General features: G+C 69.8%; 54 protein-coding genes, 3 tRNA genes, 1 rRNA gene and 1 pseudogene (2 of these 59 running past the window's edge). 28 read left to right on the plus strand and 31 right to left on the minus strand.

Annotated elements, in window-relative coordinates; genetic code table 11:
• The 8 genes in view from rplA to priA are tightly spaced (at most 19 nt apart) and all read left to right on the plus strand, a layout consistent with a single transcriptional unit that may run on beyond the window.
• Positions 1-194, plus strand: partial view of a 50S ribosomal protein L1 gene (gene rplA, locus BARAN1_RS05470; protein WP_122031546.1) — the final stretch only. It extends 514 nt beyond the left edge of the window; only the last 194 of its 708 coding nucleotides appear in the window; its start codon lies off the left edge, out of view; it ends in the stop codon at positions 192-194.
• 5 nt (positions 195-199) lie between these two features.
• The gene (gene rplJ / locus BARAN1_RS05475; protein WP_122031547.1) at positions 200-724 is read left to right on the plus strand and encodes a 50S ribosomal protein L10; all 525 of its coding nucleotides are present in this window, start codon (positions 200-202) and stop codon (positions 722-724) included.
• A gap of 3 nt (positions 725-727) precedes the next feature.
• Entirely contained in the window at positions 728-1,102 is a 375-nt protein-coding gene (rplL, locus tag BARAN1_RS05480; protein ID WP_122031548.1) for a 50S ribosomal protein L7/L12, read from the plus strand.
• A 19-nt stretch (positions 1,103-1,121) separates the two neighbouring features.
• Positions 1,122-4,463: a DNA-directed RNA polymerase subunit beta gene (locus tag BARAN1_RS05485; RefSeq protein WP_122031549.1), complete on the plus strand. Its 3,342-nt coding sequence runs from the start codon at positions 1,122-1,124 to the stop codon at positions 4,461-4,463.
• A gap of 4 nt (positions 4,464-4,467) precedes the next feature.
• Positions 4,468-4,902 (plus strand): bis(5'-nucleosyl)-tetraphosphatase, encoded by a 435-nt coding sequence (locus BARAN1_RS05490; RefSeq protein ID WP_122031550.1) that lies wholly within the window; start codon positions 4,468-4,470, stop codon positions 4,900-4,902.
• Positions 4,903-4,908: 6 nt separating this feature from the next.
• Positions 4,909-6,207 (plus strand): ArsB/NhaD family transporter, encoded by a 1,299-nt coding sequence (locus tag BARAN1_RS05495; protein WP_122031551.1) that lies wholly within the window; start codon positions 4,909-4,911, stop codon positions 6,205-6,207.
• Positions 6,195-7,100, plus strand: coding sequence for an MBL fold metallo-hydrolase (locus tag BARAN1_RS05500; protein ID WP_122031552.1), 906 nt, complete (start codon positions 6,195-6,197; stop codon positions 7,098-7,100). The genes BARAN1_RS05495 and BARAN1_RS05500 overlap by 13 nt, the downstream gene beginning before the upstream one ends.
• Positions 7,097-9,160 carry a replication restart helicase PriA gene (priA, locus tag BARAN1_RS05505; protein ID WP_122031553.1) on the plus strand — a complete coding sequence of 688 codons (2,064 nt, stop codon included), beginning with the start codon at positions 7,097-7,099 and terminating at the stop codon, positions 9,158-9,160. Before BARAN1_RS05500 ends, priA begins: the two co-directional genes overlap by 4 nt.
• On the opposite strand, the gene BARAN1_RS05510 is transcribed toward priA, so the two are convergent.
• Genes BARAN1_RS05510 through def form a run of 3 tightly spaced genes read right to left on the minus strand, consistent with a single transcriptional unit; the run spans position 9,157 to position 11,115 of the window.
• Positions 9,157-9,648, minus strand: a complete 492-nt coding sequence (locus BARAN1_RS05510) for a ferritin family protein (protein WP_122031554.1) — start codon at positions 9,646-9,648, stop codon at positions 9,157-9,159. The two genes, priA and BARAN1_RS05510, sit on opposite strands and share 4 nt — an antisense overlap.
• A 34-nt stretch (positions 9,649-9,682) precedes the next feature.
• Positions 9,683-10,606, minus strand: a complete 924-nt coding sequence (gene fmt / locus BARAN1_RS05515) for a methionyl-tRNA formyltransferase (RefSeq protein ID WP_122031555.1) — start codon at positions 10,604-10,606, stop codon at positions 9,683-9,685.
• Positions 10,606-11,115, minus strand: a complete 510-nt coding sequence (gene def, locus BARAN1_RS05520) for a peptide deformylase (RefSeq protein ID WP_122031556.1) — start codon at positions 11,113-11,115, stop codon at positions 10,606-10,608. The genes fmt and def overlap by 1 nt, the downstream gene beginning before the upstream one ends.
• Before the next feature lie 45 nt (positions 11,116-11,160).
• On the opposite strand from def, the gene recG reads away from it, so the two are divergent.
• The 4 genes from recG (at position 11,161) to BARAN1_RS06795 (ending at position 16,687) form a co-directional block, all read left to right on the plus strand.
• A complete protein-coding gene (gene recG / locus BARAN1_RS05525; RefSeq protein ID WP_122031557.1) occupies positions 11,161-13,428 on the plus strand; it encodes an ATP-dependent DNA helicase RecG in 2,268 nt (755 codons plus the stop codon).
• Between the two features lie 60 nt (positions 13,429-13,488).
• Positions 13,489-14,382 (plus strand): queuosine salvage family protein, encoded by an 894-nt coding sequence (locus tag BARAN1_RS05530; RefSeq protein ID WP_162297757.1) that lies wholly within the window; start codon positions 13,489-13,491, stop codon positions 14,380-14,382.
• Between the two features lie 2 nt (positions 14,383-14,384).
• Entirely contained in the window at positions 14,385-15,572 is a 1,188-nt protein-coding gene (gene tgt / locus BARAN1_RS05535) for a tRNA guanosine(34) transglycosylase Tgt (protein WP_122031559.1), read from the plus strand.
• Between the two features lie 980 nt (positions 15,573-16,552).
• Positions 16,553-16,687, plus strand: a complete 135-nt coding sequence (locus BARAN1_RS06795) for a hypothetical protein (RefSeq protein WP_269460762.1) — start codon at positions 16,553-16,555, stop codon at positions 16,685-16,687.
• Between the two features lie 34 nt (positions 16,688-16,721).
• Here the strand turns inward: BARAN1_RS06795 and BARAN1_RS05545 are convergent, their stop codons facing one another.
• A complete protein-coding gene (locus BARAN1_RS05545) occupies positions 16,722-17,144 on the minus strand; it encodes a cyclic nucleotide-binding domain-containing protein (RefSeq protein ID WP_122031561.1) in 423 nt (140 codons plus the stop codon).
• 145 nt (positions 17,145-17,289) lie between these two features.
• Here BARAN1_RS05545 and BARAN1_RS05550 point away from each other — a divergent pair.
• A tRNA-Ile gene (locus BARAN1_RS05550) sits at positions 17,290-17,366 on the plus strand.
• A gap of 23 nt (positions 17,367-17,389) precedes the next feature.
• Here BARAN1_RS05550 and BARAN1_RS05555 read toward each other — a convergent pair.
• Positions 17,390-18,142 (minus strand): HAD family hydrolase, encoded by a 753-nt coding sequence (locus tag BARAN1_RS05555; protein WP_122031800.1) that lies wholly within the window; start codon positions 18,140-18,142, stop codon positions 17,390-17,392.
• Positions 18,143-18,238: 96 nt separating this feature from the next.
• On the opposite strand from BARAN1_RS05555, the gene BARAN1_RS05560 reads away from it, so the two are divergent.
• A complete protein-coding gene (locus BARAN1_RS05560; protein ID WP_157959510.1) occupies positions 18,239-19,255 on the plus strand; it encodes a putative glycoside hydrolase in 1,017 nt (338 codons plus the stop codon).
• Positions 19,256-19,371: 116 nt separating this feature from the next.
• Here BARAN1_RS05560 and BARAN1_RS05565 read toward each other — a convergent pair whose 3' ends face one another.
• The gene (locus BARAN1_RS05565) at positions 19,372-20,031 is read right to left on the minus strand and encodes a Crp/Fnr family transcriptional regulator (protein WP_122031563.1); all 660 of its coding nucleotides are present in this window, start codon (positions 20,029-20,031) and stop codon (positions 19,372-19,374) included.
• 183 nt (positions 20,032-20,214) lie between these two features.
• A 16S ribosomal RNA gene (locus BARAN1_RS05570) occupies positions 20,215-21,781 on the minus strand.
• Between the two features lie 322 nt (positions 21,782-22,103).
• Between BARAN1_RS05570 and hpnA the strand changes: the two genes are divergently transcribed.
• The gene (hpnA, locus tag BARAN1_RS05575; protein ID WP_122031564.1) at positions 22,104-23,129 is read left to right on the plus strand and encodes a hopanoid-associated sugar epimerase; all 1,026 of its coding nucleotides are present in this window, start codon (positions 22,104-22,106) and stop codon (positions 23,127-23,129) included.
• Here hpnA and BARAN1_RS05580 read toward each other — a convergent pair.
• Genes BARAN1_RS05580 through BARAN1_RS05630 form a run of 11 tightly spaced genes read right to left on the minus strand, consistent with a single transcriptional unit; the run spans position 23,083 to position 32,650 of the window.
• A complete protein-coding gene (locus BARAN1_RS05580) occupies positions 23,083-23,505 on the minus strand; it encodes a DUF116 domain-containing protein (protein WP_122031565.1) in 423 nt (140 codons plus the stop codon). The genes hpnA and BARAN1_RS05580 overlap by 47 nt on opposite strands.
• A complete protein-coding gene (locus tag BARAN1_RS05585) occupies positions 23,498-23,965 on the minus strand; it encodes a secondary thiamine-phosphate synthase enzyme YjbQ (RefSeq protein ID WP_122031566.1) in 468 nt (155 codons plus the stop codon). Before BARAN1_RS05585 ends, BARAN1_RS05580 begins: the two co-directional genes overlap by 8 nt.
• The gene (ispH, locus tag BARAN1_RS05590) at positions 23,962-24,816 is read right to left on the minus strand and encodes a 4-hydroxy-3-methylbut-2-enyl diphosphate reductase (RefSeq protein ID WP_122031567.1); all 855 of its coding nucleotides are present in this window, start codon (positions 24,814-24,816) and stop codon (positions 23,962-23,964) included. Before ispH ends, BARAN1_RS05585 begins: the two co-directional genes overlap by 4 nt.
• Positions 24,813-26,699: a squalene--hopene cyclase gene (shc, locus tag BARAN1_RS05595; protein ID WP_122031568.1), complete on the minus strand. Its 1,887-nt coding sequence runs from the start codon at positions 26,697-26,699 to the stop codon at positions 24,813-24,815. Before shc ends, ispH begins: the two co-directional genes overlap by 4 nt.
• Entirely contained in the window at positions 26,692-27,744 is a 1,053-nt protein-coding gene (gene ispG, locus BARAN1_RS05600) for a flavodoxin-dependent (E)-4-hydroxy-3-methylbut-2-enyl-diphosphate synthase (protein ID WP_122031569.1), read from the minus strand. The genes shc and ispG overlap by 8 nt, the downstream gene beginning before the upstream one ends.
• Entirely contained in the window at positions 27,741-28,295 is a 555-nt protein-coding gene (locus tag BARAN1_RS05605) for a nucleoside phosphorylase-I family protein (RefSeq protein ID WP_157959511.1), read from the minus strand. Before BARAN1_RS05605 ends, ispG begins: the two co-directional genes overlap by 4 nt.
• Entirely contained in the window at positions 28,292-29,266 is a 975-nt protein-coding gene (hpnH, locus tag BARAN1_RS05610) for an adenosyl-hopene transferase HpnH (RefSeq protein WP_157959512.1), read from the minus strand. The genes BARAN1_RS05605 and hpnH overlap by 4 nt, the downstream gene beginning before the upstream one ends.
• 14 nt (positions 29,267-29,280) lie before the next feature.
• Positions 29,281-30,249 (minus strand): polyprenyl synthetase family protein, encoded by a 969-nt coding sequence (locus BARAN1_RS05615; RefSeq protein ID WP_122031572.1) that lies wholly within the window; start codon positions 30,247-30,249, stop codon positions 29,281-29,283.
• Positions 30,236-30,847 carry a response regulator transcription factor gene (locus BARAN1_RS05620; RefSeq protein WP_162297758.1) on the minus strand — a complete coding sequence of 204 codons (612 nt, stop codon included), beginning with the start codon at positions 30,845-30,847 and terminating at the stop codon, positions 30,236-30,238. Before BARAN1_RS05620 ends, BARAN1_RS05615 begins: the two co-directional genes overlap by 14 nt.
• Before the next feature lie 50 nt (positions 30,848-30,897).
• On the minus strand, positions 30,898-31,464 hold the full coding sequence (locus tag BARAN1_RS05625) for a response regulator transcription factor (protein WP_122031574.1): 567 nt from the start codon (positions 31,462-31,464) through the stop codon (positions 30,898-30,900).
• Positions 31,439-32,650: a sensor histidine kinase gene (locus BARAN1_RS05630; protein ID WP_122031575.1), complete on the minus strand. Its 1,212-nt coding sequence runs from the start codon at positions 32,648-32,650 to the stop codon at positions 31,439-31,441. The genes BARAN1_RS05625 and BARAN1_RS05630 overlap by 26 nt, the downstream gene beginning before the upstream one ends.
• 132 nt (positions 32,651-32,782) lie before the next feature.
• On the opposite strand from BARAN1_RS05630, the gene BARAN1_RS05635 reads away from it, so the two are divergent.
• Positions 32,783-34,072 carry a glycosyltransferase family 4 protein gene (locus tag BARAN1_RS05635; RefSeq protein ID WP_122031576.1) on the plus strand — a complete coding sequence of 430 codons (1,290 nt, stop codon included), beginning with the start codon at positions 32,783-32,785 and terminating at the stop codon, positions 34,070-34,072.
• 33 nt (positions 34,073-34,105) lie between these two features.
• Here the strand turns inward: BARAN1_RS05635 and BARAN1_RS05640 are convergent, their stop codons facing one another.
• Positions 34,106-34,507 (minus strand): OsmC family protein, encoded by a 402-nt coding sequence (locus BARAN1_RS05640; RefSeq protein ID WP_122031577.1) that lies wholly within the window; start codon positions 34,505-34,507, stop codon positions 34,106-34,108.
• 83 nt (positions 34,508-34,590) lie between these two features.
• Between BARAN1_RS05640 and BARAN1_RS05645 the strand changes: the two genes are divergently transcribed.
• Positions 34,591-34,908, plus strand: a complete 318-nt coding sequence (locus tag BARAN1_RS05645) for an ArsR/SmtB family transcription factor (protein WP_122031578.1) — start codon at positions 34,591-34,593, stop codon at positions 34,906-34,908.
• Positions 34,881-35,132: a glutaredoxin domain-containing protein gene (locus BARAN1_RS05650; protein WP_122031579.1), complete on the plus strand. Its 252-nt coding sequence runs from the start codon at positions 34,881-34,883 to the stop codon at positions 35,130-35,132. The genes BARAN1_RS05645 and BARAN1_RS05650 overlap by 28 nt, the downstream gene beginning before the upstream one ends.
• A 27-nt stretch (positions 35,133-35,159) precedes the next feature.
• Here the strand turns inward: BARAN1_RS05650 and BARAN1_RS05655 are convergent, their stop codons facing one another.
• The 3 genes from BARAN1_RS05655 to BARAN1_RS05665 form a co-directional block, all read right to left on the minus strand.
• Positions 35,160-35,570, minus strand: coding sequence for a hypothetical protein (locus tag BARAN1_RS05655; protein WP_157959513.1), 411 nt, complete (start codon positions 35,568-35,570; stop codon positions 35,160-35,162).
• Positions 35,571-35,670: 100 nt separating this feature from the next.
• The gene (locus tag BARAN1_RS06530; RefSeq protein ID WP_157959514.1) at positions 35,671-35,883 is read right to left on the minus strand and encodes a transcriptional coactivator p15/PC4 family protein; all 213 of its coding nucleotides are present in this window, start codon (positions 35,881-35,883) and stop codon (positions 35,671-35,673) included.
• Positions 35,884-35,936: 53 nt separating this feature from the next.
• A complete protein-coding gene (locus tag BARAN1_RS05665) occupies positions 35,937-38,018 on the minus strand; it encodes an acetate--CoA ligase family protein (RefSeq protein ID WP_162297759.1) in 2,082 nt (693 codons plus the stop codon).
• A gap of 186 nt (positions 38,019-38,204) precedes the next feature.
• Between BARAN1_RS05665 and BARAN1_RS05670 the strand changes: the two genes are divergently transcribed.
• From BARAN1_RS05670 to BARAN1_RS05685, 4 genes are all read left to right on the plus strand, one after another.
• Positions 38,205-38,900 (plus strand): response regulator, encoded by a 696-nt coding sequence (locus tag BARAN1_RS05670; RefSeq protein ID WP_320410386.1) that lies wholly within the window; start codon positions 38,205-38,207, stop codon positions 38,898-38,900.
• A gap of 3 nt (positions 38,901-38,903) precedes the next feature.
• Positions 38,904-40,286 (plus strand): sensor histidine kinase, encoded by a 1,383-nt coding sequence (locus BARAN1_RS05675; RefSeq protein ID WP_122031583.1) that lies wholly within the window; start codon positions 38,904-38,906, stop codon positions 40,284-40,286.
• 72 nt (positions 40,287-40,358) lie between these two features.
• Positions 40,359-40,781, plus strand: a complete 423-nt coding sequence (locus BARAN1_RS05680; protein ID WP_157959515.1) for a ribonuclease H-like YkuK family protein — start codon at positions 40,359-40,361, stop codon at positions 40,779-40,781.
• A gap of 76 nt (positions 40,782-40,857) precedes the next feature.
• On the plus strand, positions 40,858-42,294 hold the full coding sequence (locus tag BARAN1_RS05685) for a UDP-N-acetylmuramoyl-L-alanyl-D-glutamate--2,6-diaminopimelate ligase (RefSeq protein ID WP_122031585.1): 1,437 nt from the start codon (positions 40,858-40,860) through the stop codon (positions 42,292-42,294).
• Here the strand turns inward: BARAN1_RS05685 and coaE are convergent.
• The 3 genes from coaE to BARAN1_RS05700 form a co-directional block, all read right to left on the minus strand.
• On the minus strand, positions 42,268-42,870 hold the full coding sequence (gene coaE, locus BARAN1_RS05690; RefSeq protein WP_122031586.1) for a dephospho-CoA kinase: 603 nt from the start codon (positions 42,868-42,870) through the stop codon (positions 42,268-42,270). The two genes, BARAN1_RS05685 and coaE, sit on opposite strands and share 27 nt — an antisense overlap.
• Before the next feature lie 66 nt (positions 42,871-42,936).
• A tRNA-Arg gene (locus BARAN1_RS05695) sits at positions 42,937-43,012 on the minus strand.
• Positions 43,013-43,079: 67 nt separating this feature from the next.
• Positions 43,080-43,171 (minus strand) — tRNA-Ser (locus tag BARAN1_RS05700).
• A gap of 84 nt (positions 43,172-43,255) precedes the next feature.
• Between BARAN1_RS05700 and BARAN1_RS05705 the strand changes: the two genes are divergently transcribed.
• Positions 43,256-44,062: an HAD-IIA family hydrolase gene (locus BARAN1_RS05705; RefSeq protein WP_122031587.1), complete on the plus strand. Its 807-nt coding sequence runs from the start codon at positions 43,256-43,258 to the stop codon at positions 44,060-44,062.
• A 33-nt stretch (positions 44,063-44,095) separates the two neighbouring features.
• On the opposite strand, the gene BARAN1_RS05710 is transcribed toward BARAN1_RS05705, so the two are convergent.
• From BARAN1_RS05710 to BARAN1_RS05730, 5 genes are all read right to left on the minus strand, one after another.
• Positions 44,096-47,713, minus strand: a complete 3,618-nt coding sequence (locus BARAN1_RS05710; protein WP_162297760.1) for a PAS domain S-box protein — start codon at positions 47,711-47,713, stop codon at positions 44,096-44,098.
• Between the two features lie 69 nt (positions 47,714-47,782).
• Positions 47,783-48,109, minus strand: a complete 327-nt coding sequence (locus BARAN1_RS06535; protein WP_157959516.1) for an FG-GAP-like repeat-containing protein — start codon at positions 48,107-48,109, stop codon at positions 47,783-47,785.
• A 19-nt stretch (positions 48,110-48,128) separates the two neighbouring features.
• Complete coding sequence (locus BARAN1_RS05720) at positions 48,129-48,629, minus strand: FG-GAP repeat domain-containing protein (RefSeq protein ID WP_157959517.1); 501 nt, start codon at positions 48,627-48,629, stop codon at positions 48,129-48,131.
• A 428-nt stretch (positions 48,630-49,057) separates the two neighbouring features.
• Positions 49,058-50,419: an L-serine ammonia-lyase gene (locus tag BARAN1_RS05725; protein ID WP_122031591.1), complete on the minus strand. Its 1,362-nt coding sequence runs from the start codon at positions 50,417-50,419 to the stop codon at positions 49,058-49,060.
• 4 nt (positions 50,420-50,423) lie between these two features.
• Entirely contained in the window at positions 50,424-51,230 is an 807-nt protein-coding gene (locus tag BARAN1_RS05730; RefSeq protein WP_122031592.1) for a tRNA (adenine-N1)-methyltransferase, read from the minus strand.
• 72 nt (positions 51,231-51,302) lie between these two features.
• Here BARAN1_RS05730 and zupT point away from each other — a divergent pair.
• Positions 51,303-52,157 (plus strand): annotated as a pseudogene (gene zupT / locus BARAN1_RS05735) (zinc transporter ZupT).
• Here the strand turns inward: zupT and BARAN1_RS05740 are convergent.
• A complete protein-coding gene (locus BARAN1_RS05740) occupies positions 52,102-53,427 on the minus strand; it encodes a glycosyltransferase (RefSeq protein ID WP_122031593.1) in 1,326 nt (441 codons plus the stop codon). The pseudogene zupT and the gene BARAN1_RS05740 overlap by 56 nt on opposite strands.
• Positions 53,428-53,559: 132 nt before the next feature.
• On the opposite strand from BARAN1_RS05740, the gene BARAN1_RS05745 reads away from it, so the two are divergent.
• From BARAN1_RS05745 to BARAN1_RS05760, 4 genes are all read left to right on the plus strand, one after another.
• Entirely contained in the window at positions 53,560-54,345 is a 786-nt protein-coding gene (locus BARAN1_RS05745) for a protease inhibitor I42 family protein (protein ID WP_157959518.1), read from the plus strand.
• Positions 54,346-54,423: 78 nt separating this feature from the next.
• Positions 54,424-54,978 (plus strand): dCTP deaminase, encoded by a 555-nt coding sequence (gene dcd / locus BARAN1_RS05750; RefSeq protein ID WP_157959519.1) that lies wholly within the window; start codon positions 54,424-54,426, stop codon positions 54,976-54,978.
• A 10-nt stretch (positions 54,979-54,988) separates the two neighbouring features.
• Complete coding sequence (locus BARAN1_RS05755) at positions 54,989-55,456, plus strand: flavodoxin family protein (protein WP_122031596.1); 468 nt, start codon at positions 54,989-54,991, stop codon at positions 55,454-55,456.
• A gap of 18 nt (positions 55,457-55,474) precedes the next feature.
• Positions 55,475-55,555: the 5' portion of a hypothetical protein gene (locus BARAN1_RS05760; protein ID WP_122031597.1), read on the plus strand. The gene runs 234 nt beyond the window's last position; 81 of the gene's 315 nt are visible here — the first part of the coding sequence; its start codon is at positions 55,475-55,477; the stop codon falls past the right edge of the window.

The following is a 55,555-nucleotide window of genomic DNA, read 5'->3' on the forward strand; positions in this document are numbered from 1 at the left end:
TTTTCGGCAAGACGGATTTCACGGCCGAGGCGCTCCAGGAGAACCTGGTCGCCCTCATCCGCGCCGTGCTCGAACGGAAGCCGGAGGGAGTGCGGGGACGGTACATCCAGCGCGTGTTCATCTCCGCGACGATGGGACCGGGGATCCGCGTGGACGAGACGGACCTCCTCGCCGCCGCACAGAGGAAGGGGTGAGGGAGATGCCGCGACAGGAGAAGGTGGCGGCGGTGGAGGACCTGCGGGAGAGGCTGTCCCGCGCTCGGGCTGTGGTGATCGTGGACTACCGCGGGCTCTCCGGCCCAGACGTGACGGCCCTGCGCCGATTCGTCCGCAAGCAGGGGGTCGAACTGCGGGTCGTCAAGAACACCCTGACCCGCATCGCGGCGAGCGAGGCCGGGCTCAAGGGCTTCCCCACGAACCTCACCGGCACGAACGCCCTCCTCATGGGGGAAGGGGATCCCGCCGTCCCGTTTCGCGTGGCGCGGGAATGCGCCCGGCGCTACCCCCAGCTCAAGGTGAAGGCGGGGGTGTTCGATGACCTGCCGGTCTCGGCAGAAGAGGCGGATTGGTACGCGACCCTTCCCACACGGGAGGAACTCCTTGGGCGGTTGGCGGGGGCCCTCGCTGGCCCCATCCGGGGGCTCGCGGTCGCGCTGTCCGGGGTCACGCGCAAGTTCGCGGTGGCGCTCTCGGAAGTCCAAAAGAAGAAAGGAGCGGAGGGATAGACGATGACAAAGGAAGAGTTTCTCCAAGCGATCGAACAGATGACGGTGAAGGACCTCGCCGAGCTCGTGTCGGCGATCGAGGAGCGGTTCGGCGTGTCGGCGCAGGTGGCGGCCCCGGTGGCCGTGGCCACCGCGGCCCCGGCCGCGGACGCTGCTGCCCAGGCGAAGTCCACGGTGGACGTCGTCCTCACGAACGCGGGTCAGCAGAAGATCCAGCTCATCAAGGTCGTGAAGGACATCACCGGGAAGGGCCTCAAGGAGTGCAAGGACCTCGTGGACAAGCTCCCTGCGGTGATCAAGGCCGGGGTGAGCCCGGAGGAAGCCGACGACATCCAGAAGAAGCTCGTCGCCGCCGGCGCCGAAGTCGAGCTCCGCTAGGGAAGGACGAGCGACCCTCTTGGCCCAGCCTAGTCACGCTCGACGCGGATACGGACGAGCCCGGCGGTGGAGCGAACCGCCGGCCCTCATCTCCGATCAGGTTGCGTCCTATGAGCAGTTCCTGCGCCAGGGCATCGCCGCTGCCTTTGCCGCGGTGAGCCCGATTCGCGCTCCCAATCGGGATCGCCTCTATATCGAGCTCGTCGACCCCCTGTTGGGGGAGCCGCGCTACGATGAGTGGGAGTGCCGGGACAAGGACCTCTCCCTCGCCGTGCCCCTCAAGGCCACCGGCCGCCTGTGGGAGGAGGGGCAGCTGCGGCAGGAGGCGGAGCTGTACCTGGTGGAGATCCCGCTCATGACGCCGCGGGGGACGTTCGTGATCAACGGCACGGAGAACGTCCTCGTCAACGAGCTCATCCGTTCGCCGGGGGTGTACATCACCCAGGAGGAGCCCCACCTCTACCGCGCCCACTTCCTTCCCGAGTCGGGGGCGTGGCTCGAGCTCGACCTGGACACGAAACGGTGGACGCTGCGCGCCAACCTCGACCGGCGGGGCAAGGTGCCCGTGACGACCCTCCTCCGCGCGGTCGGCCTCGCCGAACAGGAGATCCTCACCCAGTACGCCGTGACGGTGCCGGTGGAGGACCTCCCGGAGCGCCTCGCCCTGTGGAAGCGAGCGACGCTCGCCGAGGCCATCGCCGCCGGTGATGCGGAATGGAAGCCGGGCGAGGAGATCACCCCCGAACGGGCGGCGGCCCTCGTGCGCCTGGGGAAGTCCCGGGTCCGCCTCGTCCACCCGGCGATCGCCAAGTCGCTTGACGAAGAACATGAGAAGCGGATCACGACCCAGGAGGAGGCGGCCCGCTACATCTACCTCCGGCTCCGCTCCGGGGAGAGGGTGACCTCCACCCAGGCATTCGAATACCTGCACAACCTGTACTTCAACCCGGAAACGTACCGGCTGACCCATGTCGGCCGGTTCAAGGTCAACCGCAAGCTTGGCCTGACGGGCGAGGAAACCTGCCTCACCCCGCCGGACCTGTTCGAAGCGCTCGCGCTCCTCCTCCGCACGCCCGAGGATCCATCCCTCGTGGACGAGACGGACCACCTGGCCAACAAGCGGGTCCGCCTCCCCGGGGAGCAAGCCCAGATGGCGTTGCGGGAGGGCCTGACCCGCATGGCGCGCATCGCCCAGGACAAGCTGTCCCACTACGACCCGGAGGACAAGGATGCCCTGCGCCGCATCGTCTCCGCCCGGACGATCCAGGCCTCGCTGAACTACCTCTTCTACACGGGGCGCCTGTCCCAGTTCCTCGAGCAGACGAACCCGCTCTCCGAGCTCACCCACAAGCGCCGCTTGTCGGCCCTGGGGAGCCTCACCGCGCGGCGGGCGAAGATCGAGATCCGCGACGTCCACGCCTCCCACTACGCCCGGATCTGCCCCATCGAGACCCCAGAGGGCCAGAACATCGGGCTCATCACGTCGCTCGCGCTCCACGCTCGGGTCAACGACTACGGGTTCCTGGAGGCGCCGTACGTGGTGGTGAAGGGCGGGCGGGTCACGGGAGAGATCCGGTACCTCATGGCCGATGACGAGCGGCAGTACAGGATTGCCCCCGCCACGATCTCCATCGGAAAAGACGGGCGGATCGTGGACACGCGCGTCCAGGTGCGTACCGGAAACGAGGAGGTCCACTTCGTATCTCCGGAGGAGGTGGACTTCGTCGAGGTGGCCCCGGACATCATCGTCGGGGCATCGGCGGCCCTGATCCCGTTCCTCGAACACGACGATGCCAACCGGGCCCTGATGGGCGCGAACATGCAACGGCAGGCGGTGCCCCTCCTCCGCCCGGAGAGCCCCCTCGTGGGGACGGGCCTCGAGGGCAAGGCCGCGCGCGACTCAGGGGCGACCCTCCTCGCGGAGGAGGGCGGGAGCGTGGCCTACGTCGACGCGCAGCGGATCGAGGTCAAGGGGAAGAAGGAGACGAAGGCCTACCGTCTCCTCAACTACGAGCGCTCAAACCAGGATACAATCCTGCACCAGTGCCCCGCGGTCCGGATCGGGGACAAGGTGAAGCGGGGAGACGTGCTCGCCGACAGCCAATCCTCCGTGAACGGGGAGCTCGCCCTGGGGACGAACCTCCTTGTCGGGTTCCTCCCGTTCGAGGGGTACAACTACGAGGACGCGATCGTCCTCTCCGAGAAGCTGGTGCGGGAGAACCGCCTCGACTCGATCCACATCCAGGAGTTCGAGGTCCGCGCCGAGGAGACGAAGCTCGGGCCGGAGGAGATCACGGCCGACATCCCCAACATCTCGCGGGAGGCGCTCCGCAACCTGGACGAGCACGGGATCGTGCGCGCGGGGACCGAGGTCCAGACGGGGGATGTCCTCGTGGGGAAGATCACCCCCCGCGGGGAGGCCGAGCCAACGCCGGAGGAGCGGATCTTCCGGTCCATCTTCGGGGAGCGGATGCGCAACTTCAAGAACACGTCGCTCAAGATGCCCCCCATCTCCGGCACGGCGACCGTGATCCGCGTCAAGCGGATGTCCCGCGCCGCGGGGGACGAGCTCGAGGCCGGGGTCAACGAGCTCGTCAAGGTCTACGTCGCCCAGCGACGGCGGATCGCAGTGGGGGACAAGCTCGCCGGCCGCCACGGGAACAAGGGCGTGATCTCCGCGATCCTCCCCGACGAGGACATGCCGTTCCTGCCGGATGGCACGCACCTCGACGTGGTCCTGAACCCGCTTGGTGTCCCGTCGCGCATGAACCTGGGCCAGATCTTCGAGGCCAACTTGGGGTGGCTCGCCGCCCTGCGGGGGGAAACGGTCGCCTCCCCGGTGTTCGACGGCGCCCGGGAGGAGGAGATCCTGACCGATCTCACCCAGGCCCTCGTCGAGCACGGCCTTGCCGATGGAAAGCAGTTCGATGGGAAGGTCGTGTTGCGGGATGGCCGCACCGGGGAACCGTTCCAGGCGCCGATCACGGTCGGCGTGCTCTACCTCCTCAAACTCGAACACATCGCTGCGGAGAAGATCCATGCCCGCTCCACTGGCCCGTACGCCCTCATCACCCAGCAACCGTTGGGGGGCAAGGCCCAGTTCGGAGGCCAGCGGCTGGGGGAGATGGAGGTGTGGGCCCTCGAGGCCTACGGCGCGTCTGCCCTCCTTCAGGAGATGGTGACCCTCAAGTCGGATGACGTGAAGGGGCGCGTTCAGCTGTACAAGGCGATCCTGCGCGGGGAGGACTTCCCCCGACCCGGCATCCCCGAGTCGTTCCGCGTCCTGTGGCAGGAGCTACGGTGCCTCGGGCTATCCGCCAAGGCCTACGACGAGGCCGACCGAGAACTGGAGATCGTGTGATCCTATGCCGGACGAACGCGCGTCCGGGGTGATCCTGTTCCGCACCACGCCGGCAGGGCGCCACTACCTCATCATCAAGAACAGGATCGGCGGGCACTGGGGGTTCCCCAAGGGGCGCCTCGAACCGGGGGAGGACGAGCTCCAGGCCGCGCTGCGGGAGGTCAGGGAGGAGGTTCGGATCACCCGCCTCAACTTGCGGCCGGAGTTCAGGGAGCGCCTCGCGTACCGGTTCGTCCGCGACCGGGAGGTCGTGAACAAGGAGGTCACCCTATTCCTCGCCGCGACGGATGAGGAGGGGATCGCGGAGGGAAGCGAGATTATGGCCCTGGAATGGCTCCCCCTGCCGCAAGCGCTGGCGCGGCTGACCTATCCTGAGCAGCGGACCGCCCTCCTCCGTGCTGACGCGTTCCTCCAGGCGCTCCCCCGCGCGGAGGGGTGACCGAACGTGGGCTGGCCCGTCCTCGCCTCGGCGCTCGCCATCTTCGCCGCTTCGTACGCCCTCATCTTCTCCGGGTACGTCCACCGCGCGCTGGCCGCCCTCGTCGGTGCGGTGACGATGATCGTGGCCGGAAGCGCCCTCGGGTTCTACCCTTACCACGCGGCGGTGGCGAGCATCGACATGGACACGTTGTGGCTCCTGTTCGGGATGATGGCCATCGTCGGGCTGCTCCGGGAGACCGGGTTCTTCCAGTACATCGCGATCCGGGCGGCAAAGATCGCGCGCGGCAACCTGACCATCCTCTTCCTGTCGCTGGGGGCCGCTACCGCGATCGCCTCGATGTTCCTCGACAACGTAACCACCCTCCTCACCGTGGTCCCGGTAACGATCTCCGTGACCGAGGTGCTAGGCATCCCCGCGGGGCCCCTCCTCCTCATGGAGGCGATGGCCTCCAACATCGGGGGGACCGCGACCCTCATCGGTGATCCGCCGAACATCCTCATCGGGTCAGCGGCGGGGCTCTCGTTCAACGCGTTTCTCACCCACACCCTGCCCGTGGCCCTCGTCGTTTTCGCAGCCGCGATGGCATTCCTCCTCGCCCGGTTCCGGCGGCTGGCTACCCCCCACGCCGCGGACGTGGAGGCGGTGATGGCGATGGATGAGCGCCGGGCGCTCACCCACCCCCAGGCAATGGGGAAGCTGGTGGCCGTGCTGGGCCTCGTGTTCGCCCTGTTCGCTTCCCACAGCGCCCTCGGCCTCACCCCAGGCGTGGTCGCCCTCGTCGGGGCGGCTCTGTGCGCCCTCATCGTTCGCCCAAACGTGGAGGCGTTCCTGCACGGCGTGGAGTGGGACCTCCTCATCTTCCTCGCCTCCCTCCTCGTGCTCACGGGCGGGCTCGAGGCGAGCGGGGCCCTGGCCGTGGTCGGCCGGTGGACGGTGAGCCTCGCCGGCGGGTCCACGCTCCTCCTGGCGCTGATCCTCCTCTGGGTGGGGGCTGGCCTGAGCTGGGTCCTGAGCGCGATTCCGACCACGGTAACCCTCGCCGCCGTCGTGCGGGGCCTGGCGGGGACGGGGATCCCCCTCACCCCCCTGTGGTGGGCCCTTGCCCTTGGGATCGGACTGGGAGCGAACGGCACCCCACTGGGCTCAGCGGCAAACATGGTCCTCATCTCCATCGCTGACCGAACCCACCAGGGAGTGAAGGCCCGGGCCTGGTTCCGCGACGGGATCCCGGTGGCCCTCCTTTCCTGCCTGATCGCCAGTGCCTTCCTCTGGTTGGGGATCGCTACGGGGTGGTTCCTGTGACGGCCCTCCCGTTGACCGAGGTTCACCCCGCGGTGTGGCTCCTCGACGTGGACCAGTTCGGCGCCCCCCGCCAAGGCGGCGTCTACATCCTCCCTGGAAAGCCAACGGCCCTCGTCGAGGCGGGGACCTCGCTCGCCCGCGACCGGATCCTCGCCGCGTTGGCCCACCTCGGGATCGCCCGTGAGGACGTGGGGTGGATCTTCCTCACCCACATCCATCTCGACCACGCCGGGGGTGCAGGGGGGCTCCTCCAGGAGCTTCCGCAAGCGCGCGCCGTCGTGCATGCGCGGGGGGCGCGCCATCTCGTGGACCCAGCACGGCTCGTCGCCTCGGTGAGGGAGGCGGCCCGCGATCGGTTCCCCCTCTACGGGACGATGGACCCGGTCCCCGCGGGGCGCCTCCACGTGGCCCAGGATGGGGAGGTGTTCCCCGGGGGGCGGTTCCGCCTCCGGGCCGTGGATGCGCCGGGACACGCCCCCCACCACCTGTGCTACTTCGCTGACGGGGAAAGTCTCCTCTTCACCGGGGACGCCGTCGGGCTGTACCTGGGGGGGGTGCTCCTTCCATCCACCGTCCCCCCGCGCTTCGACCTCGAGGCGTCGCTCGCTACACTGCGCCGCCTCGCCGACCTCGACCCGCGGCTGCTCCTCTTCACCCACTTCGGGCCCGGGTCCCCCGATCTCCTCTCCCAGTACGCCCGCCTCCTCCCGGCGTGGGTGGAGCGGGTGAGGCAGCTGGGGCGGGGCCCGGTCGCGGAGGAGGAGCTCGTAGCGAGCGTCGTGGCCGAGGCAGCCAGGGAGGGCCTGATCCCGCCGGGCCCCGCCCGGGGCGACCTCGCGATGGCCGTCCGTGGCGTGCTCGGCTACCTCCGCCAACGGGAGGGCACGGCGTGATCGCGCGGGTGGCCCTTCCCGTCCCCCGGGCCGCCCCGTTCGACTACGAGGTCCCGCCGGATCTAGCCGTGGCGATCGGCGATCGCGTGCGCGTCCCGTTTGGAACGCGTCACATGTGGGGGATCGTGGTGGAGCTCGCCCACGAGCCCGCGTTCTCAGGGCGCCTCCTCCCGATCGAAGCCACGTCGGGCCCTGCTCTACCCGGTTCGGCCCTGGAGCTCATCGCCGCGGTCGCCCGTCAGTCGTTCGTAGGCCACGGCCTCGCGCTGGCCCGGCTCGTCCCTCCTCCGAGCCGAAGCCGAGCGAGGGAGGTGGAGCTGGCCCTATCTCCCGACGCCGCCCCCCCGCCGATGGCCGCGCTCCCCAGCCCCTCTCAGGCGCGGGTCCTCGCCGCCGTCGCGGCGGGGACGACCGAAGTCAGGGAGCTGCGGAAGCTCCCCGGCGGGAGCCGGGCCGTGGGCTCCCTCCTCCGCGCCGGGATCCTCCGCCCGCGGCGACTCCCGTTCTCGTACCGGGAAGAGGGCAATGCGATCACGCTTCACCCGCGCCAGGGGGAAGCGGTGGAGGCGATCCGGGCTGGGATCGGCCACGGCCGGGTGTACCTCCTGTTCGGGCCCCCGGGGTCGGGGAAGACCGAGGTCTACCTCCGTTCCGCCGCCGAGGGGCGGACCAAGGGCACAACCTCGCTCCTCCTCGCCCCGGAGGTATCCCTCCTCCCCCAGCTGTGGGCGCGGGCGGCGCGCGTCCTCGGCTCCCCGCCGGAGACCTACTTCGGGGAGCTCCCGCCGGGGGAGAGGTGGCGGACGTGGGACGGTGCGCAGCGGGGCGAGGTCCGGTGTGCGGTGGGCACACGATCGGCGGCATTCCTCCCCCTCCCGAACCTGGGCCTGATCGTCCTCGATGAGGAAGGGGAGCCCTCCTACAAGCAGGAGGAGATGGCACCCTACTACCATGCCCGCACCGTGGCCGAGCTGCGGGCGGAGCGGGAGGGGGCAGCGGTGGTCCTCGGCGCGGCCGCGCCCTCCGTCGAAACCTACTTTCGTGCCGAACGGGGAGAGATCGGGCTCCTCCCCCTCCCGGACCGCGTCGTCGGCGCTCCCCCCGCGGTCCGCGTCGCCCCGCGGGGGGACGACGTGATCGGCCCCATCCTCGCCGAGGCGATGGGGCGCCACCTCGCCCGGGGTGGCCAGGTCCTCCTCTTCATCAACCGCCGTGGGTTCTACACCGGCGCGGCTTGTCGCTGCCGCGCGATCCTCCGGTGCCCCCAGTGCCAGATCCCCCTCGTGTTCCACCTCTCCGAGCGGGCCTTCCGGTGCCACGCCTGCGGGAGGGTGGTGCGGGATCCGTCGTGCCCGAACTGCGGGGAGACGCGCTTCCACCTGTTCGGGGCGGGGACGGAACGGGCCGAACACGAGGCGAAGCGGCTCTTCCCTCAGGCCACCGTGGCCCGCCTCGACGCCGACACGGCGCGGGATCGGGACCGCATCCTCTCCTCCGTCGCCCGCGGCGAGGTCCAGATCCTCGTCGGGGCGCAGATGGTGGGGAAGGGCCTCGATTTCCCGGGGATCTCCCTCGTCGGGATCCTGAACGCTGACCAGCTCCTCTCCGTCCCCGACTTCCGTGCCGGGGAACGGACCTACCAGCTCATCGCCGGGGCCGCAGGCCGGGCCGGGCGAGGCGAGCGCCCCGGCGAGGTGATCGTGCAGTCCGACCAGCCGGACTACTACGCGATCCGCTCTGCCCTGGCCGGGGACTACACGGCCTTCTACATGGAGGAAATGAAGTACCGGGAGAGCCTGCGCTACCCCCCGTTCTCCCGCCTCGTGCGGTTGATCGCCACCGGCCGGGAAGCCGAAGCGAAGGCCGGATCCCTGGCGGAAGACCTCAGCGGGCACGGGTTCGAGGTCCTCGGGCCGGCCCGCCTCTTCCCCCGCCGCGGGGTCCCCCGCGCCCAGCTCCTCGTGCGGGGAAGAAGGGACGTGGTGGATCTCCTCGCCCATGCCCTTCCCCACCTCCCGCCGTGGCTACGGGTGGATCCTGACCCGATGTGGCTCGGCTAGAACGGCCAGAAGCGCTGGTCGTTCCAGACCTTCTGGCGCAGCTCCTGGTCGAGCGAGGTGAGGAGATCGAGGTGGGACCGCTCCCAGCTGGCGAGCCAGCTGTAGAGGGCTTTGGCCTCGCCGGGCGACGTGCGCTCCGCCTCGGAGTAGAACGCGACCGCGCGCTCCTCGAGCGCCATCGCGGCGTAGAGCGCCGCTGCCTCGTAGGAAGCAGCGGAGATCTCTGCCTTCACCGCCTCTGTGAGCACGCCGCCCGCGATGTCGGCCGGCCTCTCCGCCGGAGCCCCCGTGCTCACCCGGCCCGTGCGCATGAGGTCCGCGAACGCCTGGGACAGGACCTCGATGTGGCGCCCCTCCTCGTGGGCCAGGGTGAGGAAGATCTCCCGCACCGCCGCGCTCTGGGCTCCCTGCACGCTCCCCTCGTACAGCGCCTTGCTTCGCTGCTCGAGGAGCAACGCTCCCTTCAGGATGTCCTCTTGGTTTCCCATCAGTCCTCCTTGATGCTACAGTGTGGACCCATCCTCAGAAAAATCTCCCCCCCTGATCCCGGCAGTAGCCGCGGGCGAACTCGGGGCCGGAGAGGACACGGCACCCCGCGGGCTGGATCTCGAGGACCTCCACGACCCCGTGCCCCGCGGCGACGAGGAGGCGGTCCCGACGGGGAAGGATCGTCCCTCCCGGTGCCTCAGCCTCTCCCTCGTCCACGACCCGCGTGCGGTGGACCTTCACCAGTTTGTCCCGGAGGGTCGTGTGGGCGCCGGGCCACGGGTTCGTGCCGCGCACGAGGTCATGAATCCGCCGCGCCTCCCACTCCCACCGGATCCGCCCGTCCTCCTTGTGAAGTTTGGGGGCGAGCGTCCCCTCCTCCGGCTGGGGCCGGGGAACGACCTCCCCCCTCGCCATCCCATCGAGGGACTCCACGATGAGGTCCGCCCCCACCCCGGCGAGCCGCGCCTCCAGTTCCCCCGCCGTCTCATCCGGCCCGATGGCGACCGCCCGCTGGAGGAGAAGGGGCCCCGTATCCATCCCCTCGTCGAGGACGAACGTGGTGACCCCGGTCTCCCTCTCCCCGCGGATGATCGCCCACGCCACGGGCGCTGCGCCGCGGTAGCGGGGGAGGAGGGAAGCGTGGATGTTCACCGCCCCCTGCCGCGGGAGCCCGAACACCGCCGGGCGCAGGAACTGCCCGAACGCGGCCACGACGAGGGCGTCGAGGTCGAGCGCCTGGAGTTGGTCAAGGACGGGGGGAGCGTTGATCGTGCGTGGCTGGAGGATGGGGATCCCCAGCTCCTGGGCAGCGACCTTGACCGGAGGCGGGGTCAGCTTGAGGCCCCGTCCGGCGGGTCGATCGGGCTGGGTGATGGCGAGGAGGACCCCGTAGGTCTCGGCGAGCCGATGGAGGGCGGGCACGCCGAACGATCCCGTGCCGGCGAACGCAATCCGCATTACTCGAGCGAAGATGCCCTCTTTTCGCGCTGTGCGCAGGCAGCGCGAAACTCGGCGAGGACCCGCCGGCGCTCGTCCTTGGGAAGGAGGTCCACGTACAGTTCGCCGTCGAGATGATCCACCTCGTGCTGCAGGATGCGGGCCTCGAGCTCGGACAGGTGGAGCTCGACCGGCGCCCCGGCCTCGTCGAGGGCCCGCACCACCACCTCCTTCGCCCGCGGAACCTCCGCCTCCACCCCCGGCAGGGACAGGCATCCTTCCCACTCCACCTCCAGCTCCTCGCTCCGCGCGATGATCTCGGGGTTGAAGAACACCCACTCCTCGTCCCCAAGGCGGACGAGAGCCGCGCGCACCGGGAGGCCGATCTGGTTCGCGGCGAGGCCATGGGCCTCGATCTCCGCAAACGCAGCGCGCAGGGCATCCGCGACGTCGCGAGCCTCGCGGCTCCCCGGCTCGACCGGCCGCGTCGGACGGCGCAGGATCGGGCTCGGATACGTCAGGATCTCCAGTTTGGATCGCCTCCTCCAGGTCCTTTAGTATAGGAGGATCCGATCATGCCGACAACGGACCGGGGGAAAGCCCAGCGCGCGGTGGTAGAGAAGGTGCTCGCTCTGGAACGGGAGAAAGCGTTCGCCGACACGGCCGTCGTGGGGGGGCTGGAGGGCTTCATCGCCCGCCACGTCCCTGAGGCATCCCACCTCGTGTCAGGCTATGCCGGCCGTGACCCGGAGTCCCGGGCGCAGGCGGTCACCGCGCTCGAGCTCTGGCTGGCGACCCCCCATCCCCGGGAACCCCTGTCCGCGATCCCCGTCTCCCGCCTGCCCGGGGTGGGCAAGAAACGGGCCGAGCTCCTCGGCCGGCTCGGGATCCGCACCGTGGAGGACCTGCTCACGTTTTTCCCCCGCCGCTTGGAGGACCGCTCCCAGCTTCGCTCGATCGCCCAAGTACGGGACGGCGAGGTCGTGCTCGTCCGGGGGGCGGTGCGCGCCAAGTCACGGGTGAAGGTCCGGCGGGGGCTCGAACTGGTCAAGGTCGCCCTCGACGATGGCACGGGGCTCCTGTTCGCGATCTGGTTCAACCAGCCCTGGATCTGGGACCAGATCGTCCAAGACGGGCGGTACGCCCTGTACGGCAAAGCCCAACTGCGGTACGGGGAGATGCAGCTGGAGAACCCGGTGTGGGAGGAAGAGGGGACGGGCCTCCAGACCGGGCGCTGGGTCCCGATCTACCCGACCACGGAGGGCCTCACCCAGCCCATCCTCCAGAACCTGATCCGCCATGCCCTCCACCGGTTCGGGGGGCAGGTGGACGACGTGGTGCCGAAGGAGATCCGGGATCGCTTCGGCCTCCCCACGCGGCGCGACGCGATCTCCCGAATCCACGCCCCCGCAGACCCCCCCGACTTCGAGGCCGCCCGGCGGGCCCTGGCGTTCGAGGAGCTCCTCCTCCTCCAGCTGGGGATCGCTCAGCGCCGCGCTCCCGTCCCCAGCGGGGGACGGAGCCTCGCCCCGGACCGGACGCTCCTCGGCCGGTTCGTGAACGGGCTCCCGTTCGCCCTCACCCCATCCCAGCAGCGGGCTGTGCACGCGATCGAACAGGACCTCCGTTCCCCACAGCCGATGCTTCGCCTCCTCCAGGGCGACGTCGGGTCGGGGAAGACCGTGGTCGCCGCTGCCGCGTGCCTGATGGCCGTCTCGGCGGGAGCCCAGGCGGCGGTGATGGCCCCCACGGAGATCCTCGCCGAGCAGCACCACCTCGTGGTGCAGGACCTCATGCGGGACCTCCCGGTGCGGGTGGGGTACCTCTCCGGCGGGTTGGGGCGCAAGGAGCGACGCGAGCTCCTCCGGGCGATCGCGGACGGGGAGGTGGACTTGGTTGTGGGCACCCACGCCCTGATCGAGGAGGACGTGGTGTTCCGCGATCTCGCCCTGGCGGTGGTGGATGAGCAGCACCGGTTCGGGGTCGTCCAACGGGCGGCGCTGGAAGCGAAGGGGAGGGGCACGAACATCCTCGTCATGTCGGCGACCCCAATCCCGCGCACGGTGGTCCTCACCCTGTACGGCGAGTTCGCGGTGTCCGTGCTCGACGAGATGCCGAGCTCGCGCGGGGCCGTGCGCACGGTGTGGCTGTCGGAGTCACGGCGGGAGGATGCTTACCGGGACGTGGCGGACTGGCTTTTGCGGGGGGAGAAGGGGTACGTGGTGTTCCCCCTCGTCGCGGAGTCGGAGGAGCTCGACCTGCGGGCGGCCTCGGAGGGATACGAGGAGCTGCGCGCGCGGTTCCCCGAACACGGGGTCGCCCTCCTCCACGGCCAGATGCCGTCCGAGGACAAGCGGGCGGCGATGGCGGCGTTCCGGGCGGGGGAGGTCCAGCTCCTCGTGGCGACGACCGTGGTCGAGGTCGGGCTCGATGTCCCCGATGCGTCGTTCCTCGTGATCGAGCACGCCGACCGATTCGGGCTCGCCCAGCTGCACCAGCTGCGGGGCCGCATCGGGCGCAAGGGTCAGCCCGCCGTGTGCTATGCGATCGGCGACCCGACGACCGACGAGGCGCGCCAGCGGCTGGCGGCGTTTCGCGACCTCACGGACGGGTTCAAGATCGCGGAGGCCGATCTCCGCATCCGCGGTCCCGGGGACCTCCTCGGCACGGAGCAGTCCGGGTTCGTGTCCCAGCTCCGGGCAACGGATCTTACGCGCGACCTTCCGCTTCTGGAGAGGGCCCGGGAGGAGGCGCTGCGCCTGGCGAAGGAGGGGATCCCCCCGGAACTGGGCCGCGAGGCCACGCGCAGGTTCGGGGAATCCCTCTCCCTCCTCGGGGTGTAGCAAGCGATGGAAAACCCAGTGCGAGCGGGGTCGCAATGGATCATGCGCGCGGCGCGATGGGTGCGCGCGGATTTCGACGGGATTGCGGCCCTCGCCACCAAGCTCCGGGATGTGCCGCCTGTCGGGTGGGAGGGTCGGTACCACTTCCGCGGCGAGGAGGAACTCACCCTGCGGTACCTCCTGGCCCTCGACGCGCTCAACTTCTGCTTCTGGCCCCCCTCGCCGGCCACGGGGGAGAAGTGGTCCGTGCCCGGGCCAGGCGGGGGAAGGCTGACCGGCTACTTCGCCCTCGCCTATGCGTTGCGCCAGGTTGCGGAAGCTGACCCGTCGTTCTTCGCCCCCGCGGCCCTCCGTCGCATCGGTAGGGACCGAGTCAGGGACGCCCTTGGGGAGATCCCCCTCCTCCCCTGGCGGGTCCGGGCGCTCCAGGAGGTAGGGGAGGCCCTCTTCCGGTTCGGGTCAGCCCAGGGGTTCTTCGCCCGGGCCCAGGGCTCGTGTCGGCGGCTCGTGGAGCTCGTCACCGCCCATCTTCCCTTGTTCCGCGACGCGGCCCTGTACCGCGGCCGGGAAGTGCTCTTCCACAAGCGGGCCCAGATCCTGTGCGCCGACCTCGCGGGGACGTTTGGGGGAGAGGGCCCGGGCGCGCTCCGCGACCTCGGTTGGCTGACGGCGTTCGCCGACTACAAGCTCCCCCAGCTCCTCGCGGCCCACGGGGCACTCGTCCTCCACCCCACGCTCGCCGGGCGGATTCGCCGCCTCATCCCACTCGCCGCGGGATCCCCCGAGGAGGTGGAGCTGCGGGCGGCGACGGTCATGGCCGTCGAGGAGCTCACCTCCACCCTCCGCGCCGGCGGGAGGAGCGTCCTCCCGTGCGAAGTGGATTGGATGCTGTGGAACCTAGCCCAGGACCGGCTGCCCATTCCCCACCCCCGCGTCCTGACCCCGTTCTACTGACCATGTTCAGAGTCCTCGCCCGCGCGACGGGATCCGCAGCCCGGCTGGGGGAGCTCGCGACCCCGCACGGGACGATCCGCACCCCGGCGTTCGTGTCCGTGGCCACCCGGGGCACGGTGAAGGCCCTCGGGGCGGATGACCTCCGCGGCCTGGGGGTCGAGGCCCTGATCGGGAACACGTACCACCTCTCCCTCCGGCCGGGGGCGGAGACGATCGCCTCCCTCGGCGGGCTCCACGGGTTCACCGGCTGGACGGGCCCGTGGGTCACGGACTCCGGCGGGTTCCAGGTGTTCAGCCTCGGGGCAGGGAAGGTCCACGGGGTGGGGAAGCTCGCGACGATGTTCCCCGGCGATGCCCCGGCGAAGCGTGAGGGGGAGTCCCTCGTGGCCCTCACCGAGGAGGGAGCCCACTTCCGATCCGTGGTCGACGGTTCCCGTGTGTTCTTCTCCCCAGAGGAGGTGGTCCGCCTCGAGCGCCTGCTCGGGGCAGACGTGATCCTCCCGCTGGATGAGTGCACATCCCCGTTCCACGACCACGCCTACACCCGGGCGGCGATGGACCGCACCCATCGCTGGGCGGAGCGGGCGCTCGCCGCGTTCGCGAAAACGAAGGGTCTCGGGCCGAACCCAGGCCAGGTTCTGTGGGGGATCGTCCAGGGCGGGGCGTACGAGGAGCTGCGACGGGCCTCAGCGCGGACGATCGCGGCACTGGGGTTCCCCGGGGTCGCGATCGGCGGATCGCTGGGTCGGTCGAAGGCTGACATGCTGCGCGTGATCGAGTGGACGGTCGCCGAGCTCCCCGAGGATCGGCCCCGGCACCTCCTCGGGATCGGGGGAGTGGAGGACATCCTCGCTGCGGTGGACCGCGGTGTGGACACGTTCGACTGCGCTGCCCCGACGCGGCTCGCCCGGAACGGGGTCCTCCTCACGCTGGCCGAGGACGGGTTCCGGATCGCGATCAAGAACGCCCGGTTCGCCCGGGACGACCGGCCCGTCGAGGAGGGCTGCGACTGCCCGACCTGCGCCCAGTACCCGCGGGCGTTCCTGCGGCACCTCGTTCAGACGGGCGAGCTCTCCTACTACCGCCTCGCCACCCTTCACAACGTGCGGTTCATGGTCCGCTTTCTGGACCGGGTGCGGACGGCGCTCGCCGAGGGCCGGCCCGCCTCAAGCTCCGTCCTGAATCCCTAATCCCATCGCCGCCCGGTTGGCGCGACGCTCGCGCGCACTCGAAGGTAAGACTGGATCGGCCAACCATGGGGGACCGATGACGATCCTCGCCGCACTTCTGACCAGCCTCAGCTTCCCCCTGTCCCCCGAGTCCACCGCCGCGGCTGAGGGATCGAACATCGCTCCCACCGATCTCGCCCGGGGGCGGTGGGCTCTCCTGTTCGTGGTTGTCCCCCCGGCTGTCCGGCTTACGAAGACGCGATCCGTTGGCTCGGGAAGGCCCATGGTGCTCACCCTGAAGTCCATCCCCTCCTCGTCGGACCATGGCGAACGAGGGAGCGGGAGGCCACGGCGTCCTAGGCCGGACTGCGACTTGCGGCGGGCACCGACCGTGGTGTTCCTCCTCAACGGGTGCCCCCTGGTCCGACTCGACTGGCCGTTCACCGGGGACAACCGTGGCGTTGAGGAGCTGGCAACCGCGCCGCGCGAGGGGCCGCAGCAGCACCTGGGAGCCGCGCTCTCGTGGGGCGTCGCGCGCACGCTGGTGAATCCCCCCGATGGACGACCAAGCCGTGTTGTACCAGATGGGGCTGAGGGTCGTGCGGACGCGGGAGAGTTGGTACGCAGGATCGCCCTCCGCGCCACTCCCCGTACGTGATTCTGGACCGCGAGGGACGTGATCCACTGGGTACCCGAAGGCGCAGTTGAGCTGGAGGAACTCCGGACTGCGGCCCTCGCCGTGCCAAGCGAGGACGAAACCGATGAATGAAGGAACACGCTGCGGAAGTGCGCGATGCGAGTTGTGCTGTCTATGCTAGGGACATTAATAGCCCTTGGTTCAATCGCTATAGCCAACAACGGGAGCATGGCGGGCAGGACACCTGGACCTACCGGGTCACCCATGTCGAGAACCCACAGCCGTCCCACCTTTCACCAGTACGGACTCACGATGACCGTCGTGGGGGGGATCGTTCGATGCCTTGTACGATCTGGGAGTCAAGATGCGGACCTGGATTGTGGAGGTGGAGTCAGAGAGGTACGGGTTCCCCGAAATCTGGGAGGAGGATGGGCGGGTGATGCGCGAGCACCAGCTGAACCTCGTCTCGCTCTCAACCGAGGGAACATCGCGCCCCTGAGGGGCCCGGCGTGACCCCTCGCGCGGGGCTCCTGCTACTCGGAGAGGGCCATGCTCGTCTGGCGCAGCCGGCGGGTGAGCTCGCTGATCAGCTCGAGGGCGATGTCGGGGTAGGTCGTGATGAGCGCCTTGATGTCCCAACTGGCGAGGACGAGGCACTTCGTCGGCGTCACGGCGACGACGTCGGCCGACCGCGGCTGGCCATCGAGCACCGCCATCTCCCCGAAGAACTGGCCCGCGCCGAGGCGGGACAGGACCTTTGTTCCCTTGCGCACCTCGACCTGTCCGTCCAGGATGAGGAAGAATCCGACCTTGCTTCGGTCCCCTTCCCTCACGATCGCCGTCCCGGGCGGGAACTCCATCTCCTTCGCCGTCCGCACCACCGCCTGGAGATGTTTCTCGCTGAAGGACGAGAACAACGGGACATCCTTGAGTAGCTCGATCGCGTTCTTGGCCATCGGATTCCTCCTATCCAGTGTGGAAGGATGGTAGCGCTTCCGGTTCCTTCGCACAACCAGAGCACGGGTCCCGGGGAGGAACTGCTGTGGGGACAGGAACGCGCGGTTGAGGGCGCAGAGGGGCGCGGCTAAGATGGGCTCGTTGGGGTCCGTGGCTCAGGTGGTTAGAGCGCGCGCCTGATAAGCGCGAGGTCCCTGGTTCGAGTCCAGGCGGGCCCACCAGAGGCGGTGAGCGGGGCGCCACTTCACAGGAACTCCACCGCCGTCAGATCGGGCAGAACGGCATCGGCAACGGGCGCCAGGTCCTCCTCCTTCCCCAGTCCGGTCAGCACACCCACCGTAAGCTGGCACCCCGCAGCGCGCCCGGCCGCGAGGTCGCTCGCCGTGTCCCCCACCATCACCGTCTCCCCCGGGGCGAGACGGAGGGCGCGGCAGGCGGTGAGGAGGGGTTCCGGGCTCGGCTTGCGCTCCGCACACATCTCGAGCCCGATCACCGCGTCGAGAAGCTCCGCCCATCCCAACGCCGCCAGGTGGTGCTGTGCCGCCGCACCTGCGTCGTGGGTGACGATCGCCGTGCGACCTCCCGCCCGTCGGATCGCCCGCAGCCCCTCTTCCGCCCCGGGGGTGGGACGGAGGTAGCGCTCAAAGGGGAACGCTTCATCCACCTCGCGGAACGCCCGCGCCACCAGGGATCGCATCTTCGCCCGTTCCCCTTTCCCGTCCTTGGCGAGGTAGAGGGCGGTCGCCTCCTCGGCGTCGGCGCGGGGAACGGGGATGAGGCCCCCGGTCGCGTCCTCGGGCCGCGCCGGGTCAAGCCCCATGAACCGCCGCAGCGCGGCGTGCTCGAGCTCAGTCAACCTAAGGGCCGCCGCGATCCGTCGTGCTCGCTCTGCCATCACCGCCCGCCAGTGATCGAAGGTGAGTAGGGTCCCATCCTTGTCGAACAGAAACCCCGATGCGGAACACGGACGGCCGGAAACCACGAAATGCACGGACATGGGCGAATGGTACCCCGGGCGGAGGGTCAAGTTCTGCCGTCCCCAGGACCTGGGTCCCTACCGCGGCGGGCGGCACCGGCTAGGCTGAGCCGCCCCATGACGAACCACTTCAAAGCCGCGTTCCTCGCCCTGATCATCGGGTTGGTAGCGCTCCACTGGTGGGGACAGGCCCCAGCACCGGCTGTGCTCAGCTCCCCCGCTCCTCCGACAGCCTCGCTCCACGGCCGCCGGGGCGTGTACCTCACCGCCTATGCCGCGAGCCAGGTCGGGTTCTTGGACGAGGTCCTCGACAAGCTGGCCCAGTACGGGCTCAACACAGTCGTCGTGGACGTGAAGAACAACCACGGTGAGGTGTGCTATCCGTCCCAGGTGGCCCTCGCCCGCCAGTGTGGGGCAGTGAAGCCGCTCCTCGACCTCCCGGCCCTCGTTCGGACGGTCCACGCCCGGGGGATGTACGCGATCGCCCGCCAGGTGGTGTTCTACGACCCGTTCCTCGCACGCCACCTCGGCCTCACCACCGCACCGTGGGTCCTGCCCACCGTCGCAGCGGCGACCGCCTATAACCTGGACCTCGCCGCCGAAGTCGTGAAAGCGGGGTTCGATGAGATCCAATTTGACTACATCCGATTCCCGGACGATGGGCCGATCGGCCCCGACTACTCCCCCCGCTGTCAGGCGGTGGAGGCGTTCCTCGCCCAGGCCCGCTCCCGTCTGGATCTGCCGCTATCGGTGGACGTGTACGGGCGAGTGACGTTCCCCTGGAACGCCCATCGCAGCGATCCGATCGGGCAACACCTCGAGGGGATGGCGCGTTGGGTGGACAGTGTCTCCCCCATGCTCTACCCGTCCCACTACGTGGAGCGCGCGTTCAAGGACGATCCGTATGGGACGGTCCTCCAAGCGCTCGTCGACAGCACAGCGCGCACCACGACCCCCATCCGCCCCTACCTCCAGGCGTTCGAGATGGCGATCCCGGGCGGGATGAGCATGGCGGACTACATCTCCGCCCAGATCCGCGCCGCGGAGGAGGGAGGGGCAGACGGCTACCTCTTCTGGAACCCGCGGGCGGACTACACGGCACTATGGCAGGCCTTGGCGGGCCGGCAAGGGTAGCGTCGCGACGAACTTGGAGCCTGACCCGACGGCCCTCAGGTGGGCCGCGAGGAGCCCGGACACGAAGAGGAAGGCGGCCCCGTGGGCCGCCTCATACCACCGTGGATCCCACTCCATTAGGACTGGCACTTCTCCTTCAGCCCCTCCAGGTCCTTGATCACGATCTGGTAGCGGCGCTTGTCGAGGATCCCCTCCCGTTCGAACCTGTTCAGGACCACGGTCGTATTCTCCCGCGCCGACCCGATCATCTCCGCGAGGTCGCGGTGGGTCAGGCGGAACCCGATCATGATCCCGCTCTTGGTCTTCACCCCGTATTCGTTCGACAGGCGGAGAAGCTGCCGCGATAGCCGGGTCTGGATATCGCGGAATGCGAGGTCCTCCACGATCTCCTCGAGTTCTTGCACCCACAGCCCGAACACCCCCAACAGGGCGGAGTACACCTCCGGCCGCTGCCGGGCCGCGAGGAGGAAGGCATCCTTCTCGACGCGGACGAGCTCGGTATCCTCGAGCGCCTCGGCATGATGGCGGCGCCGCTTCTCCCCCACGATGGCCATCTGCCCAAACACCTCGCCCGGGCCCCGGAGGGCAAGCGTGATCCGCTTCCCCGATGGATGAAGGTAGGAAAGCTTCACCCGCCCCTCCTCGACGAGGTACATCGCAGTACTGGGGGTCCCCGGGTGGTACACGGTCTCACGGGCCAGCACCCGCAGCCGATCCCCTGTGGTCCAGATGGGGTCATCCCGTGTGAGAAGGTTCCTCGTTTGGGTGGTTTCCATAGTGACGCCAGCCTACCCTAGGGGGGGAAGGGAACGGAAGGAATCGGGGTGCCTTGGAAGGGACTCCTCGGACTCCCCAAGGAAGAAGCGCGTCCATCGTGGGACGCGCGGATGTGCTGTGAACAGGGGGACGACGGGCCCTATCGGGCGGGAAGACTGGGTGTTACCAAAGTTACTCCCTAGAAAGGAGGTGATCCAGCTGCACGTTCCCGTACCGCTACCTTGTTACGACTTCGCCCCTCTCATGAAGGACACCCTCGGCGCCCTCATCGGACGACTTCAGGTACCCCCCACTCGGTTGGCGTGACGGGCGGTGTGTACAAGCCCCGAGTACGTATTCACCGCGGTGTGGCTGACCCGCGATTACTAGCGATTCCGGCTTCATGCAGGCAGGTTGCAGCCTGCAATCCGAACCATGCCCAGTTTTGATGGGATTGGCTCCCCCTTGCGGGTTGGCGACCCATTGTGCTGGGCACTGTAGCATGTGTGTAGCCCCGGACATAAGGGCCATGAGGACTTGACATCATCCCCTCCTTCCTCCGGCTATTCGCCGGCAGTCCCGCCTGAGTCCCCGGCACCCCGAAGGGTCCGTTGGCAACGGGCGGCAGGGGTTGCGCTCGTTTCAGGACTTAACCCAACATCCCACGACACGAGCTGACGACAGCCATGCAGCACCTGTGCTGGTTCCCAAGCGCCCGAAGGCCATGGGTCCCTTCCCTTTCGGGTCGGTACCACCAGCATGTCAAGCCCGGGTAAGGTTCTTCGGTTTGCATCGAATTGAACCACATGCTCCACCGCTTGTGCGGGGCCCCGTCAATTCCCTTGAGTTTTAGCCTTGCGGCCGTACTACCCAGGCGGTGGGCTTAACGCGTTAGCTGCGGCACCAAGCGACTGCTCGCCCGACACCTAGCCCACATCGTTTAGGGCGTGGACTACCCGGGTATCTAATCCGGTTTGCTCCCCACGCTTTCGCGCCTCAGCGTCAGGAACGACCCAGAAGGTTGCCTTCGCCATCGGGATACCGACCGGTATCTACGCATTCCACCGCTACTCCGGTCGTTCCACCTTCCTCTGCCGTCCTCCAGCCTGACAGTTTCGCCCGACCTCCCCCAGTTGAGCCGGGGGCTTTCACAGGCGACTTGCCAAACCGCCTACGCGCCCTTTACGCCCAGTGAATCCGGGTAACGCTCGCCACCTACGTCTTACCGCGGCTGCTGGCACGTAGTTAGCCGTGGCTTATTCCCAGGGTACCGTCATCGGTGAGGCATTCCCTCCCCACCTTATTCTTCCCCTGGAAAAGCGGTTTACACCCCGAAGGGCTTCGTCCCGCACGCGGCGTCGCTGGGTCAGGCTTTCGCCCATTGCCCAAGATTCCCCACTGCTGCCTCCCGTAGGAGTCGGAGCCGTGTCTCAGTCCCCATGTGGGGGGCCACCCTCTCAGGCCCCCTACCCGTCGTTGCCACGGTGGGCCGTTACCCCGCCGTCTAGCTGATGGGCCGCAGCCCCCTCTCCGCGTGGCACCGAAGTGCCTTTACTTCTCAGAGCTTCCGCCCCAAGAAGACCATCGGATATTAGCCCCCCTTTCGGAGGGTTGTCCCCGTCGCGGAGGCAGGTTGGCTACGTGTTACTCACCCGTTTGCCGCTCCGTACTCGCCTCGGCCTTGCGGCTTCGGCAAGCCGATCGCACGACTTGCATGTGTTAGGCGCGCCGCTAGCGTTCACCCTGAGCCGGGATCATACCCTCTCAATTTAGCCTCAAGGGTCCACGATAGGATTCCCGTCTCTCCCTGTCCACTTGTCAAAGACCAGTCTTCCCAACGGATGCCCTTACGGGCAAGGCAAGTATAGTCGGGGGTCGGAACCCGGTCAAGGCATCCCCTGTGGAAAACCATGGGTCACGTGTCCGCGGGGCTCGGGACAGATGTCCAAAAGGTGGGGCAGTGAGCCCGTTTTGCGGGCCACGTCGTTATCCCCAGGTCTTTCCCCAATGGGATGTGCCGCCACGCACCCTCGGGGGGGCCTTGGGCGTTTCCCGGATGGCGCTCCGACCGCGAGGCCGCAGAATGGTCGCGATGCGGGCACTGGTGACCGGAGCGGGGGGGTTCATCGGAGCGAACGTCGTGCGGGCGCTCCTCGGACGGGGGTACGAGGTACGGGCCCTCGTGCGCCCGGGAGCGGAGGTGGCGAACCTCCGGGGCCTCGCCGTGGAGCAGGCGTACGGGGATGTGCGGGACCCGTCTGCGATGCGCGCCGCCGTCGTTGGATGTGACCTCGTATTCCACGTTGCCGCTCTGTACGCGTTGTGGGTCCGCCCACGGCGGCCCGTCTACGAGACGAACGTGGATGGGACACGCCAGGTCCTCCGCGCGGCGTGGGAGGCGAGGGTGGAGCGGGTCGTGTACACGAGCTCGGTGGCCGCCCTCGGCCTGCGGGAGGACGGCCGTCCGGCGGACGAGACAACACCTGCCAACCGGAGGTCCCTCGTCGGGGACTACAAAAGGAGCAAGTACCTCGCCCAGATGGTCGCCGCCGAGTTCGCGGCGCGCGGGCTCCCCGTGGTCATCGTGAACCCGAGCTTCCCCGTCGGGCCGTACGACCGTAAGCCGACCCCCACCGGCCAGGTGATCGTGGACTTCCTCAACGGACGGATGCCGGCCTACGTGGACACCGGAATGAACGTGGTGGCGGTGGAGGACGTGGCACTGGGCCATGTCCTCGCCGCGGAAAAGGGGCGACCGGGGGAGTGCTACATCCTCGGAGGGGAGAACCTCCCGATGCGGGACCTCCTCCACCTCCTCGCCGCAGCGAGCGGACTCCCCGCACCGCGGGTGGGCCTGCCCTCTTTTCCCCTCGTCCCCCTCGCCTACCTCAACGCAGCGTGGGGTGCCCTGACCGGGACGGTCCCCCGGCTCACCCCAGACACGGTGCGGATGGCGCGCCACCGGATGTTCTACGATCCGGGCAAGGCAGTGCGCGAGCTCGGGCTCCCCCAGACGCCGGCCCGGGAGGCGCTCCGACGGGCGGTGGCGTGGTTCCAGGACAACGGGTACGTCAAGGTATCCCGGCACGGAGGAGGGCGAGCGCCGCGTCGAGGTTGACCTCCGTATCCACGCACCCGTCGCGGGATAGGGGGACGACCGCAACGAAGGGGGGCGCGGGGCCGAGATCGGCCAGGGCCTCCTCCCCTTCCCGGAGTTCCTTGGCGCAGGCGATGGCGACCACGGCCCGCGGGCGGACCTCGCGCACGAACCGCAGGGCGAGCGCCCCGCCGGGGGCGACACAGACCCCCTTGTAGCCGAGGCGGAGGGCTTCCGTGCGCAGGGACCGGATCCCACAACGCTCCCCACAGTCCTCCGGGCACTGAAACCCGTCGCGCGACGAGCGGCCGGGACAGGTCTGACTCGGGCGCAGGCAGTGCGGGAGGAGGAGCACACGCTCCGCCGGCGGGATCCCCGCGAGCCCGGCCTCACCCATGGCCGAAGGCCTGGACCGTGACCTCCCGTTCCCGCGGCCGGTCCAGCTCCACGAGGAACACCCGCTGCCACCGTCCGAGGACGAGCTTCCCGTCCTCAATCGGGATCGCCTCGCTCGATCCCAGGAGGAGGTGCTGGCAGTGGGCGTGGGCGTTGGGGCACTCGTCGGGCGTCATGTTGTGCGTGCGGATGGTGAAGTCGTTGTGCCGGTAGTAGAGGTCGCGCGGGGCGACCCGCTTCAAGAACTCCTCCATGTCCGAGATGAGAAGGGGCTCGTTCTCGTTCACCCGGATGGCCGCGGTTGTGTGGCGACAAAACACGAGGGCGAACCCGTCCCGGACGCCGCTTTCGCGGACGAGCTGCTCCACCTGGTCGGTGATGTCGATGAACTGCGGCGCCCGTTCCGTGGGGACCGTGAACGTCGCCCGTCGCAGGATCGGCCCGGCGTAGGTGGGGTTCATGGCTCCCCCCTCGGCCCGCGTAGGCGAGCGATCACGGCCTGGACGGCCTCATCGGGGGTCGAGGCCCCCGCCGTGACCCCGACGCGGGACAACCCCGTAAGCCACTCCGGGTGGATCTCGTCCTCCGACTCGATGAAGTGGGTGCGCACGCCGGTCGCGCGGACGACCTCTGCCAGGCGACGGGTGTTGGCCGAGTTCCGGGAGCCGACCACGAAGATCGCCTCCACCTGCCGCGCCAGGTCCTGGGCCGCTTGGTAGCGCCGCCCCGTCTCCGGGCACGTCGTGTCCACCACCTGCAGCTCGCGGAGCGCCCCGCGCTCCCGACCGACCACGGCCTGCACGAACTCCCAGAACGCCTCCCTCTCCTTCGTCGTCTGGGAGACGATCGCCAGGCGCCCGGCCCGGGCCAAGGGGGAATCCGACGGGACAAGCGTCGCGTGCCCGTTCCCCCCTGCCCACGCCAGGAGACCCTGCACCTCGGGGTGCGTCGCCTCACCGTAGATGAGGACGGTGAACCCCCCCTCGCTCAGGCGGTGGACCTCTTCCTGGGCGCGCTTCACGATCGGGCACGTCGTGTCCACCAGGCCCAACCCCCGCCGGTGGATCTCCTCGACCACGTTCGGCCCCGCCCCGTGGGCGGTGATGGCCACGGCGGAGGTCGCCACCTCGTCCAACGAGCGCACCCCTTGAGCCCCACGGGAGGCGAGCCGATCCACGACCCGCGCGTTGTGGACGATCGCCCCCAGGGTGGCGAGCGGCCCCCGCTCGCGGAGGTGCTCCTCCACCATCTCCACTGCCCGCCGCACCCCCGGGCAGAACCCGTACACGCGGGCAAGCTCGATCTCGATCATTGTCCCTCCCGGGCCCGGCCGAGGGCCATCAATGGGAACACGTGCCGGTAGAGGTGGTAGCGGATCATGAAGTCAGTGGGGAAGCCAGTCCCCGTGAAGTAGGGCTCGTCCCAGGTGCCGTCCTCGCGCTGGGTGCGGACGAGGTAAGCGATCCCCCGTCGGACGGCCTCGCCTTCTTCCTCCCCGGCGGCGAGGAGGGCGAGGAGGGCCCACGCGGTTTGGGAGGCGCAGGACGGCCCGCGTCCCCTGAGCTCCGGCTCATGGTAAGAGAGGACGTCCTCCCCCCAGCCGCCGTCCTCGTTCTGGCGGGCGAGGAGCCAGCCCACCGCCCTCCTCACCCGCGGATCGTCCAGGGGAAACCCGCAAGCCTGCAGGGCCGGGAGGACGTACCCTGTCCCGTAGATGAAGTTGACCCCCCAGCGGCCGTACCAGGGGCCGTCCGGCTCTTCCTCCCGGAACATGTACCGGAGGGCCCGGTCGAGGGGCCGGAACCCCGGCCGGTACCCCATCCTCCCCAGGAACTCCACGATGTGGGCGGTGACGTCGACCGACGGGGGATCCACGAGCTCACCGAAGTCGGCGAACGGGATCTCCCGGAGGAAGACCTGGGTGTTGTTCCGGTCAAACGCTCCCCAGCCCCCGTTCCTAGACTGCATCCCAAGGAGCCAGTCCCGCCCTCGGGAGAGGGCGAACTCCTTGGCCTCCTCCGAGAGCTCGGTCCCCTGGAGGGCCATCAACACCACGGAGGTGTCATCGGTGTCGGGGTAGATGTCGTTATCGAACTCGAACGCCCACCCGCCGGGACGGGCCGTGCACTTCACCTGCCAGTCGCCCCCCACGAAGATCTGCTCCCCGAGGAGCCATTCCCCGGCCTTGACCAGGGCCGGGTGGTCCTCCGGGAGTCCGGCGTCGTGGAGGGCGATCATCGCCAGGCCGGTATCCCACACCGGGGAGATGCAGGACTGGAGGCGCCATGTCCCCTCCTCCTCGATGGCGTACCGGTCAAATCCAGCGACGCCCTTTCGCATCACCGGGGATTCCCAGGGATGGCCCAGGGCATGGAGGGCGATGAGGGAGTACACCCACGGCGGCTGGATCCCGCCCCAGCAGCCGTCCGCCTCCTGCCTCTCCACAATCCACTCCTCGGCCCGCTTCAGGGCGAGGCGTCGCAGGGGCCGGATGTGCGCCCGCTCGTAGGCCCGGAGGAGCTTATCCGCCGCGGAGAAGAACCGCCCCCAGGCGCTCTTCTTGCGGGGAAGAGAGTGGTCGGCATTTCCCCTGCCCCTTAGGAAGAGCTCGTCGATCCGGGCATGCTCGGGGATGGGGTAAACCGGCCGCTTGACCCGCAGGATGGCCAGGGGGAGGATCGTCCCCCGGGCCCAGGAGGCAAACGAGTACAGGTTCACCGGGAACCAGGAGGGGAGGAGGACGAGCTCCGGGGGAAGCATGGGGGTGGCCTCCCAGGGCCACTCCCCGAGGAGCGCTAGCCAGATCTTGGTGAACACCCGGGCCTTCTCCACCCCTCCCTGGGAGAGGATCCACCCCCGGGCCCATTCCATCTCCTCGGAGGCGGGATCGACCCCGGCCAGCTTCAGGGCGAGGTAGGCCTCCACCGTGGTAGAGAGGTCCCCCGGCCCGCCGTACCAGTTGGCCCAGCTCCCGTCCTCCCGCTCCTGTCCTAGGATGTAGCGGGCGATCTTGTCCCACAGCTCCGGGGAGCCGACCCCGAGGATGTGGGTGAGGAAGAGGTGTTCGGCGGTGATGGTGGCGTTGGACTCGAGCTCCCCCCAGAAGTAGCCCGCGGGGTATTGGTGGGAAAGGAGCCAGCCTACCGCCCGGTCGATCGCGTGGTCGAGCCCGGCGACGGGAGCATGGTCAGGCATGGGCGCTCACCTCGGCACGGACGATCCGCACGAGCTCTTTGACGAGCTTCTCCTCCGGGACTCTGGGGAGGACGACCTTCCCGTGGGCGTACACCGTCCCGTAGCCCTTCCCTCCCAGGATCCCGCAGTCCGCCCGCCCCACCTCGCCAAGCCCGTTCACCGGGCAGCCCATGATGGCGATGGAGACCGGCTCAGCGACATCAGATAGGGCCTGTCGCACCGCCGCGGCGATCCCGGCGATGTCGATCCCGGTCCGGCCGCAGGTGGGACAGACAACAAAGGAGGGCCCCCGCCTTCGGAGCCCGAGGGATTTCAGGATCTCCCACGCCGCCTCCACCTCCCGCACCGGATCCCCGGGGAGGGAGACCCGGATGGTGTCCCCGATCCCTTGCGCGAGGAGGATCCCGATCCCGACCGCAGAGCGGATCGCCCCTTCCCACTCCGTCCCTGCCTCGGTGATCCCGAGGTGCAGCGGCCAATCCCCCTCCTTTGCCACGAGCTGGGTGGCCTCCACCGTGAGGGGCACGTCGTGCGCCTTGAGGGAGATGACGATGTCCCGGAACCCCACCCCTTCCAGCAACGAGACCTCCCACAGGGCGGCCTCGGCCATCCCCTCCGGGGTGACCTCTCCTCGTTTCAGAAATCTCTCGTCGAGGGAGCCGGCGTTCACCCCGATCCTTATCGGCACCCCCTGATCCGAGGCGGCTGCCGCCACCTCCCGAACCTTCTTGGGATCGCGGATGTTCCCGGGGTTGAGGCGCAGCTTATCCGCTCCGGCCGCGAGGGCCGCGAGGGCCAGTCGGTGATCGTAGTGGATGTCGGCTGCGAGGGGGAGGCTCGCCTCCTTCTTGATCTCCCGAATGGCGTGGGCCGCGGACATATCGGGGACAGCGACCCGCACCAGCTCGCATCCGGCCCGCGCCAGGGCCGAGATCTGGGCCACCGTGGCCCGGACGTCCTGGGTGTCGGTGGTGGTCATGGACTGGACCACAACCGGGTTCCCACCCCCGATCGCGACCCCGCCCACCCGGACGACGCGGGTCATCGCCCCTCCAGGATCGGGACCAGTGCGGACGCGGCCTGGCCTAACTTCCGCGCCGCGGCGACCGCCCGTCCCGTCCACCGGACGGGGAACTGCGATACGTCCTCCCACAGCTCGTCGAGGATGACCCTCACCACGAGGAACGGAATCCCCCGGCCGGCGAACTCCTCCGCAAGGTGGGCCGATTCCATGTCCACCGCCAGGGCATCCAGCCCGAGGCGGGCCTTCTCCGCCGGGTCGGCGGGCTGCGCCACGGTGGCCACGGCCCCCACGGTGGCGCCCGGGAGCGCCCTCTGTGCACGCACAATGAGCGCACGGTCGAGCGGGATCGGATCGCGGCCATCGGACACGATGCCCTCCACGAGGACGAGCGACCCCGCGCCCAGGGAGGCATGGGTCGCGCCGGAGAACCCGATGATGACGGCCCCTGCCGGACGGTGCTCGCTCAACCACGCGCCAACCCGGCCCCTCCCTCCGGCCCCTACCCCCGCCCGCAGCTGAGGGCGGGGGGCGAAGAGGAGTTCCGTCCCCAGCGCGGCCACGGTGAGGATCATCGCCCCCTCCGGAGGAGTCTCCACGGGTGGGAGAGGAGATCGAACACGCTCGCCGGCTCGAAGCCGGCATGGAGCATGCACCCCGCGCAGCGGGGGTCGTTCCCCGGCCCGTAGCGGGTCCACAGCTCCGGATCGAGGACCTCCCCAAGGTCGGGCGTGTGCCGATCGGCGATGAGGTAACAGGGGACCCGCCACCCGAGGACCGTATAGGTGGGAATGGCCCACGCCGCGCAGGGGTAGGTCACCTCCCCCCGCAGGAAGTCGAGGAACAGGGGGTTATCGTAGAATGGGAACTTCTCCCCATCGAGGATCTCCCGAAACACGCGCACCGCCTCTTCCCGCTTGAGGAAGAGCTCCCGCTCCGGCACCTGCTCGTAGGCATAGCCCGGGGAGAGCATGATCCCCTCCACCCCCAGCCCAGCCAAGGTGCGGAAGAGCTCGTGGAGGTCGGCAGGATCGGAGCCGTGGAACGCGGTCGTGTTCGTCGCCACCCGGAACCCCTTCTCGCGGGCGGCCGCGATCGCCGCCACCGCCTCGGCATAGGCCCCGGGGTGGCCCGTCACCTCGTCGTGGACGCGGGCCGTGCCGTCGAGGTGGACGACGAAACACAGCCGCTTGTCGGGCCGGAATCGGGGGAGGGATCTCCGGAGGAGGAGGCCGTTCGTGCACAGGAAGATCCATCGCCCCTGTCCAATGAGACCTTCGACGATGCCCGCGATCTGGGGATGGAGGAGGGGCTCCCCACCGGAGACGGACACGACAGGAGCCCCGGCGCGGTGGGCTACGTCCAAGGCCTCCTCGACCGGCATGAGGCGCTCCATGACGCCGGTGTACTCGCGCACTCGGCCGCAACCGGCGCAGCGCAGGTTGCACGCCTCGAGGGGCTCGAGCATGAGGACCATCGGGAACAAGCGGCCCTTCCCCGGCCAGCTCCGGCGGGGGAGGAGGTAACGGGCCAATTCCACCGTCATCGCCAGGGGGCGGCTCATCTCACCCGGGCGGCGAGCCCACGACAGAGGTCCCGGAACGCCGCCCGGGCCCAGCCCGGCCAGGGGAGAGCTCCCGCCCTCTCCTCGGCCACAGTGAGCAGCCGTTCCGCCTTGGCAGCGGTCGCCTCGTCCGCCCCCAGCTCGGCCAGGCGCGCCCGGGCCTCGTCCGGGGTCCCCTCGTTGAGGAGGGTGGAAAAAGAAGGATCCCGCTCCAGCGCCCACGCGATCGGGAACGAGCGCTTCCCCCGTACGAGGTCCGCCCCCACCGCCTTCCCGAACTCGCGCGGATCGCCCCACAGGCCAAGCCAATCATCCCGCAGCTGGAACGCCACCCCGAGGGCCTCCCCGGTCGCACGGTGGGCGAGGGCGAGATCGGGGCGGCGGGCCGCGATCGCCCCCAGTTCGAGGGCACACCCGAGAAGGGCCCCCGTCTTGCCACGGGCCATCTCCAGGTACAGGTCTGTCCCCGCGCACATCCCCTCGAGCTCTAGGTCGCGGGCTTGCCCCCCGACCATCGCCACCGTGGCGGTGGCGAGGGAGGCGACCGCGCGCGCCACCCCCTCCGCGGGGATGTCCGCCTGGGCTGCGGTGCGGAAGGCGAGCGCGAGGAGACCATCCCCGGCATGGATCGCTTGGTGCTCGCCGAGGACCACCCACGCCGTGGGCCGGCCCCGGCGGACCCGATCCCCATCCACGATGTCATCGTGGACGAGGGAGAAGGTGTGGACGAGCTCGATCGCCGTCGCGAGGGGAAGGGCTCCCTCCGGCTCCTCCCCCAGCGCCTCGCAGGCGAAGCACACGAGGGATGGGCGAAGGAGCTTCCCCCCGATCCCTGGCCCCGGCCCACCGTCGGCCCCCACCAGCCCGAGGGGGTAGCCGATGAGCTGCCTCAGGATCCCCTCTCCGGGCACGACCGCGGCGAGGGAGGACGCGATCTCAGTGCGGTACCGCTCAAGGATGTTCATGGCCCCCCTTGTAGTTCGGGATGCAGACGAGCCCCCGGTCGAGCGCTGTGCGGACGAGGGCGGCGGTGGTGTGCGCACCGAGCTTGCGCATCGCCGATGCCTTGTGCGCCCGGACCGTGGCCACGGACCGCGAGAGGAGATGGGCGATCTCCGACGTCTTCTTCCCCTCAGCGACGAGCTGCACCACCTCCCGCTCGCGGGCGGTGAGCGAGGACGCATCCGGCGGAGGCGGGGGCAGGAGGACCTCCCCGCGGGCTGCGCGGCGGACGGCATCCACAAGGGCAGCGGGCGGGTCGCCCTTCAGCACGTACGCCGCTGCCCCGGCCCGCGCTGCCTCGGCCCGCCACTCCGGGTCGTCGAACATCGAAAGCACGACCACCGCCACCCCGCGCTGCCTCAGCCGGCGGCAGAGATCGACCCCGGATAGCTCGGGCAGGGCCGCGTCCAGGATCGCCACATCGGGCGAGGTATCCCGGACGAGCCGCCACCCCTCCCGACCCGACGCCGCTTGGCCCACCACCTCGAACCCGGCCTCGGTCAGGATCCGGGCGATCCCCTCCCGAACGAGGGTGTGGTCGTCCACAATAGCTGTCCTCACGGGGACCATCGTACGGGAAGGCCCCGCGCAGGGGCGATCGGGGGAGCGCACTATCCGCCCCGCTGCAGGGCGCGGGCTCGGAGCTCGGCGGTGGTCCGGCACCCCAGCTTCGCCTTCAGCCCCTCGAGGTGAGACTCCACCGTCTTCACCGAGATCCCGAGCGCGCGGGCGACCTCGCGGTTGGGGAGCCCGGCCGCGAGGAGGCGGAACACCTCCTCCTCGCGGGGGGAAAGGTCACAGGCGGCGGGGAACGGTCCCCGACCGCGGAGGCAGTCCTCGATCGCCCCCCGCAGCTCATCGGGGGAGGCTGCCTTCGAGAGGAACCCATCCGCCCCTGCCCGCGCCGCCTCCCTTCCCAGCCACGGGTCATCGAGGGCGGTGACGGCGAGGACGCGGGACTGAGGGGCTGCCTCCTTCAGCCGGGCCAGGCCGGCAAGCCCTCCACCGGGCATGGCGAGGTCCCACAAGACGAGGTCCGGCCCCTCGCTCTGGGCGAGGCGAATCCCCTCCTCTCCATCAACGGCGAGCCCGACGACGGAGATCCCCTGCCCGGCGAGGAGGCGGGCGAGCCCCTCCCGCACGAGCGGGTGATCATCCACGATCAGGGCGCGGATCATGGCACGGAATCGAGAACGTGACGTGCGTCCCCTTCCCCGGCCCGGAGCGCACGCGGAGCTCCCCGCCGAGGAGGCCCACCCACTCCTTCATCCCGGACAGGCCCAACCCTGACCCGGCTCGCTCCGGGTCGAACCCCTGCCCGTCGTCGGTCACCTCGCCCACGATTCCCCCCCGGGTCCGCGCCAGGCGGATCTCTACCCGCCGCGCCGCGGCGTGGCGCTGCGCGTTCTCCAGCGCCTCCTGGATCACGCGGTACGCTGCCGTCTCCACCTCGGGGGGGAACCTCCTCCCCGGCGGGACGTCCACCTCGACCGCGATCCCCGTCGAGGCTGCGCAGCTCTCCGCCAGCGCCTCCAACGCCGGGCCGAGGCCGAGCTCATCGAGGAGGGGTGGCCGCAGCTCCCGCGCCAGGGTCCGCACTCCGTCCACACTCAGGCTGAGGAGCCGCTCCGCTTCCGCCGGATCCCCGCCCGAGAGGGCCCACCGCGCCGCGGCCAGGGTCTGCCCCAGTTCGTCGTGAAGCCTCCGGGCGATCCTCACCCGCTCCTCCTCGCGGGCCGTGAGGAGCCGCGCGGAGAGCTCAGCCAAGGCCCGCCGCCGCTCCTCGTACATCGTGGCGAACGCCCGCACCGTGAACGCTAGCACCGCGTAGAAGCCGACCCCGCCCACGAGAACGGTCGCGATAACCCGTACCGGATCGCGGTGAGGGGGCACATCCCCCCGAAACGGGAGGTAGTGCGGGATGAGGCCCACCATCTCCAGCACGGCAACGAGGGCGAACCCGAGCAGGGCGAGGCCGGTCACCACATATCCCGCCAGCGGGGGGAGGAAAAAGTTCGCGTAGATCACGGTGAACAGGTAGAACAGGACCCCCATCCACTCCACACCCCCCAGCCGGTGGATGAGGTAGGTCACGAGCACGCTCTCCAGGGCCAGGAACGCAGCGTGCACATTCTGGAGCGAGCGAAGCGTCCGCTGGCGGCGGAGGAGCCACTGGAAGGGCAGGGTGAGGAGGAGCCACGCAAACGGGACGGCGAACACGGGGTTGAACGGGAAGCCCGGCATCCCTAGCACGATCAACGTGACCGCGCAGAACACCGCGAGCGTGACGCGGCGGACGAGGAACGTCCGGTCCACGATCGCCCGCATCTCCCCGAACTCCCGCCCTTCGATCACTGGGTTCATCGGCTGGAGAGAATTGTAACGCTACGGTCCGCATATGGTCCTGGGGGCGCGGGGCTCGCTCCCCGCGAGGTGCCCGGGGGTTGTCCGATCTCCCGATACCCCGTCCCCGGCGGGGGCGGTAGCGTCTCCCGCATGGCCCTCGTCATCCTCGTCGGGGCACACCTCGGTTACGACCCGCACGAGGTCCCCCTCGGGGGAGGGGCCGCGGTGGGGACCGCCCTCGCCCGGCGCTGGCTGGAGACGCAGCCGTTCCCGTTCCTCGTCCTCGGGTCCGGGGAGAGGCCGCCGCACCCGGGGGTCCCGTACCAGCCAGTGGTGTGGGATGACGGAGCCAGGGCACGCCATCCGGCCGGCCTCTCCATCCGCCAGTACGCCCGGTTCTCCCGGCAGTTCGAGCGCGGCGTCACCGGGTTCCTGCGCTCGCTCGCCCGCGACGTCGACCCGTCGCGGGCCTGCGTCCTCCACAACGACATCGCCGAGGCCGGCGATTTTGCCCAGATCGCGGCCCTGGGCTACCGCCAGGCCGCGATCTTCCACGTCGATGTGGTGGATTACGTCGCCCAGATCTACCTCCGCGGCCACCTGTCCTCCCGGGGCCTCGCCCGCGCGTACCGGACCCTGGAACGAGCGCACGTCGCGCCCTTCCTTCCCGACGTGGCGAAGCTCGCGTTCGGGAAGCAAGAGGCCTGCGCCCGCCACTGCGACCTCCTGATCGTCCCCTCCCCGCGGATGGCGGAGATCCTCACGGCCGCCTACCCCTGGCGGACGGAGGACGACACCCTCGCCCTCCCGTGGGGGACGATCTCCGCACCCGAACCCCCCGACCTCGAAGGGGCGCAAGCGGAGCTCGAACGGCGCTACGAGCCTGGGGGCCGACCGGTGCTCCTCACCCTGTCCCGGATCTCGCCGGAGAAGGGGCAAGACCTCCTCCTCCAGGCTTTGCGGCTCTGGGAGCGGCGAGGCGGGGGCGAGCTCCTCGTCCTCATCTGCGGGAGCGCGGCCTACATGCACGGGCCAAGCTACCTGCGCACCCTGCAGCGGCTCGCGCGGGGCCTGCGGAAGGTGGAGGTGCACTTCCCGGGCTACGTCTCCGGGGCGGTGAAGCACGCCTTCTTCCGCCTAAGCGACCTCTACGTGTTCCCGTCCCGCCATGAGAGCTACGGGCTGACCCTCATGGAGGCCCTCGCCGCCGGCCTCCCCGTCCTCACCACCGACCACCGCTCGGCGCACGATCTCGTGCGGCCGGAGTTCGGGTGCGTCGTTCCCGCGCAGCCCGGGTCCCTGTACCAAGGCCTCCGGGAGCTCCTCGCGCGGCGGGAGGAGCTCCCGCGGATGGGCGAGGCCGCCCGGCGGTTCGCCGGGGACCAGCCGTTCTCCCTGGCTGCCGACGGGCTGGCCGCCCACCTGGTGCGTCTCCTCTGATCTCCTCGCCCACCGCACGCGGTTCGAGAGGGGCTACGGGCGGGCCTCGACCTCGACCGTGACCTCGGCGGAGAGCGAGTTCCCCACAGAGCAGTACCTGTCGCGGGAGAGTTGGGCCGCCTGGCGCAGGTTCCCCTCGGGCACGCCCTCCGCCCGGACGAGGACCCTCGCCTTACGAAACGCCTTCGGGTGATCCGGGGCCCGCTCCGCGGTGACGGCGATCTCCAGGCTCCGCGGCGGGGTGCGCATCTTCCCCAGGATCGAGACCACGTCCATCCCCATGCACCCCCCGAGGGCGACGAGGAGGAGCTCGGTCGGCCGCGGCGCGGTGTCGCTCCCGCCGGACTCCCGCCCCGCATCCATGGCCACCGGGTGGCCGGAGGGCCCCCCGCCCACGAACCTCATCCCTTCTTGCCAGGTCACCTTCGCGTCCATGCGCTGAGGGTACCTCGCCGCCCCTCTTATCTCAACGTTTCAACGACAGTTGAACCTTAAAGGGGGCGGGCTATACTCGCCCCATGGAGCGGGGGATCGCGGACCTCGCCAAGGCACTCGCGGCCCTGGGGAGCGTGGAGAGGATTCACATCCTGAGCTACCTGCTCGCCCAGGGGGGCTCTCCCTGTGGGCGGATCGCTCACGCCCTGGGGATGTCCACCTCCGCGTTCTCGTACCACCTCCGGATCCTGGAGGATGCCGGGCTCGTCACGCGGAACCGCCGCGGTCGGCTGCACTGCCTGAGCCTGACCCCGATCCTGGACGAGCTCCTTGCGCCGGGGATCCGGCAGACACTGACCGAGGAGGGAGAACAATGGATCAGCAAGTCGAGCACGAAGTGATCGTGTACAGCACCCCCACCTGCCCGTGGTGCCACGTGGCGAAGAGGTACCTCACCAGCCGGGGGATCGCCTACACCGAGGTGGATGTGGCTGCCGACCCGGCAGCGGCGATGGAGATGGTGCGCAAGACTGGGCAGCAGGGCGTGCCGGTGATCGAGATCGACGGCGAGTGCGTGATCGGGTTCGACCGCGCCCAGATCGATGCCCTGCTTGGGTTGGACTAGGGTGGAGCCCGCTCCGGACGCTGCCCCCTACCGGCCGGTAACGCGGTAGCAAACGGTGTAGCCGTGCTGCCGGGCGATGCCTTCGATCGCGCTACGGACCTCCCCGTGGTCGAACGTGGTGGCGTAGACCTTCCCGAACAGTCGCGATCGCTCAGCGAGGTCCCCTTCGCGTGGCCCGCGGCCGGTCCGGTACGTCTCCACCTTGAACCCGGCCCCGCCGTCCGCGGCGAGGCCGGAGCCGACCTCGGTGAGGGACTCAGAGAGGTGCACCTCGCGCTTCCCCTCGTCCACGCGCAGCCGCGCCCGGTAGACGAGCCTCCTTCGGGAGAGGAGCACCCGCCGCTCGGCAAGGACCTTCGTGAGCTCGATCTCCCCTCCCCGCTCGGAGATCTCACCGCCCACCGTGCGCACTAGGTCGTGCAGAGCTTGGGTGAGCATCCATCCCTCCTCATCAGCCACTGGGAATGGGAGAAGAACCGCGCGGCCAGTGTAGTCGCCGTCGCGCTCACCGGATCCGGTCCCCCCGCTTCCGGCGCGGCTACGGTTCCTCCTTCTGCAGGGCCTCGATCAGGGCCAACCGGGTCTCCCACGGGAGGGAGACCCCCTTCTTCGTCGGCAGCCACTGGCCGTCGTCCCCCTGAAAGAACTGGCGCAGGTCGAGGTACTCCTTGCCGCGAAACTGCGTCCGCCGGACGACGACCTTCTGTCCGGCCCCCCGTTCGAACTCCGCGATGACCCTCTCTGCGTCCACAGAACCCCCTTCGCGCGCCCGACCCGTCCGGGTCCCGCGGCGACCGGGGCATTCTAGGGCTGGCCCCGGCCCCACGGCAACCCCTCGGCCCCGGAGACGGTGACCCGCAGGTCCACGGCCACGACGCGGTCCGGGTAACAGAGGATCGGGTTCACATCGAGCTCCGCGATCTCGGGGAACTCCGCCGCAAGGTGGCTGATCCGCTCCACCGCCGCGACGAGGCCCGCCAGGTAAACGGGGGGCCTCCCGCGTGCCCCAGCCAGGAGCGGGAAGGCGCGGATGCCCCGCACGAGCTCCTCCGCCTCCGGCGCGGAGAGGGGGGCGAGGGCGAACGCCACGTCGCCCAGGGCCTCCACGAACACGCCTCCCAGCCCAAACATGACGAGGGCCCCGAACGTGGGGTCGCGCACGATCCCCGCGATCACCTCCTGTCCGGGCGGGAGGAGCTCCTGCACGTACACGCCCACGGCGGGAGCAAGCCCCACCATCTCCCGGTACGCGCCGCGGACCTCATGCGCGGGGACGCCGATCCTCACCCCGCCCACGTCGGACTTGTGGACGATCTCGGGCGCGACGACCTTGAGGACGACCCTCTCCCCGAGATCCTGGGCAAGGGCGGCCGCCTCGTCCGCACTGCGGGCGAGCCCGCCCCGCGCGATGGGGATCCCGTAGGCGGCGAGGAGGCCGAGTGATTCCACCCCCAGTCGCGGGCCGCCTGAGGCGAGGAGCACCCGCACGCGGGCTCGGTCGGCCGCAGGCGGGGGTCGCACGGGGAGGGGACGGTCCCGGATCTCCCGGTACCGGGCGAGCGTCGCCAGCGCCCGCACGGCCCGGGCCGGCTCGAAGTATGCCGGGATCCCGGCCGCGCGGAGCGTCTTCTCCGCCTCCTCCCCAAGCTCACCGGCCAGAAAGCTCGCCACAGCCGGCTTCCCGTGCTTGCGATGGGATGCGGCGAGGATCCGTGCCAGTTCCGCGAAGGTCAGGATGGGATGCGGGGCAGTGAGGACGAGGCCCATGTCCACCCCCGGGTCGGAGAGGACGAGGTCCACCGCGTCCCGAAACCCATCAGCGGAGGCATCGGCGAGGATGTCCACGGGATTGGCGGTGCTCGCCGTGGGGAAGCGTTCAGCGAGGGAGCGGACGGTGGGCGGGGAGAGGGGGGGCACCGCAAGGCCCTGCTCGGCAGCGGCATCCGCGGCCAGGATCGCCGGCCCGCCGGCGTTGCTCACGATCCCAAGCCGGCGCCCACGCGGCAACGGCTGCTCGGAGAGGGCCACCGCGGCCTCGAGCAGTTCCTCCACCGACCGGACGCGGAGGACGCCGCCCCGCCGGAACGCGGCCCCGTAGGCGCGGTCCGACCCAGCGAGGGCCCCGGTGTGGGACGAGGCCGCCCGCGCCCCAACTTCAGTTGCCCCAGCCTTGAGGACGAGCACAGGCTTCTCCCGCGTCACCTCGCCCGCGATGCGCACGAACTCCGGCCCATCCTCGATCCCCTCCAGGTAGGCGGCGATGACCACCGTCTCCCGGTCGCGGGCCAGGGCGGGGAGGAAGTCGGTCTCGGTGAGCACGGCCTTGTTCCCCAGCGACACGAAGAACGAGAGTCCCACCTCGTTCTGCCATGCCCAGTCGAGCACCGCGCTGCCGAGGGCGCCGGACTGGGAGATGAACGCGATCGCGCCCGCGAACGCCCCTCGCGGGGCGAAGGTCGCGTTGAGCCCCGCCCGCGGGGAGATGAGCCCGAATGAGTTCGGTCCAAGCACGTTCATCCCGTACTGGGAAGCGATGCGGACGAGCTCCCGTTCCCGCTCGATCCCCTCTCCCCCCTGTTCCTTGAACCCAGCGGTGATGACGACGGCGTTGCGGATCCCCTTCCTTCCGCAGGCGGCGAGGGAGCGCAGTGCGTCGGCGGGGGGGACGGCGATGATGGCGAGGGCCACGGGCTCAGGAAGATCGTCCACCGTTGGGACGCACGGCCGGCCGAGGATCTGGCTGCGGCTCGGGTTCACCCCGTACACCGGCCCCGGGAAGGCAGCGACGTTCGAGAACAGGGCGTGCCCGATCTTCCCCGGCGTGGCCGACGCCCCGACCACCGCAATCGAGGAGGGGGTGAGGAGGCCGGTGAGGTCGCGTGGCATGTCCGGGGACATGGTAACGGCCTCCGCGGGATCTTCACACCCCCTCCACCTCCCCTCGACGCTAGAGGGGGACAGTGGAGCGAGGTGGAAGCGCACGCGAGAGCCCGACCACCACAAACCGCCTCCGATCGTCGCGGGGGAGGGAAGGCTGTGTAGCCCTCTTCCCCCCCTTGAGGTAGGCTACCGATGCAGATGAAAACGATCCTCGTCGTGGAAGATGAGCGGGAAATCGCGCGCATGGTGCAGGCGTACCTCATGCGCGAGGGGTACCGGGTGGAGGTGGCGTTCGCCGGGGAGGAGGGGTGGGCGATGTTCAAGGCCCTCCAGCCGGACCTGGTGGTGCTCGACCTCATGCTCCCCGGGATGCACGGGTTGGAGGTGGCGCGGCGCATCCGCCAAGAGGCGACGACCCCGATCATCATGCTCACCGCGCGCACGGAGGAGGCAGACCGCGTCGCCGGCCTGGAGATGGGCGCCGACGACTATGTGACGAAGCCGTTCAGCCTGCGGGAGCTCGCGGCGCGGGTGCGGGCCGTCCTGCGCCGCACCGAGGGCGGGACAGTCCCGGAGGTGATCCGCGTCGGCCCCCTCACGGTGGACCTGGCAGCACGGGAGGCGCGCCTCGCCGGAACGGTCCTCGACCTGACCCCCACGGAGTTCGACCTCCTCGCGTTCTTCGCCCGTCACCCGGGGCGGGTGTTCACGCGGCGCGAGCTCCTGGAGGCCCTGCAAGAAAGGACCTACGCCACCCTCCCCCGCACCGTGGATTCCCACGTGAAGAACCTCCGTCGCAAGATCGAACCGGACCCGGATGATCCCACCTACATCCTCACCGTCCACGGGGTGGGGTACAAGTTCCGTCCGGATGCTGGCGAAGGATAGCCCATGTCGTTTCGGTGGAAGCTCTTCGCTGCGTTTGCCCTGGTCGCGTTCCTCGCGGCCGGGGGGACGTACTTCCTCAGCACGCGCGAGGTGAGCTCCCAGTTCGACGCGTTCCGGGAGGAGAACCGGCACCTGGCGGCCCAGGAGTTCGCCGCCGCGCTAGCCCAGATCTGGGAATCAACTGAGAGCTGGGAAGTGCTTAAGTCCATCTTCGCGTCTGTGGCTGTGATCGTGCGCGGACGGGAGGTGATCTACGAGCAGAGTGCATGGGGCCAATTCATGGTGTTGGATGATACCTATACGGTGGTGGGCTGTGCTCAACAGGAGAGGCTCGGCCAGTGTATGGCGGACGACCCCCAATTCAGGCCGATCGTCGATCGGTATGGAGTGCCGATCACGGTGAACGGGGTGAAGGTGGGAACGGTGGTGCCCCTCGACATCGCCGCCCTGAATCCCCTCGAGGAGGACTTCCTCGGCTCCCTCCAACGGGCGGTGCTCGTGGGAGGGGCCGCGGCCCTCGTGGCGGCGGCCCTCCTCGCGGTGATCCTCACCGCCCAGCTCTCCCGGCCCCTCAAGCGGCTCATCCTGGCCACGACCCGCATCGCCGCAGGCGACCTCTCCCACCGCGTCGCCATCCGGACCCGGGACGAGATCGGCCGGCTGGGGCAGGCGTTCAACGAGATGGCCGCGGCCCTCGAACACTCGGAGAAGGCCCGTCAGAACCTCCTCACCGATGTCGCCCACGAGCTGCGCACCCCGTTGGCGGTGGTGCGGGGGAACCTCGAGGGGATGCTCGATGGGGTGTTCCCCCTCACGCCGGAGGCCCTCGCGCCGGTGTACGACCAGACCCTCCACCTGGGGGAGCTGGTGGAGGACCTCCGCACCCTGACCCTCGCCGAGGCGGGCCACCTCCAGCTCCTGCGGGAGCCGACCGACATCGGGGAGCTCGTCGGGGCAGTGGTGGAGGCAGCCCGCACCGCGGCCGTCGAGGATGGGGTGACGGTCGCGGCCCAGGTCGAGCCCGGGCTCCGGGCCAACGTTGACCCCCGCCGCATCCGGCAGGTGCTGGGCAACCTCCTCGATAACGCCCTCCGCTACTCCCCGCCGCGGGGGACGGTCACGGTGACGGTGGCGCGAGCGGACTCGGAGATCCGCGTCTCGGTGAGGGACGAGGGGCCGGGGGTGTCGCCCCACGACCTCCCCCACGTGTTCGAGCGGTTCTACCAGGGCGACACATCGCGGAGCGGAGAGGGGACCGGGCTGGGGCTTTCGATCGCCCGCGAGCTCGTGCAGGCCCATGGTGGGCGGATCTGGGTGGAGAACCAGGGCGGGGCCGTGTTCACCTTCACCCTGCCGTTGCTTGATTCACCTCGGGCCGACGCCTAAGATCGGTGCGCTATGGGCGAAGGTTCGTGTTACCACAGTCCAACCCTCGGCAGGCTCTCGTTCCAAGAAGTGGTGGATGAGATCTTGGCGATGATGGCGGCTGCCCCGGAAGCCCCGTACGAAGTCGTCGTCGGCACCGATTCCCAGATCTACGCCGACGAGGTGGATTACGTATCGGCGATCGTCGTGCACCGGGTGGGGCGGGGCGGCCGCTACTTCTGGCGCCGGGAGAAGGACGAGCGACCGCAGAGCCTACGCGAGCGCATCTACCGCGAGGCGTGGCTCTCCTACGAGACGGCGGAGGAACTGATCCGGGCCCTGAAGGACCGCGGGGTGAGCGGGTTCCAGCTCGAGATCCACGTGGACATCGGCCGCAACGGCCGGACGCGGGACCTCGTGGAGGAAGTGGTGGGGATGATCCTCGGGGTGGGGTACCGCGTGCGCACCAAGCCCGAAGCCTACGCTGCTTCCGCCGTTGCCGATCGGTACACCTAGAGCCGTTGGGCACGCGGGATGCGGCGCGCTCCCGCGTGTCCTGCCCCGCGCGCCGAGAACCCCCTAGCATGGCGGCATGCCCACGGTTGGTGCGCTGTTGCCTTCGCTTTCTTCCGTTCCTGGGATCAGGGAGGTCGAGGTCCGAGGACTGGCCTGGGACTCCCGCCGCGTCGTGCCGGGAGATTTGTTCTTCGCCCTCGTGGGCGAACGGACGGATGGGCACCGGTTCATCGCCGATGCCATGGCGCGCGGGGCAGTGGCGGTGGTGGGCGAACGCGTGCGGCCACGCGCCGGGGTCCCCTACGCCCGCGTCCCGGATGCCCGGTCCGCCCTCGCCCACGCCGCGGCCGCCTTCTATGGCCACCCCACCCGCGAGCTCCGCACAATCGGCGTCACGGGCACGAACGGGAAGACGACCGTCGTCCACCTCCTCGGCCAGCTCCTCCCGGAGTGCGAGACCCTGACCACGGTGCGGGTGGAGCGGGAGGGCCTGTCCTGTGTGACCACCCCCGAGGCCCCCGACCTGCAGCGGCTGGCCGCCGAAGCGCGGGCGGCGGGGAGGAAAGCGTTCGCGTTCGAGGCGTCCTCGATTGGACTCGCCCAGAGGCGGGTGGCGGGCATCCACGTTGCGGCAGCCGTCTTCACCGGGCTGGGACGGGACCACCTCGATTTCCACCGCACGATGGAGGCCTACCTCGATGCGAAGCTCCGCCTGTTCCGGATGCTCCCCCCAGACGGCGTGGGCATCGTGAACGCCGAGGACCGCCATGCCGATCCGTTCCTCGCGGCGTGCCGCGGCCACGGGGTCCGGTATGGGCTGGGCCGCGGCGATGTCCGCGCCGAGGGGCTGCGCCTGGACCGAACGGGCGCGGAGTTCGCGCTCGAGACGCCGGACGGATCGGAGGAGGTGCGTCTGCCGTTCCCGGGCCGCCACAACGTGGCCAACGCGCTTGCCGCTGCGGCCACGGCGTGGGCGCTGGGCACGCCCCTTCCCGAAATCGCATCCCGCCTGATGACGGCGACGCTCCCCCCAGGGCGGTTCGTGCAGTTCCCGCTCCGGAGCGGGGCGACGGCCGTGGTGGACTATGCCCACAACCCGCCAGCGCTAGCGGAGATCCTTTCCTCGCTCCGCCCCCACGCCCGGCGCCTGGTGGTCGTGTTCGGGGCCAACGGCGAGGCCGACCCGGGGAAGCGGCCCCTGATGGGGGGGATCGTGGGCCAGCTCGCCGACCTCGCCGTGATCACTGCCGATAACCCCAAGGGTGAGGATCCGCGGGCGATCGCCGAGGGGGTGGCCCGCGGGGTGCGGGCGGTGGGGGGGAGGTACCGGATCGAGCTCGACCGGGCGGAGGCGATCCGCTGGGCGTTGGGGGACGTCACGACGGGGGACGTGGTGCTCCTCGCGGGGAAGGGCCACGAGCGCTACCAGATCACGTCCCAGGGGGCCATCCCCCACTCCGATCTCGACCTCGTGCTCTCCGAGAGCTCACGGTCCACCCCACGCCCGCAGTAGCTCCGCCACCCGCTCGGCGACCTCCTGCGGCTCCCCACGGCCATCCACGGCGTAGACGCGGGGATCCTGTGGGGGCACGAGGTCCCGCTGCGCGCGGAGGCGCCGCGCCACGGCCTTTCGATCCAGCCCCGAATCAAGGAGCCGCGCCCGCCGCTCCTCCTCCGGGACCTCCAGCCACAGGACTGCATCGAACAGGGACCGATCCACATCGGGCGAAGCAAGGAGGAGCGCGCCCTCCACGAGGAGGATCCGCGTCCCGGCATCACGATGGCGCTCGATCGCCCGCCGCACCTCGTCCATCACGCGCGGGTGCACGATCGCTTCCAGATCGGCCTTCGCCTGAGGCGTCGCGAACGCAACCCGCGCCAGCCGCGCCCGATCCACCGTCCCGTCCTCGGCGAGGATGTCCTCCCCAAACCGGGCAACGAGGGGGAAGTAGGCCGGTCCACCGGGGGCGTACGTCGCCCACGCCAGGGCGTCGGCATCGAGGTGGACCACCCCCGGCTCGGTCGCGAGGTGGCGGGCGAGGGTGGACTTCCCGGATCCGGACGGGCCAGCGATGCCGATCACCTTCATCGTGGGGAGCCTAGCCCCCCCGGCGCCGGTCCGCCAGGGTGGCCGGGGAAGGACCCTTGGAGGAGCTGGTACGCCCGGCAGGATTTGAACCTGCGGCCTTTGGCTCCGGAGGCCAACGCTCTGTCCCCTGAGCTACGGGCGCCTAGCGGCGGTCCACAGTTTACGGTGCACCCGTTCTCGGTTCACGCCAACCGATGGCCGCCTCGCTGCGGAGGGAGTGGGATTCGAACCCACGGCTAAGGCTCAACACCCCAGCAACGGCTTAGCAAGCCGTCGTCTTCGGCCACTCGACCATCCCTCCGACCGCCCCATTCTACGCTTGTCCCGAACGGGATGCCAAACTCTTGACCGGAACCACACTCCCCCTAGCGGCTATCATCGCCCCATGGCCCACCATCCACTCGATCCCTACCGGGGGTTCCTCCTCGACCTCGATGGGGTCCTCGTGCGAGGGAGGAACGTTCTCCCGGGGGCGGCGGACGCCCTAGCGGCCCTTCGCAACCGCGGCCCGGTGGCCCTCCTCACGAACAACTCCACCCAGTCCCGTTTGGCTGTGGCAAGGCGACTGAGCGAACGGGGGCTCCCCGTGAGCGCGGCGGAGGTGATCCCGAGTTGCTACGTCGCGGCCCACTACCTGCGGGAGGAGATCGGCACGGTGCAGTTCTGGTACCTCGGTGAGGAAGGGATCGCCGCGGAGATGGGCCTCGCCGGCCATCGGCATGTGGAACCCGCACAGGCGGAGTGGGTCGTGGTGGGGATGGATCGCGCCCTGACCTACGGCAAGCTCTCCCACGCCCTCCAGGCGCTCCTCGCGGGAGCGCGGCTCCTGGCTACGAACCGTGACCCGACCTACCCCACCGAGACCGGCCTCATCCCGGGGGCAGGGGCGGTCGTGGGGGCGCTGGGGGGGATGGGGTTCCCCCCCGCGCTCGTGGTCGGCAAACCCTCGCCCATCGCGTACCGCGTGGCCCTGACCGCACTGGGGATCGGCCCGGCCGAGGCGCTGATGATCGGGGACCGGCTGGAGACGGACGTCCGCGGCGCCCAGCGCCTGGGGATGGACACGGCCCTCGTCCTGTCGGGGGTCTCCACCGCAGAGGACATCGCGCGGACCGGGATCCAGCCGACGTGGGTCGCCCCGGACCTCCCGGCTCTGGTGCGGGGGGAGGTCCTCCCGCCGCCCCAGCGGTAGGCGGGGAGCAAGCGGCTCGGTCCCGGGTGCGGCTCACCCCGCCTGACTGGCGGCGCGGAAGGTGAACCCGTTACGGAATACCACCAGACAAGCGTCCACGACCTGCGGGTCGTAGAGCTTGCCCCGGCCAGCCTCGACCTCGGCGAGGGCGGCCTCGATCCCGAGCGCCGCCCGGTACGGCCGGTGGGAGCTGATCGCCTCCACAACATCGGCCACGGCGAGGATCCGCGCCCCAAGGAGGATCTCTTCGCCCGCGAGCCCCTGAGGGTAGCCGGAGCCATCCAGCCGCTCGTGGTGCTGGTGGACGACCTCCGCCACCGGCCACGGGAAGTCAATGCCCTGTAGCACGTTCCACCCCGCCTCGGGATGGACCCGCACCATGTCCATCTCCAACGGGCTCAGCCGGCCGGGCTTGCTCAGGATCTCGCTCGGGACGACGATCTTCCCCACATCGTGCACGAGCCCCGCGATCCGCAAGCCGGCCTGGTCCTTCGCCGACAGGCCCAGTTCGCGGGCGATGGCCACAGCGAGTTCGGCCACCCGCCGCTGGTGTCCGGCGGTGTAGGGGTCGCGGAGCTCGATCGTCGAGGCGAGGGCGTCCACGATGGCGTCGAACAAGTGCTGTATCCTGGCGTAGCTCTCCGCGAGCTCCGCCTCCGTGCGCTTGCGGGCGGAGATGTCGCTCATCACCCCGCGCACACCCGCGGGCTTCCCATCCCGGAAGAACGGCTTGGTCAAGGTGCGGACCCAGATGAGATCCCCGGACTTGGCGATCACGCGGTGCTCAAACGGCGCCGGTTCCCGGCCGGAGAGGGTCTCCTGGAAGGCCTGGAAGAGCCCCGGGAGGTCGTCCGGATGGATGAACCGGGCGAACGGCTGGCCCACGATCTCGTCGGGGGAGTAGCCGCCGAGCGCGCGGGCCACTGGGCTGATGTACGTTACAATCCCGTCTGCGCTTATGGCGATGATGACGTCGCTAATGTCCTCCACCAGCTCCCGGTACCGCTTCGCGCTCTCCCGCAGATCATCCTCGGCCCGCTTGCGGTCGGTGATGTCCTGCAACGTGCCCTGCACGCCCACGATCCTCCCCGCCGCGTCCCGGACCGGCTCGCCGATCGTGCGGACCCAAACGCGCCTCCCGGAACGGGTGATGATCTGGAGCTCCACGTCGTACGGGATGCCCTCGGTCGCGCAGGCGGTGAACACCTCCCTGAACCTGGCCTGGTGCTCCGGGGCGTAGAACGAGATGCGCTCCTCCACCGACGGATAGATCCCCGGGGGCATCTCGTGGATCGCGGCCACCTCATCGGACCACAGCACCTGGTCCGTGGTGAGGTCCACGTACCACCCCCCAAGGTTGGCCATCCGCCCGGCGATGGCGAGCAGCCGCTCCTGTCGCTCGCGGGCCCGGCGGGCGGCGACGAGTTCGGTCACGTCCTCCACCGTTCCGTCGTAGTAGAGCGGCTGACCCGTCTCGTCACGGATGAGGCGGGCGCTCTCCCGCACGAACAGGGTCGAGCCGTCCTTGCGTACCCAGGTCCCCTCAAGGCCGCGCACCTCCCCCTCGCGCTCGACGCGCTCCTGGAACTCGCGGCGCAGGTACCCCGGCTCGTAACCCTCCGCGGTCAGGTCGCGCTGGGCGAGCTCCTCGAACGACTCGTACCCCAGCATGCGCACGAGCGTCGGGTTTGCCATCACGATCCGCCCCTCCGGCGTCGTCCGGTAGAGGCCAAGCAGGGTGTTCTCGAACACGCTACGGAACTTCCCCTCGCTCTCCCGCAGGTCCGAAAGGAGGCGGGCGTTCTCGAGCGCCGCCGCGGCATGGGCGACGAGCATCTCCAGAATCTGCAGGTCCTCCTCGCTGTACACGGCGGGCTCGTAGCTCTGGGTGGCGAGCATCCCCACCGTCCTCTCCCCGATTCGGAGGGGGACGGCGAGGATCGAGCGCACACTCTCCTTGCTCCCGAACTGGCGCCTTGGGAACGGAACGCCCACGGTCACGTCGGGGATGACCACCGGTTCCCCGGTCGAGAGGACGTGCCAGGTCAACCCCTCGCCGGGGGGCACGCGCTCCGAGGGATAGCGGCCCCCCTCGTCCACGAGGTACACCGCCTCCGCCTCGTCGTCGCCGGTGCGGAGGGAGATGGCGAAGGCCTCCGCCGGCATGAGCTCCGCCACGGCGCGATGGATGGTGGCATAGATCCCTTCAGGATCCCTGGCGGCGCGGGTGATTTCCTGGCTCACCCGGTGGAGGACGGTGAGGCGCTGGATGAGTTGGGCCCGCTTCGCCTCGCCGCGCTTGCGCTCGGTGACGTCTTCGCCGATCGCGAGAACCATCCTGAACTCACCGTTCTTCTTCACCACGGTGTTGCGCCAGCTGATGACCCGCTCCTCCCCCATTTTCGTGAGGATGACATTCTCGTGGTGGTGGTAAACGAGCTTCTGCGCGATGATCTCGTTCCAGACGGAGCGCGTCTCCTCGTGGATCTCCGGGGGGAGGAAGGTCGTGAACCAATCCTTGCCCACGACCTCCGGGGCGGCATAACCCGTCAGCTCCTCGGCAAAACGGTTGAAGATCACGATCCGCGCGTCCCGATCGAGCCCGATGATGATGTTCGGGGCATTGCGGATGATCGCTTCGGACCAAGCTCTCTCTTCCCTCACGCGTTCTGCCATCCGCACCCGCGCGGTGACGTCGGTGATGAACCCCGTGAGGAGGGCCTCCTCGCCCTCACCCTGGATTGCCATCCCTCGTTCCCAGACCAGTTTCTCCTCCCCGGTCGCGGTTCGGATGCGGTAGGGCATGGTGAACGGTTCGCGCCGCGCGATCGCCTTCTGAACAGTATCCCACACCCGCGGGCGGTCCTCGGGGTGGATGAGGCGCGCGTAGCTCACCTCACGGTTCCCCACCAGGGCATCCGGTGTGTAGCCGAGGAGATCTACGCTCCCCTCGCTCACGAACTCCATCGTCCAGCCGCGGTCATTCCGGCACCGGTACGCCATTCCGGGCAGGCTCGCTAGGATCCCCTCCCACCGCCGCTCTGCTTCCGATCGTCCTGGGTCGGCGTGGACCAGGGAGATGACGATGGGGTGGGTGCGCCAGACATCGCGGAGGGCCGCGGGGGGGAAGCGGCGGGCATCGTACTGGCAGAGCCCGGTGCAGGCCGTGCCGGGGAAGAACGCGTTGAGGAGCGCCTCGAACTCGGTCAGGCGTTCTGAGCCGAGGGGCCCCGACCGGGCCCCCGTCATCTCCCCGGTCACGCGGAGGCCGGTGAACCCATCGTCCAGTGCCCGCTGCGTCTCTTGCTGAAGGAGGTCGACCATCCGGTGCGGGTCGAACGTGCCCTTCCGGAGGTAGGTCTCGTCGCTGGGGAGGAAGACGAGCTGGCCGCGCCGCTCGGCATCGCCGATAGCACCACCGGCATCGCGGAAGTAGCTACGGATCTCGTGGACCGTGGGGGCATCTACGATCCAGAGCACCCGCTCGCCCACCGCGAGGCCCTGGTGCAGGTAGGCCGAGAGGGCAGCCATACAGTCGTCGTCGTCAAGGTAGATGAGGCACGCGTGGTCACCCGGGCCGAGGTCGGCCACCTCGCGCAGGATCCGCGGGGAGGTACGGTCGCTTGCTGCTCCGCCTTCAGCGGGCCCCATGCCCACCTCCTTGCCGCATCCGCGGACCACCATGATAGCACAGGGCGGCCCGGCCGACTGTGGCCCACGTCACCCGCCGGGTGCTCCGGCCCGCCCGGGGTTCGCGAACCACACCACGGCGGGGATGGACCGCAGGCGGTTCATCTCCTCAACGTTGGCCACGAGATCGAGGTCGCCATCGCCATCCACATCAAGGGGAAAGAGCTGATCCCATTTTTTTCCGTTGAACGTCCTCAGCCCGAGGGACCCCGACCCCCACTTGATGACGTGGGCGACCCATCCCGTGAGGCCCTGTTCCAACCACCACACGGCGGCGACATCCTGCGGAAGCCGGCCGTCACGGTGGATGGCCGCCCCGACGATATCAACCCTCCCGTCGCCATTGAGGTCCAACATAGGGCGGGGGGCTTGGCGATCACCTCGTGCTCGAACCACCCCCACCGGCGTTCCCAAACAGGTGAACCACGTTCTCCGATTGGGCGACGATGTCCGGGAACCCGTCGCCGTCGAGGTCTGCCACCTGCACGTCCAGGTAGTGCCCAACCCCTGTGCCCTCGGGGAGCATCCCGCCATCCTCCCAGGCGTAGGCCGAGAGGGAGGCCTCGGGATCAGGCGGGGATCGCCCCCACAGAATCCGCACCGCGGAGGGGTCGGCGTGGTGCTCGATCCCCTGCACGACGACAATGTCCACGATCCCATCCGCGTCGAGGTCCCCGAACGCTGCGTTCTCGGCGTTGGGGAATCTCCCCACGTCCACGGCCGGCCACGGACGATCGGGGGCCAGGCCCCGCCCTGGGTGGAACACGACGCGGACCCGCCCCGTCCATTCGTAGTTGACAAGGAAATCGGGGTCCCCACCGCCGTTCACGTCCGCCATGTCGAGCCCGTTGGGGAGCCAGTCGCCGGGGTTATCCACCGGGTACATCCGCCACGGGACCCCGAGCTCCGGCCAGTGGGGGGGAGCGGTCCACCGCTACGGCGGGTAGATCCCCACAGCGAGGTCGTGGGCGTAGAAGAACCCGGCCACGAGGAGCGGGAGGGCGAGGACCAAGGTCCACCACTTCACGCGCCGATCCTTCCCCCACCTGGCCCGGCCGTCAACCCCCGGGGCAGTTCATCTCGGCTCTGTCCCCTTTGTACGGGCGCTCGCGCTCCCTCGCGACGCGGTCCACAACGGCGGGGATCCCGTTCTACGTCCAGTTCCTGGGCCGGGAGCTCGCCCGGGGGAGGGGTTCTATAGCCAGCGCTTCCCCGAGCTCCACGCGAAGCAGCTTGAGGACTACGCCGATCCGGGAGAGGACTGGCGCGCGCTGGAGGCCCCCAACTCCAGCGTGGACGGACGACCTAGCCGTCCCGAGGGCCTTCCTTGAACAAGGCGGCGATCCCGCCCTGGGCGGTCTCCTTGTACTTGGGGCTCATGTCTCGCCCGATCTCGGCCAGGGCGGCCACTGCGGTGTCGAATGAGATGCGGTCCTCTCCCCGACACAGGACGGCCAGGCTCGCCGCGTGGAGCGCCGCCACCGCCGCCGCCGCGTTGCGCTCGATGCACGGGATCTGGACGAGCCCGTACACCGGATCGCAGGTGAGGCCAAGGTAGTGCTCGAGGGCGGTCTCTGCCGCCCGGTCCACCTGGGCCTCGGCGTCCCCGCCCAAGAGGTAGCACGCTGCCGCGGCGGCCATCGCGCTCGCTGTCCCCACCTCGCCCTGGCAGCCGACCTCGGCCCCGGCAATGGAGGCGTTCGTGGCCACGGCGAGGCCAATCAGGCCCGCCACGAGGAGGGCATCGTGGACCCGCTCGTCCGGAAGCCCAAGCGTCTCCTGAAGGGTGCGCAGCACGGCGGGGAGAACCCCGGCGGCGCCACACGTGGGGGCGGTGACGACGCGCCCCCCGGCCGCGTTCTCCTCGGCAGTTGCGATCGCATAGGCCGATGCGAGGTCCATCTCCCGCGCCAGGACTCGCCTTCTGCCTTCCCGCCCCTGCAGGGCATCGTGGATATCAGGGGCACGGCGGGCGAGCCGCAGCAGGCCAGGAAGCACGCCCCGGGTGGAGAGCCCGCGGTCGACGGAGCCCCGCATCGCCGCCCAGAGAGCCGAGAGCTGCGCCTCGACCCCGTCGTCGGTGCGCTCCAGGTACCGCTCGTTCTCCCGAACGAACCCGGCAAGGTCGATCTCCCGCTTCCGACACGCGGCGAGGACTTCGGTCATCGTGAACCGTCCCCCTCGAGCCGATTGGGGGCCGAACGTCCCCCCTGCCACCGCTCCACCGCCGAGGGACCGGTACTCCTCCGTGAGCGCGACACGCCCCTCCTCACCGAGGAGTTCGAACCGGAGGGTGTTCGGGTGGGGAAGCTCGCGGTCGGAGAGGTCGAACACGATGTCCTCATCCGGGCTAAACGCGAACCGGCGGCCCGCGATCCCTACCTCCCCCGCCGCCCGCACCGCGGCGAGCACGTCAGGGAGGGACCTTGTTGCATCCCGGTCGGGATCGTGGCCGGAGAGCCCGGCCGCCACCGCGGCGTCGGTGAGGTGCCCCCGCCCGGTACGGGCGAGGCTGCCCAAGAGCACGGCCCGCAGCCGGCCTCCCGCAACCCCCTGGGCAGCGACAAGGCCCCGGAAGTCGCGGGCGGCGAAGAACGGGCCCATGGTGTGGGAGGAGCTAGGGCCGATCCCCACCTTGAGGATCGTGAACACGCTTGGGACGTCCATTGTCCTATCCTACAGCGCCGGCGGGAGGCGGCCCCGGGAGGCGCTTGCGGGCGGAGACGAGGTACCCGGTGAACGCGGTCATCCGCTCGCTGGGGCGCACCCCTTCCCTCTCCCGGACGAGGATCGGCCGCTCCATCAACTCCACCGTCTCGATGAGGGCGAACCCGGCCTCGCGCAGCGCCCGGACCGACTCCTTGAGCTGCTCGGCGGTGGGGACGATCAGGGCGAGCGGCCGGCCCGGGGCGAGGGCAGCCCACGCCGCGGGGATCGCCTCCCACGGGGTGGGGAGGTCGAGGAACACGGCGTCGACGCCCGCCACGGGGAACGGTTCCCCGGCGGTGAGAACTCCCGCCTCCACCCGATCCGCGGATCCGGCGCGGGCGATGTTGGCGAGGGCGTTCTCCAGGAACTCCGCTCTCTGATCGAACGTGTAGATCCGGCCCGTGGGGGCCACGAGCTGGGCGAGCAAGATCGTGAACGCGCCGGACCCGGTCCCCATCTCGACCACCCGCGCCCCCGGGCGGAGGTCGAGGGAAAGCGCGATCCAGCCCGCGTCCTTGGGGTAGACGATCTGGGTGCGGCGCTTGACCTTGAACATCCGGTCCCCGACCCGCGGCCGGAAGGCGAGGAACGGCCGCCCGATGTGGCTGAGGACCGTCGTCCCCTCAAGCTGTCCCGCGATCCCGTCGTGGGCGATCGTTCCCCGATGGCTGTGGAACTCCATCCCCGGCTCAAGGCGGACGAGGAAAGTCCGCCCCTTCCCCTCCTCCACGAGGAGGACGTCCTCCCCATACGCGAACGCCTCAGCCACGGGAGGAGGCTACCCGGCCCCTCCCCCCCGGTCCACCCTATACTCGGCGCACACGTTGGGGGAGGTGACGAGGTGGAGAACATCGCGCTTGCGTTCGGGCTGACCCTCGTGGCGGGCCTCGCCACGGGACTGGGGAGCCTGGTCGCGTTCTTCGTTCGGCAGACGAACTACCGCTTCCTGTCCCTCTCCACCGGCTTCTCAGCCGGGGTGATGCTCTACGTCTCGTTCGTGGAGATCCTCCTCCAGGGCGGAGAGGCTCTGGCTTCGGTCTACGGTCCCGCTACGGGGCAGTGGATCAACGTCGCATCCTTCTTCGGCGGGATCGCCCTCATCGCCGCCATCGACGCCCTGATCCCCGGCCCCGATAACCCCCATCAGCTCCCTACCGCCGAGGAGACCGCCGGCCTCGGGGTCCATGCCGCCCCGTCGGCCCCTCCCGTCGCGGGCCCCCCGCAGGCAAGGCTACTGCGGATGGGCCTCTTCACCGCCTTCGCCATCGCGCTCCACAACTTCCCGGAGGGCCTGGCGACCTTCCTCGCCGCCCTCCACGACCCGACGCTGGGTGGCGCGATCGCCCTCGCCCTTGCCCTGCACAACATCCCGGAGGGGATCAGCGTTGCTGTCCCAATCTACTACGCGACCGGGAGCTGAACGAGGGCCTTTCTATACTCGTTCCTAAGTGGGCTGGCTGAGCCGATCGGGGCCGGGATCGCTTTCCTCGGGCTCCGGCTCGCGTTCAGCAGGACCGGGGCAGGGTTCCCCCCGCAGGTGATGGGGATCCTGTTCGCGGGGGTGGCGGGGATCATGGTCTACGTAAGCCTGGACGAGCTCCTGCCCACCAGCCACGCCTACGGCCGCGGGCACGAGAGCGTCATCGGGCTCGTCGGGGGGATGGCGACGATGGCCCTGACCCTGATCCTCCTGTAGGGACCCCGGCCCCCGGCGCCGCCCCTTGGGCGGAGTGGGGCAGGCCGTGGATCCCGTAGCGCAGCGCACTCGCCGCCACCAGCCACGGCGTCCACAGAGGGGCCCGCTTTCGCCCCGCGCCGGAGGAGACCGCCGCGAGCTCCGCATACACCCGGGAGTTCTGCTCCACCACCGCCCGCCAATCGAGCGAGCGAACCCGCTCCTGACCAGCCCGGCACAGGGCCACGTAGTGCTCGGGCGACATCCGGCAGATCGCCTCCACCTCCCGCGCGAACTCCGCCGGGCTTGCATCGGCCGGGAGCCTTCTCCCCACCGCGTCGTCCACGAGCTCGGCGACCGTCTCGTTCGTCAACCCAACGACCGGGGTCCCGGACGCGAGGGCCTCGATCACGGCCAGGCTTTGCACCTCGAGCTTCGACGCCGACACGAAGACGTGGGCCACGCGGAGGAGGTGCGGGATCTCCGTGTGCGGGACAGGACCGACGATGTCCACGTTCCCCAGCGCCCGGTCGCGGACGTACGCCCGGAGCTCCTCCAGGTACCCCGGTTCGAGCTTCTCCCCGACGAGCACGAGCCGAGCGGGGACAGTGAGGTGCGCCATCATCTCCAGGAGGTAGCGCTGGTTCTTGCGCCGAGCGAACGACCCCACGAACAGGAGCTCCTTCACCGGCTGCGTGATGTCCGCCAGAGGGAGGTCGCGGTACGCCGCGAGATCCCGGCCGTTGGGCACCTGGTACAGAGGCCCCCGGTACCCGAACTGCCGCAGGTCCTCCACCATCGCCGCGTTGAGGGCGATCACCCCATCGCAGCGGTGGAGGAAGAGGCGGATGAACGTGGGGAAGAGGGGGCTCTCCCCCATCCACCGGGTGAGCCGCGGCCTCTCCAGGGAACCGAACGCCTGCGCCTGCGAGGGCAGGCAGTGGAGGGTCACCGCGAACGGCCGCCCATTCCGGTGGGCCCAATCCTGGAACCACAAGGAAAGAGGGCTGAAGTCGTGGGCATGGACAACGTCCGGCCGGAAATCCTGAAGGAGCGCCTCTAGCCCATCCCGCGTCCGGAGATCGGGGAGCTGAACATCCCCGTCCCCGCGCGTCGCCACCCGCACCCTGATCGGTTCGCCCGGGGGAGAAGCGATCCATTCCGTGCGCTCGCCCGGGGTGACGAGGAGGACGTCGTGGGTCCGGGCGCTCGCTGCGGCCAACTCGTGGGCCACCCGTCCCGCTCCCCCGCTCTCCGCGGTGGGGAAGGTCGTCACAAACACGATCCTCATGCCCGAAACCCGTCCCGAGGCATGGCCCTCGAAAGGGATGATACGGCGGAACGAAGATCCCGTCACCCATCCCCACGGCCCCCCCGAAACCAAGGGGCCCGGCTACGTATACTTCTCACGGAGGTGCTGATCATGCGCACGGTTCGCTGGGCATTGCTCCTCGTGGCTGGACTGGCGATCGGATCCTTCGGGCAGGCGTTGGGGACGGCGACGAGCTCGATCCCCCCCGGACAGGTGCGGGTGACGACCGGGGTGTTCACCTTTTCTCAGGGGCAGGGGCTCGCCGTAGAGCTCACGGGCGATGATCCATGCCCCTGCACGTGCGGGACCATCTTCGTGTCCGCCTTCCTCGTCCTCGATCCCACCGGGGCCGTGGTCTACGCCGATGAGGCGACGGCCTACCCCCTCCCGTCGGACGAGTGGCTCGGCCACTGGGACCTGACCACCACGGATGGGGAACCCGTGGCCGAGGGGAAGTACACCCTCCTCGTCATGACCTCGATCGGGGACTTCCAGGCTGAGCTCCAGGTCACCGCGCCCGACCCGGCCCCCCGCGCCGGATGGAGCATGGCCGAGGCCACGGTGTGCGGGATCGGCCTCGCGCTCTACCGCCGGGTGGACGAACGGGACGAGGGGACGACGATCCCCCTGAACGGGGGGGCAAGGCTGTTGATCGCCCTGCCGGGGAACCCCACCACCGGCTACGGATGGGAGGCCGTGGAGGAACCGGCGTTCCTGGCGCGGATTGAGGGCCTCCCCTACCGTGCGGACTCCCACCTCATCGGGGCGGGCGGGGTGTTCTACTTCCGCTACCAGGCGACCGAGGCCGGCGCAGGAAACCTCTCCTTCGCCTACCGCCGTTCGTGGGAGGCCACGCCTCCTGAGAAAACCTTCACCCTCACCGTGATCGTCCGGTAGCGACTCTTCGGTCCCGAGACCGGACGGGACCTTGGGCCGCCCTCCATGGGGGGGCGCGCATCCGGGTACGATTCCCGGGTGAGCATCCTCAGCGATCGGGAGATCGCGGCGCTGGCGAGGGGGAACCCGCCGCTCATCGCCCCGTTTACTCCCCGTCAGGAGGGGAAGCCGTCCTCCGGCCTGGGCTCGTTCGGGTACGACCTTCGGCTCGGACCGCGCTTCCTGATCCCCGAAGGGGGAGCTGGCCTCATCCTCGATCCGCAGGGCACCCCAGCCGAGGCGTTCCGCGAAGCGACCTGCAAGGGGACACTCGAACTCCTCCCCGGCGCGTTCGTCCTCGGGGAGAGCGTCGAGCGGTTCGCGATGCCCCCCGACCTCGTGGGCCTCTGTTGCGGGAAGTCAAGCTATGCCCGGTGTGGGCTCATCGTGAACGTGACCCCGCTCGAACCGGGGTGGCGGGGCCGGCTCACGCTGGCCCTCATCAACGCCTCCCCACTCCCGCTGCGGCTCCACGTGGGGCAGGGGATCGCCCAGATCGTGTTCTTCCGCGGGGAGCGCCCTGCACGCACGTACGGGGAGAAGGAGGCCGGCGGGGCCTACCAGGACCAGGTTGGCCCGACCCTGCCACGCTAGAGGAGGAGCGATGAAGACCGTCGTCGTGCACTACAGCCGGTACGGGACCACGCGCACGATCGCCCAAACGCTCGCCGCGGAATTGGGGGCCGAGGTGCGGGAGATCAAGGCCGTGCGCGAACGCGGGTTCCTCGGGATGGGGCTCCGGGCAGTCTGGGGGATCCCGATGGGGATTCGCCCAATGGACCTCGCCTTCGCGGGAGTGGAGCGGATCGTCCTCTGCACGCCGATCTGGGCGGGAAAGCCCGCCAATCCGGTGCGGACGTTCCTCAAGGAGGCGCAGCTCGAGGGGAAGAGGCTCGCCGTCCTGTTCACCGCCGGCGGGGGGGAAACGGGCCGGGCGCGGGAGATGATCCGGAACTCCCTCGCCGGAAAGCGCGTCGAGGTCACGTTCCTTGGGGAGATCGTCACCCGGAAGGTGGGGGAGGACCAGCTCCGCGCCGAGGCCCGCAAGCTCGCGCGAGCGCTCCAGGGGTAGGATCAACCGGGACTAGAGATGGCCGAACTCGTGTTCGCGTGCCTGGCCGAGGACGAGAGGTACGCGATCTTTGCCCACCAGGCCGTGCTCGCGGGGGTA

It is taken from the genome of Candidatus Bipolaricaulis anaerobius (assembly GCF_900465355.1).
GTDB classification, from domain to species: domain Bacteria; phylum Bipolaricaulota; class Bipolaricaulia; order Bipolaricaulales; family Bipolaricaulaceae; genus Bipolaricaulis; species Bipolaricaulis anaerobius.

Coding starts and splice junctions, on each gene's coding strand:
- rplJ (WP_122031547.1), top strand. CDS start 200: ATGCCGCGACAGGAGAAGGTGGCGGCGGTGGAGGACCTGCGGGAGAGG.
- rplL (WP_122031548.1), top strand. CDS start 728: ATGACAAAGGAAGAGTTTCTCCAAGCGATCGAACAGATGACGGTGAAG.
- BARAN1_RS05490 (WP_122031550.1), top strand. CDS start 4,468: ATGCCGGACGAACGCGCGTCCGGGGTGATCCTGTTCCGCACCACGCCG.
- BARAN1_RS05510 (WP_122031554.1), bottom strand. CDS start 9,648: ATGGGAAACCAAGAGGACATCCTGAAGGGAGCGTTGCTCCTCGAGCAG.
- fmt (WP_122031555.1), bottom strand. CDS start 10,606: ATGCGGATTGCGTTCGCCGGCACGGGATCGTTCGGCGTGCCCGCCCTC.
- recG (WP_122031557.1), top strand. CDS start 11,161: ATGCCGACAACGGACCGGGGGAAAGCCCAGCGCGCGGTGGTAGAGAAG.
- tgt (WP_122031559.1), top strand. CDS start 14,385: ATGTTCAGAGTCCTCGCCCGCGCGACGGGATCCGCAGCCCGGCTGGGG.
- BARAN1_RS06795 (WP_269460762.1), top strand. CDS start 16,553: ATGCGGACCTGGATTGTGGAGGTGGAGTCAGAGAGGTACGGGTTCCCC.
- BARAN1_RS05545 (WP_122031561.1), bottom strand. CDS start 17,144: ATGGCCAAGAACGCGATCGAGCTACTCAAGGATGTCCCGTTGTTCTCG.
- BARAN1_RS05555 (WP_122031800.1), bottom strand. CDS start 18,142: ATGTCCGTGCATTTCGTGGTTTCCGGCCGTCCGTGTTCCGCATCGGGG.
- BARAN1_RS05560 (WP_157959510.1), top strand. CDS start 18,239: ATGACGAACCACTTCAAAGCCGCGTTCCTCGCCCTGATCATCGGGTTG.
- BARAN1_RS05565 (WP_122031563.1), bottom strand. CDS start 20,031: ATGGAAACCACCCAAACGAGGAACCTTCTCACACGGGATGACCCCATC.
- hpnA (WP_122031564.1), top strand. CDS start 22,104: ATGCGGGCACTGGTGACCGGAGCGGGGGGGTTCATCGGAGCGAACGTC.
- BARAN1_RS05580 (WP_122031565.1), bottom strand. CDS start 23,505: ATGGGTGAGGCCGGGCTCGCGGGGATCCCGCCGGCGGAGCGTGTGCTC.
- BARAN1_RS05585 (WP_122031566.1), bottom strand. CDS start 23,965: ATGAACCCCACCTACGCCGGGCCGATCCTGCGACGGGCGACGTTCACG.
- ispH (WP_122031567.1), bottom strand. CDS start 24,816: ATGATCGAGATCGAGCTTGCCCGCGTGTACGGGTTCTGCCCGGGGGTG.
- shc (WP_122031568.1), bottom strand. CDS start 26,699: ATGCCTGACCATGCTCCCGTCGCCGGGCTCGACCACGCGATCGACCGG.
- ispG (WP_122031569.1), bottom strand. CDS start 27,744: ATGACCCGCGTCGTCCGGGTGGGCGGGGTCGCGATCGGGGGTGGGAAC.
- BARAN1_RS05605 (WP_157959511.1), bottom strand. CDS start 28,295: ATGATCCTCACCGTGGCCGCGCTGGGGACGGAACTCCTCTTCGCCCCC.
- hpnH (WP_157959512.1), bottom strand. CDS start 29,266: ATGACGGTGGAATTGGCCCGTTACCTCCTCCCCCGCCGGAGCTGGCCG.
- BARAN1_RS05615 (WP_122031572.1), bottom strand. CDS start 30,249: ATGAACATCCTTGAGCGGTACCGCACTGAGATCGCGTCCTCCCTCGCC.
- BARAN1_RS05625 (WP_122031574.1), bottom strand. CDS start 31,464: ATGATCCGCGCCCTGATCGTGGATGATCACCCGCTCGTGCGGGAGGGG.
- BARAN1_RS05630 (WP_122031575.1), bottom strand. CDS start 32,650: ATGAACCCAGTGATCGAAGGGCGGGAGTTCGGGGAGATGCGGGCGATC.
- BARAN1_RS05635 (WP_122031576.1), top strand. CDS start 32,783: ATGGCCCTCGTCATCCTCGTCGGGGCACACCTCGGTTACGACCCGCAC.
- BARAN1_RS05640 (WP_122031577.1), bottom strand. CDS start 34,507: ATGGACGCGAAGGTGACCTGGCAAGAAGGGATGAGGTTCGTGGGCGGG.
- BARAN1_RS05645 (WP_122031578.1), top strand. CDS start 34,591: ATGGAGCGGGGGATCGCGGACCTCGCCAAGGCACTCGCGGCCCTGGGG.
- BARAN1_RS05650 (WP_122031579.1), top strand. CDS start 34,881: ATGGATCAGCAAGTCGAGCACGAAGTGATCGTGTACAGCACCCCCACC.
- BARAN1_RS05655 (WP_157959513.1), bottom strand. CDS start 35,570: ATGCTCACCCAAGCTCTGCACGACCTAGTGCGCACGGTGGGCGGTGAG.
- BARAN1_RS05665 (WP_162297759.1), bottom strand. CDS start 38,018: ATGCCACGCGACCTCACCGGCCTCCTCACCCCCTCCTCGATTGCGGTG.
- BARAN1_RS05670 (WP_320410386.1), top strand. CDS start 38,205: ATGCAGATGAAAACGATCCTCGTCGTGGAAGATGAGCGGGAAATCGCG.
- BARAN1_RS05675 (WP_122031583.1), top strand. CDS start 38,904: ATGTCGTTTCGGTGGAAGCTCTTCGCTGCGTTTGCCCTGGTCGCGTTC.
- BARAN1_RS05685 (WP_122031585.1), top strand. CDS start 40,858: ATGCCCACGGTTGGTGCGCTGTTGCCTTCGCTTTCTTCCGTTCCTGGG.
- coaE (WP_122031586.1), bottom strand. CDS start 42,870: ATGAAGGTGATCGGCATCGCTGGCCCGTCCGGATCCGGGAAGTCCACC.
- BARAN1_RS05705 (WP_122031587.1), top strand. CDS start 43,256: ATGGCCCACCATCCACTCGATCCCTACCGGGGGTTCCTCCTCGACCTC.
- BARAN1_RS05710 (WP_162297760.1), bottom strand. CDS start 47,713: ATGGGGCCCGCTGAAGGCGGAGCAGCAAGCGACCGTACCTCCCCGCGG.
- BARAN1_RS06535 (WP_157959516.1), bottom strand. CDS start 48,109: ATGTTGGACCTCAATGGCGACGGGAGGGTTGATATCGTCGGGGCGGCC.
- BARAN1_RS05725 (WP_122031591.1), bottom strand. CDS start 50,419: ATGGACGTCCCAAGCGTGTTCACGATCCTCAAGGTGGGGATCGGCCCT.
- BARAN1_RS05740 (WP_122031593.1), bottom strand. CDS start 53,427: ATGAGGATCGTGTTTGTGACGACCTTCCCCACCGCGGAGAGCGGGGGA.
- BARAN1_RS05745 (WP_157959518.1), top strand. CDS start 53,560: ATGCGCACGGTTCGCTGGGCATTGCTCCTCGTGGCTGGACTGGCGATC.
- BARAN1_RS05755 (WP_122031596.1), top strand. CDS start 54,989: ATGAAGACCGTCGTCGTGCACTACAGCCGGTACGGGACCACGCGCACG.